Source organism: Bradyrhizobium sp. UFLA06-06, from assembly GCF_054820065.1.
Genome location: NZ_JADFUD010000060.1, coordinates 1 through 49,953, shown reverse-complemented (window position 1 = coordinate 49,953; position 49,953 = coordinate 1). Strand labels below are relative to the sequence as shown.

General features: G+C 64.7%; 43 protein-coding genes and 1 riboswitch. Of the genes, 29 read left to right on the top strand and 14 right to left on the bottom strand.

The features are described from left to right. Positions 1-389 precede the first annotated feature (389 nt). Positions 390-869 (top strand): hypothetical protein, encoded by a 480-nt coding sequence (locus IF803_RS34035; RefSeq protein WP_461195147.1) that lies wholly within the window; start codon positions 390-392, stop codon positions 867-869. 756 nt (positions 870-1,625) lie between these two features. Here the strand turns inward: IF803_RS34035 and rpmE are convergent. Next, complete coding sequence (rpmE, locus tag IF803_RS34030; RefSeq protein WP_016845230.1) at positions 1,626-1,853, bottom strand: 50S ribosomal protein L31; 228 nt, start codon at positions 1,851-1,853, stop codon at positions 1,626-1,628. Positions 1,854-2,047: 194 nt separating this feature from the next. Here rpmE and IF803_RS34025 point away from each other — a divergent pair, with 194 nt between their 5' ends. From IF803_RS34025 to IF803_RS34000, 6 genes are all read left to right on the top strand, one after another. Further along, positions 2,048-3,904 carry an ABC transporter ATP-binding protein/permease gene (locus tag IF803_RS34025; RefSeq protein ID WP_461195146.1) on the top strand — a complete coding sequence of 619 codons (1,857 nt, stop codon included), beginning with the start codon at positions 2,048-2,050 and terminating at the stop codon, positions 3,902-3,904. A gap of 152 nt (positions 3,905-4,056) precedes the next feature. After that, positions 4,057-4,449: a hypothetical protein gene (locus tag IF803_RS34020; RefSeq protein WP_411779494.1), complete on the top strand. Its 393-nt coding sequence runs from the start codon at positions 4,057-4,059 to the stop codon at positions 4,447-4,449. 153 nt (positions 4,450-4,602) lie between these two features. Further along, on the top strand, positions 4,603-6,093 hold the full coding sequence (locus IF803_RS34015) for an amidohydrolase family protein (protein ID WP_461195145.1): 1,491 nt from the start codon (positions 4,603-4,605) through the stop codon (positions 6,091-6,093). Position 6,094: 1 nt separating this feature from the next. After that, positions 6,095-7,018, top strand: a complete 924-nt coding sequence (locus IF803_RS34010; protein ID WP_461195144.1) for a CobW family GTP-binding protein — start codon at positions 6,095-6,097, stop codon at positions 7,016-7,018. Positions 7,019-7,308: 290 nt separating this feature from the next. Beyond that, a riboswitch (cobalamin riboswitch) is annotated at positions 7,309-7,504 on the top strand. A 107-nt stretch (positions 7,505-7,611) separates the two neighbouring features. Further along, entirely contained in the window at positions 7,612-9,894 is a 2,283-nt protein-coding gene (locus tag IF803_RS34005; protein WP_461195143.1) for a TonB-dependent receptor, read from the top strand. A 2-nt stretch (positions 9,895-9,896) separates the two neighbouring features. Continuing rightward, positions 9,897-11,396 carry a PepSY domain-containing protein gene (locus IF803_RS34000; RefSeq protein WP_461195142.1) on the top strand — a complete coding sequence of 500 codons (1,500 nt, stop codon included), beginning with the start codon at positions 9,897-9,899 and terminating at the stop codon, positions 11,394-11,396. Positions 11,397-11,403: 7 nt separating this feature from the next. Here IF803_RS34000 and IF803_RS33995 read toward each other — a convergent pair whose 3' ends face one another. Then, positions 11,404-11,877, bottom strand: a complete 474-nt coding sequence (locus tag IF803_RS33995; RefSeq protein WP_461195141.1) for a tetratricopeptide repeat protein — start codon at positions 11,875-11,877, stop codon at positions 11,404-11,406. Positions 11,878-11,953: 76 nt separating this feature from the next. After that, the gene (gspD, locus tag IF803_RS33990; RefSeq protein ID WP_461195139.1) at positions 11,954-14,335 is read right to left on the bottom strand and encodes a type II secretion system secretin GspD; all 2,382 of its coding nucleotides are present in this window, start codon (positions 14,333-14,335) and stop codon (positions 11,954-11,956) included. Between the two features lie 336 nt (positions 14,336-14,671). On the opposite strand from gspD, the gene IF803_RS33985 reads away from it, so the two are divergent. The 10 genes from IF803_RS33985 to IF803_RS33940 are packed head-to-tail and all read left to right on the top strand — an operon-like array spanning position 14,672 to position 22,861. Continuing rightward, positions 14,672-16,348: a GspE/PulE family protein gene (locus IF803_RS33985; protein ID WP_461195138.1), complete on the top strand. Its 1,677-nt coding sequence runs from the start codon at positions 14,672-14,674 to the stop codon at positions 16,346-16,348. Positions 16,349-16,353: 5 nt separating this feature from the next. Beyond that, positions 16,354-17,565 carry a type II secretion system F family protein gene (locus IF803_RS33980; protein ID WP_461195136.1) on the top strand — a complete coding sequence of 404 codons (1,212 nt, stop codon included), beginning with the start codon at positions 16,354-16,356 and terminating at the stop codon, positions 17,563-17,565. Positions 17,566-17,582: 17 nt separating this feature from the next. After that, on the top strand, positions 17,583-18,098 hold the full coding sequence (gene gspG, locus IF803_RS33975; protein WP_461195134.1) for a type II secretion system major pseudopilin GspG: 516 nt from the start codon (positions 17,583-17,585) through the stop codon (positions 18,096-18,098). Positions 18,099-18,113: 15 nt separating this feature from the next. Continuing rightward, a complete protein-coding gene (locus IF803_RS33970; protein ID WP_038386656.1) occupies positions 18,114-18,578 on the top strand; it encodes a type II secretion system protein in 465 nt (154 codons plus the stop codon). Further along, on the top strand, positions 18,553-18,966 hold the full coding sequence (locus IF803_RS33965) for a prepilin-type N-terminal cleavage/methylation domain-containing protein (protein WP_461195132.1): 414 nt from the start codon (positions 18,553-18,555) through the stop codon (positions 18,964-18,966). The genes IF803_RS33970 and IF803_RS33965 overlap by 26 nt, the downstream gene beginning before the upstream one ends. Beyond that, positions 18,963-19,670 (top strand): PulJ/GspJ family protein, encoded by a 708-nt coding sequence (locus IF803_RS33960; protein ID WP_461195131.1) that lies wholly within the window; start codon positions 18,963-18,965, stop codon positions 19,668-19,670. Before IF803_RS33965 ends, IF803_RS33960 begins: the two co-directional genes overlap by 4 nt. Then, positions 19,670-20,584: a type II secretion system minor pseudopilin gene (locus IF803_RS33955; protein WP_461195129.1), complete on the top strand. Its 915-nt coding sequence runs from the start codon at positions 19,670-19,672 to the stop codon at positions 20,582-20,584. Before IF803_RS33960 ends, IF803_RS33955 begins: the two co-directional genes overlap by 1 nt. Continuing rightward, a complete protein-coding gene (locus IF803_RS33950; protein WP_461195128.1) occupies positions 20,581-21,657 on the top strand; it encodes a PilN domain-containing protein in 1,077 nt (358 codons plus the stop codon). Before IF803_RS33955 ends, IF803_RS33950 begins: the two co-directional genes overlap by 4 nt. After that, positions 21,654-22,217, top strand: a complete 564-nt coding sequence (gene gspM / locus IF803_RS33945) for a type II secretion system protein GspM (protein WP_461195127.1) — start codon at positions 21,654-21,656, stop codon at positions 22,215-22,217. The genes IF803_RS33950 and gspM overlap by 4 nt, the downstream gene beginning before the upstream one ends. Further along, a complete protein-coding gene (locus tag IF803_RS33940; RefSeq protein WP_461195126.1) occupies positions 22,214-22,861 on the top strand; it encodes a hypothetical protein in 648 nt (215 codons plus the stop codon). Before gspM ends, IF803_RS33940 begins: the two co-directional genes overlap by 4 nt. Before the next feature lie 20 nt (positions 22,862-22,881). Here IF803_RS33940 and IF803_RS33935 read toward each other — a convergent pair whose 3' ends face one another. After that, positions 22,882-23,373: a prepilin peptidase gene (locus tag IF803_RS33935; protein ID WP_461195125.1), complete on the bottom strand. Its 492-nt coding sequence runs from the start codon at positions 23,371-23,373 to the stop codon at positions 22,882-22,884. 242 nt (positions 23,374-23,615) lie between these two features. Between IF803_RS33935 and IF803_RS33930 the strand changes: the two genes are divergently transcribed. The 4 genes from IF803_RS33930 (at position 23,616) to IF803_RS33915 (ending at position 28,872) form a co-directional block, all read left to right on the top strand. Continuing rightward, positions 23,616-24,401, top strand: a complete 786-nt coding sequence (locus IF803_RS33930; protein ID WP_057017731.1) for an EfeM/EfeO family lipoprotein — start codon at positions 23,616-23,618, stop codon at positions 24,399-24,401. After that, positions 24,398-25,774 (top strand): cytochrome c peroxidase, encoded by a 1,377-nt coding sequence (locus IF803_RS33925; RefSeq protein ID WP_461195124.1) that lies wholly within the window; start codon positions 24,398-24,400, stop codon positions 25,772-25,774. The genes IF803_RS33930 and IF803_RS33925 overlap by 4 nt, the downstream gene beginning before the upstream one ends. Positions 25,775-26,015: 241 nt before the next feature. Beyond that, positions 26,016-28,067 carry an alkaline phosphatase family protein gene (locus IF803_RS33920; protein WP_461195148.1) on the top strand — a complete coding sequence of 684 codons (2,052 nt, stop codon included), beginning with the start codon at positions 26,016-26,018 and terminating at the stop codon, positions 28,065-28,067. Positions 28,068-28,185: 118 nt separating this feature from the next. Next, positions 28,186-28,872, top strand: a complete 687-nt coding sequence (locus IF803_RS33915) for a hypothetical protein (RefSeq protein WP_461195123.1) — start codon at positions 28,186-28,188, stop codon at positions 28,870-28,872. A gap of 12 nt (positions 28,873-28,884) precedes the next feature. On the opposite strand, the gene IF803_RS33910 is transcribed toward IF803_RS33915, so the two are convergent. After that, the gene (locus IF803_RS33910; protein ID WP_461195121.1) at positions 28,885-30,309 is read right to left on the bottom strand and encodes a cytochrome c peroxidase; all 1,425 of its coding nucleotides are present in this window, start codon (positions 30,307-30,309) and stop codon (positions 28,885-28,887) included. Positions 30,310-30,615: 306 nt separating this feature from the next. Here IF803_RS33910 and IF803_RS33905 point away from each other — a divergent pair, with 306 nt between their 5' ends. Beyond that, complete coding sequence (locus tag IF803_RS33905; RefSeq protein WP_461195120.1) at positions 30,616-32,385, top strand: alkaline phosphatase family protein; 1,770 nt, start codon at positions 30,616-30,618, stop codon at positions 32,383-32,385. An 87-nt stretch (positions 32,386-32,472) separates the two neighbouring features. Here IF803_RS33905 and IF803_RS33900 read toward each other — a convergent pair whose 3' ends face one another. Next, on the bottom strand, positions 32,473-36,972 hold the full coding sequence (locus IF803_RS33900; protein ID WP_461195118.1) for a DUF5801 repeats-in-toxin domain-containing protein: 4,500 nt from the start codon (positions 36,970-36,972) through the stop codon (positions 32,473-32,475). A gap of 446 nt (positions 36,973-37,418) precedes the next feature. On the opposite strand from IF803_RS33900, the gene IF803_RS33895 reads away from it, so the two are divergent. Beyond that, positions 37,419-38,072 (top strand): FecR family protein, encoded by a 654-nt coding sequence (locus IF803_RS33895; protein WP_170991508.1) that lies wholly within the window; start codon positions 37,419-37,421, stop codon positions 38,070-38,072. Between the two features lie 37 nt (positions 38,073-38,109). Further along, entirely contained in the window at positions 38,110-38,973 is an 864-nt protein-coding gene (locus IF803_RS33890) for a tetratricopeptide repeat protein (protein WP_461195116.1), read from the top strand. Between the two features lie 18 nt (positions 38,974-38,991). On the opposite strand, the gene IF803_RS33885 is transcribed toward IF803_RS33890, so the two are convergent. The 4 genes from IF803_RS33885 to IF803_RS33870 are packed head-to-tail and all read right to left on the bottom strand — an operon-like array spanning position 38,992 to position 42,600. Beyond that, a complete protein-coding gene (locus tag IF803_RS33885; RefSeq protein ID WP_461195115.1) occupies positions 38,992-39,858 on the bottom strand; it encodes an efflux RND transporter periplasmic adaptor subunit in 867 nt (288 codons plus the stop codon). Further along, on the bottom strand, positions 39,855-40,061 hold the full coding sequence (locus IF803_RS33880; protein WP_461195113.1) for a DUF1656 domain-containing protein: 207 nt from the start codon (positions 40,059-40,061) through the stop codon (positions 39,855-39,857). Before IF803_RS33880 ends, IF803_RS33885 begins: the two co-directional genes overlap by 4 nt. After that, entirely contained in the window at positions 40,058-42,109 is a 2,052-nt protein-coding gene (locus tag IF803_RS33875) for an FUSC family protein (protein WP_461195111.1), read from the bottom strand. Before IF803_RS33875 ends, IF803_RS33880 begins: the two co-directional genes overlap by 4 nt. 2 nt (positions 42,110-42,111) lie before the next feature. Next, positions 42,112-42,600, bottom strand: coding sequence for a MarR family winged helix-turn-helix transcriptional regulator (locus IF803_RS33870; RefSeq protein WP_461195110.1), 489 nt, complete (start codon positions 42,598-42,600; stop codon positions 42,112-42,114). 224 nt (positions 42,601-42,824) lie between these two features. Here IF803_RS33870 and IF803_RS33865 point away from each other — a divergent pair, with 224 nt between their 5' ends. The 4 genes from IF803_RS33865 (at position 42,825) to IF803_RS33850 (ending at position 43,738) form a co-directional block, all read left to right on the top strand. Continuing rightward, positions 42,825-43,019, top strand: a complete 195-nt coding sequence (locus IF803_RS33865) for a hypothetical protein (protein WP_461195109.1) — start codon at positions 42,825-42,827, stop codon at positions 43,017-43,019. Positions 43,020-43,035: 16 nt separating this feature from the next. After that, complete coding sequence (locus tag IF803_RS33860; protein ID WP_411779531.1) at positions 43,036-43,263, top strand: DUF6894 family protein; 228 nt, start codon at positions 43,036-43,038, stop codon at positions 43,261-43,263. 77 nt (positions 43,264-43,340) lie between these two features. Further along, on the top strand, positions 43,341-43,496 hold the full coding sequence (locus IF803_RS33855; RefSeq protein ID WP_461195107.1) for a hypothetical protein: 156 nt from the start codon (positions 43,341-43,343) through the stop codon (positions 43,494-43,496). A 29-nt stretch (positions 43,497-43,525) separates the two neighbouring features. Next, positions 43,526-43,738: a hypothetical protein gene (locus tag IF803_RS33850; protein ID WP_028333636.1), complete on the top strand. Its 213-nt coding sequence runs from the start codon at positions 43,526-43,528 to the stop codon at positions 43,736-43,738. 54 nt (positions 43,739-43,792) lie between these two features. On the opposite strand, the gene IF803_RS33845 is transcribed toward IF803_RS33850, so the two are convergent. Then, positions 43,793-44,350, bottom strand: coding sequence for an HNH endonuclease (locus IF803_RS33845; RefSeq protein WP_420966983.1), 558 nt, complete (start codon positions 44,348-44,350; stop codon positions 43,793-43,795). A gap of 191 nt (positions 44,351-44,541) precedes the next feature. On the opposite strand from IF803_RS33845, the gene IF803_RS33840 reads away from it, so the two are divergent. Continuing rightward, the gene (locus tag IF803_RS33840; RefSeq protein ID WP_283067672.1) at positions 44,542-46,302 is read left to right on the top strand and encodes a chloride channel protein; all 1,761 of its coding nucleotides are present in this window, start codon (positions 44,542-44,544) and stop codon (positions 46,300-46,302) included. 163 nt (positions 46,303-46,465) lie between these two features. Here the strand turns inward: IF803_RS33840 and IF803_RS33835 are convergent, their stop codons facing one another. From IF803_RS33835 to IF803_RS33825, 3 genes are all read right to left on the bottom strand, one after another. Continuing rightward, positions 46,466-47,443, bottom strand: a complete 978-nt coding sequence (locus tag IF803_RS33835; protein ID WP_461195105.1) for a peptidyl-alpha-hydroxyglycine alpha-amidating lyase family protein — start codon at positions 47,441-47,443, stop codon at positions 46,466-46,468. 102 nt (positions 47,444-47,545) lie between these two features. Beyond that, positions 47,546-49,333, bottom strand: coding sequence for a flavin-containing monooxygenase (locus IF803_RS33830; RefSeq protein WP_461195104.1), 1,788 nt, complete (start codon positions 49,331-49,333; stop codon positions 47,546-47,548). A gap of 111 nt (positions 49,334-49,444) precedes the next feature. Beyond that, positions 49,445-49,953: DUF2855 family protein (locus IF803_RS33825; protein WP_461195103.1), on the bottom strand; the 509-nt coding region annotated here is incomplete at its 5' end.

The window sequence follows — 49,953 nt, the reverse complement described above, 5'->3', positions numbered from 1 at the left end:
CAGCCAGCATGGTGAATCAGAAACACACTGATTTGGGAATCCCAAATCGATTCAACCTAAACCCATCCCGCTTTAGCAGAAGCTATACGGCTCGCAAGTTGCCGGTGCGACGATAGAAGACGGGTAGCCTTGGTTCGACGAAGCGAGCGCGTTCCGAACAGGTGAGGGTCCGATCCTATGCCGGCCAGCCAGTCCGACCGCCGGAAGGCGCAAACGACCCTAAGCGGCCGCTCGGTCGGACGCGGTAAGCGTGCCGAAACGGGTTGCCCCTCTTCGCGCCGGCGGTGTCAACCGCCGCAACCTGCTGATCTAGATCAAAGTAGTCGATCCAATGCGGAATAACTGACTAACGGGGCCGACATTTAAAACGATTTCAGGAGGGGAATGCCATGCACAGGTATGCATTAGCCTTACTCATCGTTGGTTCTCCATTTTCTGCATTTGCGGCTGAGCTTCCCAAGGAGGGCAGCTACGACTACATCGCCTGTTGGTCAGGCGTTAATAACACGATCACCTTCTCCAAGACCCATACCGGATCGAGTTTTGAGTTGACGGGCACCGTCCGCAGCAATCCTCCCGGGGGCATGTTTGACAAAAGCACTTTCCGCTGCGTCGGGATGAATGCATCACTTGACGGGAAGATCACGGGGTCCAACGTTTGCGAGTCAATCGATGTGGACGGCGACAAGCGGCTCTCATATTTTTCGACCGGCGATGGAAAGACAACCAGGACGAACCTCGCAGGAACTGGGAAATACGAAGGCATGGTCATGGCAGGCACAGTCGAACCACTGGGGTCCTTTCCGGTCATCAAGGACGGAACGTTTCAGAGCTGCAATCATCAAACTGGTACGTACAAGCTGAAGTAACACGAGCAGCGAGAATTTGCCGTCGCTTACCCAAATCTGAGCGGCGGCTATTTCGCTCGCTAGAATGGCGGCCTTATCCGTCTCGCCGGTCGAGCGTTGTTACCGCGGGCTAACGGAAATAGAGCGAAGATGTATGCGGCTTTCTTCCATTGCGCCAAGGGCGGCTATTGACCAAAGGCGACATTCAACGCTGGTCCTACCTCTCGCGTTGTTTATTGCGCGGGACCCATGGGTGCGATCGGCACCCGGCTTTCCCTGCGCCCTCTGCTTTCGGAGCGGCGAAACGAAGAGCAAAGCTCGGACAGATCATGTCGCGAGAATTTGGAATTACGACCCACTGGCCGCGCAACACATTCGGTGTCGTCCCGGCCTGGAGCCGGGACCCATAACCACGAATGCTCAATGTTGCGCGACGCCGTGGCCACAGCCTTTCTTCAGCAACACAACCCTGTGGTTATGGGTCCCTGCTTTCGCAGGGACGACGATTGTGGATGGAGGCCGTGCGATACATTCGCTGTCGTCCTGGCGAAAGCCAGGACCCATTACCCCTAATGCGAATTGCCTCGCCATGCTGGGGCCGCCTGTTCCTCCAACAACACAAGTCGGTGGTTATGGGTCCTGGCTTTCGCCAGGACGACGCATCGGGAGGATCGCAGGCTCGTTCAGCCCGCCGATCTGCACCAGCGCCAAAAACAAAAACGCCCCCGAGACGGGGGCGTTTTGCGTGTGATCGCCGGGGCGATTGCGAAGCGGACTTTAGTCCTTCTTGAGGAAGCCCGAAAACTTCTTCTGGAAGCGCGAGACGCGGCCGCCGCGGTCCATCAGCTGCTGGGTGCCGCCGGTCCAGGCCGGGTGCGACTTGGGGTCGATGTCGAGGTTCAGCGTGTCGCCTTCCTTGCCCCAGGTCGAGCGGGTCAGGTACTCGGTGCCGTCGGTCATGACGACCTTAATCGTATGATAATTCGGATGAATATCGGCTTTCATGACAGTTCCTTCGGCGCGCCGGCGCCCGTCTCAAGATGTCTGGAATACGGGATTTGCGCGGGTCTATAACCCATGGAGCCCCCCAAAACAAGCCAAGAAAGGGCCTAAGCCCATCACCGGATTGGGACTTTACCGGATTTGCCAGCCGGGGGTCGGCGGGCCTATGTGGAGGGCGATAGAACCGGTCTAGATTGATGAGCGTAGCCGAACAGCTTGAGACCCCGCGTGGCGCCCCGCAGCCTCCGCGCGACGCGTTGCTCGATGAGGAAGCCTTCATCGAGAGCCAGATCACGGAGCCGGCGAAGAGCCGCGCCCGGTTGCGGCCGTTGCTTGCGCTCGCGCCCTATGTGGCGCGCTACAAGGGCCGGGCGATCCTCGCGCTGATCTCGCTGACGATCGCCGCGATCACCACGCTGATCGTGCCGGTCGCGGTGCGGCGGATGATCGACATGGGCTTCACGCCCGAAGGCATCGCGATGATCAACAGCTATTTCAGCGTGATGATCGCGGTCGTCGCGGTGCTCGCCTGCGCCAGCGCCTCGCGCTATTACCTCGTGATGACGATCGGCGAACGCATCGTCGCCGATCTCCGGCGCGACGTGTTCGCGCATCTGATTTCGCTGTCGCCCTCGTTCTTCGATTCCGCACGAAGCGGCGAATTGGTGTCGCGGCTCACCGCCGATACCACGCAGATCAAGTCCGCGGTCGGCGCGTCGGTGTCGATCGCGCTGCGCAATCTGATGCTGTTCTTCGGCGCCGCCGCGATGATGGTGATCACCAGCCCGCGGCTGTCCGGCTTCGTGTTGCTCGCGATCCCGATCATCGTGATTCCGCTGGTGGCGTTCGGCCGCTGGGTGCGGCGACTGTCGCGCACCGCCCAGGACACGCTGGCCGATGCCAGCGCCTATGCCTCGGAGCTGGTCAATGCGATCCGCACCGTGCAGGCCTATACCGGCGAGCGGCTCGCCAGGACGCGTTTTGCCGGCGAGGTCGAGCAGGCCTATCAAGCCGCGCGCAGCTCGACCAAGGCGCGCGCGGTGCTGACGCTGATCGTCATCTTCATCGTGTTCGCCAGCGTCGTCGTGATCCTCTGGGTCGGCTCGCACGACGTGCTGGTCGGAACCATCAGTCCGGGCCGGCTCGGCCAGTTCATTCTCTACACGGCGTTCGCCGCGAGCGGCCTCGGCCAGCTCAGCGAGGTCTGGGGCGAGGTCTCGGCCGCATCGGGCGCCGCCGAGCGGCTGTTCGAGATCTTGCGCGTCAGGCCGCAGATCGCGGCGCCCGCATCGCCGCGCGCACTGCCGCAGCCGGCGCGCGGCGATGTCGGCTTCGACGATGTCAGCTTCGCCTATCCGACCCGGCCCAACGCGCTTGCCGTCGATGAAGTGTCGCTCTCGGTCCGGTCAGGTGAAAAGGTCGCGATCGTCGGCCCGTCCGGCGCCGGCAAGAGCACGCTGTTCCATCTACTGCTGCGCTTCTACGATCCGAAGTCCGGCACGATCTCGCTCGACGGCGTGCCGATCCGGCAGGCCGATCCGGCCGAGGTGCGCGCGCGCATCGCGCTGGTGCCGCAGGATTCCGTGGTGTTCGCCGCCAGCGCCCGCGAGAACATCCGGTTCGGCCGGCCCGACGCGACCGACGCCGAGGTCGAGCGTGCCGCCGATCTCGCCCATGCCACCGAATTCCTGCGCCGCCTGCCCGAAGGCTTCGACGCCCAACTCGGCGAGCGCGGCGTGACGCTGTCCGGCGGCCAGCGCCAGCGCATCGCGATCGCGCGCGCGATCCTGCGCGATGCGCCGCTGCTGCTGCTCGACGAGGCGACCTCGGCGCTCGACGCCGAGAGCGAGACGCTGGTGCAGACCGCGCTGGAGGAATTGATGCGCCACCGCACCACGCTGGTGATCGCGCATCGGTTGGCGACCGTCTTGTCCTGCGACCGCATCCTGGTGATGGACCAGGGCAGGATCGTCGAGCAGGGCACCCACGCCGAGCTGGTCGCCGCGGGCGGCCTCTACGCCCGGCTGGCCCGGCTGCAGTTCGAGGGGATTTGAGCGAATTGGGCCTCGGCGCGCTTCGCCTATGCGATTCCTATGCGATCGGGCGCGCGCGCCCCTCGAAAACCTATTCCCACGCAAGGATAGTCGCGCCGCGCCTGACCTCCCTCGACAGCCGAAGGAGGTCAGGCGCGCGGGGTGTTCGACTGATGCGCGAGAATGCGACTGAACCGGAGAGCAAGCTGCTTTGTGCCTGGCAGCTTGCCGTGCTGCGCTTCGCAGTGACGCTTGACGACGACGATCGGATGCACGCGCTCGGTGTGGCCGGCGAGGTCGACCGGCTGGGCGGCGCGGCCGATGACGCCTTCCACTTCTTCCGCAGGACGACCGCGGAGCTGTGCGCGGCGATCTCCGGTCAAAGCGCGGATCAGGATTCCGTCATCCGGCGATTCCTGGCGCAGATCGACAATGTCAGGCTCAAGCGCGCGGTCGAGGCGGCGATCGCCAAGGACCGCACGCCGCCAAAACTCGTGGCGAGCCGCGTGAAGCCCGGCCCCGATCTCTGGCGCGGGCTGGCGCCGCGGCGTGCAACCGGAACGTAGGAAGGGCCTCACTCTGCAATCGCCATCACGGCGCGGCGGATATTCCGTCACAGCATGTCGCCACAACCCTGGCCGGCTTGCTGCGATCAGTGCGATGCGCTTCTCTGTGCTCGACAAGAGACCGGTCGGTTTCGGAATGCGGGGAGTGACGAGATGGGTGGCTTGGTGATCAGCGGCGGCCGGGTGGTGGATCCGGCCAGCGGGATGGACGCGATCGGCGATGTGGCAGTGGTCGACGGCAAGATCGCCGCGGTCGGCAGCGGCCTCGGCGGCGCCGAGCGGCGGATCGACGCGACCGGGCTCGTGGTGGCGCCGGGTTTCATCGACCTGCACGCGCATGGCCAGACCATTCCGGCCGACCGCATGCAGGCGTTCGACGGGGTGACGACCTCGCTCGACCTCGAGGCCGGCGTGCTGCCGGTCGCGTCCTGGTACAAGCGCCAGGCCGAGAAGGGCAGGGTGCTGAACTACGGCGCCGCCGCCAACTGGGCCTTCGCGCGCATCGGTGCGATGACCGGTTCGAATTCGGAAAGCTCGCTGGAATCGTTTGGGGCCGCGATGCGCGATCGCCGCTGGATCGAAAACGTCGCGACCGAAGGCGAGGTCGGCGGCATCCTCGACCGCCTCGCGATCGGCCTGAACGAGGGCGGTATCGGCATCGGCATTCTCAACGCCTATGCGCCGGGCGCCGGCGTGCAGGAATTGACCGCGGTGTGCCAGCTCGCGGCCACGCATGCGGTGCCGACCTTCACCCACGTCGCCTACATGTCGCGGATCGATCCCGAGAGCGCGGCCGAGGCCTATATCCGCCTGATCGGCTATGCCGGCGCCACCGGCGCGCATATGCACATCTGTCATTTCAACTCGTCGAGCAAGACGGATATCGAACGCTGTGTTGCGCTGATCGCGAAGGCGCAGGCGCAGGGCCTGCCGATCACGGTGGAGGCCTATCCCTATGGCACCGGCTCGACCGTGCTGGCGGCGACCTTCTTCAGCGATCCGAAATTCGAGGAGCGCAACGGCCTCGGTTATGATTCGGTGCAGCGCGTGACCGACGGTCACCGTTTCGGCAGCCGCGAGGAGCTGCTGGCGGCACAGGCCGAAGAGCCCTCGACCTTGGTGCTGTGGCACGTGCTCGATATCGAGAACAACGCGCATCATCGCGATCTGCTCGACATGGCGGTGCTGTATCCGGGCGGCGCGATCGCCTCCGACGCGATGCCGTGGACGCTGTCCGACGGCCGCCCCTACACCGGCGACGCCTGGCCGCTGCCCGACGATGCCACCTCGCATCCGCGCTCGGCGGGCTGCTTCACCCGCTTCATCCGCGAATGGGTGCGGGAGCGCAAGAAGGTGTCGCTGCTCGAGGGTATCCGCAAATGCGCGCTGATCCCGGCCGAGATCCTGTCGGCGAGCACGCCGGCGATGCGGGCCAAGGGCCGGCTGCAGGTCGGCGCCGACGCCGATGTCGTGGTGTTCGACTTTGAGACGCTGAGCGATCGTGCGACCTTCTCCGCGATGAATCGTCCGGCGGAGGGCGTGCGGCATCTCGTGGTCAGCGGCCAGCCGCTGATCAGCGATGGTGTGCTCGATGTCGCGGCGCGTCCCGGCCGGCCGGTGCGCCGGCCTGTCACCGGAGGCTGAGGTGCCGGTCCCGATCCTGCTGGTCGCGGGCTTCCTCGGGGCGGGCAAGACCACGGTCGTCAACCATCTGCTGGCGCATGCGCAAGGGCGGCGCATCGCCGCCGTGGTCAACGATTTCGGTGCGATCAATATCGACGCGGAGCTGATCGCGGGCGCCAGCGACGGCGTGGTCAGCCTGAGCAACGGTTGCATCTGCTGCACGCTGGAGGGCGACCTGCTGCGCACGCTCGCCACGCTGCTGCGGCGTGATCCGCGTCCCGAATTCATCGTGATCGAGACCAGCGGGATCGCCGATCCCGCCGACATCGTGCGCAACCTGATGGATCCCGTGATCTGGAAGGAGGCGCCGCTCGAGACCGTGCTGTGCGTGGTCGACGCGACGCAGCCTGCGGCGATGCTGAACGACGCGCTGCTGCGCTCGCAGCTGCGGGCGGCGGATGTGGTGGCGCTGAGCAAGGTCGATCTCGCCGATGCCGCTGCGTGCGCCGCGATCCGCGACGCCGTGCGCGCGATTCGTCCGGCAGCCGTGGTGGTCGATGCGTTGCATGGCGAGGTGCCGGCCGCGCTGCTGTTTCCGGCGGATCTCGATCACCTGCCGGCGCCGCGCGAGACCGCGCCGCGACGGCCGGCGTCCGACCGGTTCGAGACGCTGAGCTGGACCTCGGAGCGGCCCGTCGTGCTGCCGCGCCTGCAGCAGGCGATCGGCAGACTGGCGCCGAAGCTGGCGCGGGCGAAGGGATTGTTCGAGACGGTGGAGCAGCCCGGGCGGCTGACGGTGTTTCAACTCGCCGGCGGCCGCGCGACCTTGGCTACGGGCGGCGTGCCGTCGCCCGGCGTGCCGCGCACGCGAATCGTGTTCATCGCCGAGATGGGTGCTCTGTCGCGGGCGGAGATTGATGCGATCATGGAAGGCTGCGTCGAGTGACGCAAATGTCCCGTCATCCTGAGAGAATGTGAATGTATTCAGCGTCGTCCTGGCGAAAGCCAGGACCCATTACCCCAACCGCCTATTGTTGTGCGACGCTGGGGCCACTATCGCGCTCTCTATCGAATTCGGTGGTTATGGGTCCTGGCTTTCGCCAGGACGACAGCGCGGGGATGACGGGACAAGAAGTCTCCGCGTCAGCCGCAGATGTCGCTGTGTCATCGCCGCCGCAGCATTTCGCAAAGCATGTGTGGGACGATCGCATCGAATTGACAGCCCTGCCGCCAGCACCTATCGTTTTTGCCGACGGTTCCCTTCGGGGATCAAAAGGGAATGCGGTGCGAGGGTAACCTCAATGCCGCAGCTGTCCCCGCAACTGTAAACGGCGAGCCTTTCGTCAATTTGCCACTGGGCTATCAGGCCCGGGAAGGCGTCGACAGGCGATGACCCGTGAGCCAGGAGACCTGCCGTCAGTCGTGGTCACACGCGAGCACATCGGGCGGGGGCGTCCTGGTGGGATCGGAGCACTGCCTTTTGGGCAATGCGCCAGTCCGCGTTCGCGGTGACGTGCCACGTTACCGCGAGTCGTTTTCATGTCTCCGTCCTTTCCCGTTGCGCGCAAATGGCGCCTCGGTCTCGTCTGCTCCCTGTCATCGCTACTGCTGCCGGCTGAGGGCTCGACACAAACACCTCCACCAACCAGGCTCGATCCGATCGAGGTCGCGCCTTCCGCTGCGGCAAAGCCGAAGCCTGCGGCGCGCAGCCGTGACATGGCCGCTGCGGCGCGGCCACGGCCGAGGCCCGCGACGGTCGCACCAGCCGGCAACACGCCGCGCGCCGCGGCGTCAGGCGCATCGGGGGCGGTATCGCCGACGCTCAATGCCACCACGCAGGGCGGCACCGGTAGTCGTCTCAATCTGACGCCGCTGCAGACGCCGGCCAGCGTCGAGATCATCACGGCGCAGACCATCGCTGAGCGCGGCCAGCATAATGTGGTCGATGCCGTCACCCAGGACGCGGCCGGCTTCATCGCAACGCCGGCGCCCGGCAATGGCGGCCTGTCGTTCAGCACCCGCGGCTTTGCCGGCAGCAACTCGGTGATGACGCTGTACGACGGCACGCGTTTCTATATCGGCTCCGGCACGCTGACGTTTCCCTACGACACATGGTCGACGCAGCGCATCGAGGTGCTGCGCGGCCCGGCCTCGGTGCTGTACGGCGAGGGCGCGATCGGCGGCGTCATCAACGTGATCCCGAAGAAACCGCAGAGCACGACTTATAACGAGGCCGAGGTCTCGCTCGACAGCAACATGACCCGGCGGCTCTCGGTGGACAGCACCGGTCCGATCAATCCCAATGTGTCGTACCGCGTCAACGCCACCGGCAACATGTCGGACGGCTGGGTCGATCGCGACAAGACCTCGAATGCGGTGGTCTCCGCCGCCGTGCGGGTGCAGGCGTCGGACAATCTCGCCTTCACGCTGTCGGAGAACTACGGCGACCGCAGCCCGTCGCGTTATTTCGGCACGCCGCTGATCAACGGCTCGATCCAGGACGCGCTGCGCTTCAAGAACTACAACGCATTGGACAGCGCGATCCGCTATCAGGACAGCTGGACCCGGTTCAAGACCGAGTGGGACGTCGCCGACGGCATCAAGGTCAACAACACGCTGTATTACCTGACCAGCGAGCGGCACTGGCGCGACATCGAGAACTACACCTGGAATCCGAAGACCCAACTGATCGATCGCACGAGCTATATCGAAATCTTCCACGACCAGAAGCAGCTCGGCAACCGGATGGATACGACCTTCAGCGGTCACGTGTTCGGACTTGCGAACCAGTTCGTCGCCGGGTTCGACGTCAACCGGATCGACTTCACCCATACCAACAACTCGCCCTATGGCGGCGCGTCGTCGGTCAATCCCTACGTGTTCGATCCGGGATCGTTCTTCGCGACGACGACGGCGACCACACCGGGCTTCAATGCGATCGTCAATCAATACGCGCTGTTCGCCGAGGATCGGCTCTCGCTGACCGATCAATTGTCGCTGGTCACCGGGGTCAGGTATGATCGCCCCGAGGTGGAGCGCACCGACTACAAGACGCCGGCAAACAGTTTTGAGACGAAGCTATCGGGGACCAGCTGGCGCGCCGGCCTCGTTTACGAGCCGATCAAGAACCTCGCGTTCTATGGCCAGTACGCGGTCGGCGTCGATCCGGTCAGCAACCTGATCTCGCTGCCCGTCTCGCAAAAAACCTTCCAGCTTGCGACCGGCGAGCAGACCGAGATCGGGGTCAAGCAGGCGTTCTGGGGCGGCCGCGGCGAGTGGACGCTGGCCGCCTACGAGATCGTCAAGACCGGGCTCACGATTCCCGATCCCGGCAATCCCACCGGCGGCCTGGCATTGCAGATCGGCCAGCAATCATCGCGCGGGGTCGAAGGATCGATCGGGCTCGCGCTGAGCGACGGCTGGCGCGTCGACGCCAATCTTGCGCTGTTGCGCGCCAGATACGACAACAACAGCCAGGTGGTCGGCGGCAAGATTGTCAGCTTCAACGGCAATGTCCCGGTCAACGTGCCGCAGCAGGTCTCGAACGTCTGGCTGACCTGGGATTTCGCGCCCAACTGGTCGGTCTATGGCGGCGTGCAGATCGTCGGTGCGATGTACTCCGATCTCGCCAACACCCAGCTGCGGCCGAGCTACAATGTGGTCAATGGCGGCATCAGATGGAAGCCGGATGACCGCACCACGGTCGCGCTCCGCCTCTACAATCTGTTCGACAAGGTCTACGCAGTAACCTCGAACGGCACCGGGCAGTGGCTGCTCGGCATGCCGCGTACCGCCGAATTGTCCGTCAACGTGAAGTTTTGACCATGCGCAACGCTCTGATCCGGCGCGGGCGGCGATGGCTCTATGTCGTCCATCGCTGGATCGGCATTGCGACGTGTCTCCTGTTCGCGATGTGGTTTATCTCCGGCCTCGTCATGATGTACGTGGCCTTTCCGCGCCTCACCGACAGCGAGCGCGTCGCCGCGCTCCCTGTCATTCCTTGGAATAAGGTGCAGCTCGCACCCGATCGCGCGATGGCGATCGCGGGTGTCGAGCGTTATCCGCGTGACCTGCGGCTCGCGATGATGGACGACACGCCCGTCTATCGCGTCACCGGCTGGAAGGGAGGGGCGATCACGATTTCGGCGACCGACGGCAGCGTGATCGACCGCATCACGCCGGACCAGGCGCTGGCCATCGCACGCCATCATCCGCACACGGTGCAACCCCAACTGCTCGACACCGTGACGCGCGACCAATGGTCGGTCACGGCGCGCTTCGATCCGTTGCGGCCGCTCTATCTGATCGGCCTCGGCGACCCCGATGGCACCGAGCTCTACGTCTCCTCGCGCACCGGCGAGATCGCGCTCGACACCACGCGTCGCGAGCGCATCTGGAACTGGCTTGGTTCGATCCCGCACTGGATCTATCCGACCGTGTTGCGCAAGGACGGCCCGCTGTGGCGGGATGTGGTGCTTTGGATCTCGGGGGTCTGTCTTGTGGTCGCGGTCACCGGCTTCTGGATCGGCATTTTGCGCCTGCGGCTGACGCGCCGCTACGCGAGCGGCGCCGTCTCGCCCTATCGCGGCTGGATGGCCTGGCATCACATCGCCGGCCTGATCGGCGGCATCTGCGTCTTGACCTGGATGTTCAGCGGCTGGCTGTCGCTCAATCCCGGCGGCGCGTTCTCCGCTCGCGGCATCACCCGCGAGATCGCGGTCGGCTACAGCGGCCACGACACGCCCGACATCGTCGCCGGCTTCCAGTCGTCGCCATCGATGCCGGCGGTGGAGGCCCGCTTCGTCTGGATCGGCGGACACCGGTTGATGTTGCTCGACGACGGTAACGGCGGCCGCAGCATCGCCGATCCTGTGACCGGTGCGCAGATGCCCCTCTCGCGCGACGAGATCATCGCTGCCGCCCGACACGCAATGCCCGGCGCTGCGATGACATCAGCGCGGCAGCTCGATGAACCCGACGCCTACTGGTACACGCTGCACCAGGCGCGCGAGCTTCCCGTATTGCGGATTGGCTTCGACGATCCCGCCCACACCTGGCTGCATATCTCTCCCGTCACTGGCGAGATCCTCGACCGCAGTGACGACAGCCGCCGGTCCTACCGCTGGCTGTTCAACGCGCTGCACAGCCTCGACTTCCCGCTGCTGCTACGCATCTCGCCGGCGCGCGACGTCGTGGTGTGGCTGCTATCGGCGGCTGGCACGATTATCTCGATCAGCGGGATCGTGATCGGCTGGCGCCGGTTGCGGCGGCGCAAGGTGCGAGCGAGGCCAGTGTCGGCGAGCCTCGTGCGCACGCCCTCGTAAGCCGCGATTACTTGACGGTCAGGTGCACGTCCGACGCTGGCCGATCGGGGGCCCATTCCAGTGCGAACCGCTGACCGGCAATGATCTCATAGGTCGAGAGCTTGGATGCGACCGCATCGCGGAACCGGAGATAGGCATCGCGCTGCCGCCCGTTCGAGCGGGCCGCGGCCAGATTGAGCCATTTGTAGGCCAGCACGAAATCTGTCGGAACGCCGTGACCCTTGTCGTACATCAGGCCGAGCTGGGCTTGCGCGAACGGGTCGCCCTGCACGGCGCCGCGATAGTAGCAGTCGGCGGCGGCTGCGTAGGCCTGCGGCACGCCGAAGCCATGCTCATACAAGAAGCCGAGCATGCCGAGCGCGCGTGCATTGCCGCGCTCGGCGGCCGGCGCGAGCTCCCGAGCCGCCCGGACATAGTCGCCGCGATGAAAGGCGGCCGATCCGCGCGCCACGCTGTCGGCGCTCGCGACAGAGGCGGTCATCGCCCAAACCACGATCGCGAGCGAAGCCGAGAGGCCCGTCCGTTGTGCGAGAACGCGGCGCATCCTGCTGCCCGGCTCAGTGATAGCTGGTGGTGATCGGTGCATTGGTCGATGTCGTGGCGATGCTGCCGCGCAATTTCGATCGAAGCTCCTCGGCCACGGTCTGGGCGTCGGAACCGTTGCGGATGATCTGCGGGCGGATGAAGATGATCAGCTCGGTACGCTGGGTGCCGTTGCTCTGATGCCCGAAGGCATCGCCGAGGCCGGGGATCTGGTCGAGCACGGGAAGCGCATTGCGGGCGCCGCTCTGCTGCTCGCTGATCAGGCCGGCCAGCAGCACGGTCTGACCGTTGGCGACCGAGATCTGGCTCTTGACCCGCCGTTCCGACACCGTCGGCGTCAGGTTGACCGTGCTGCCGCTGCTTTGGGGAACGTTGCTGATCTCCTGCTCGACATCGAGCCGCACGGTGCCGTTCACGCTGACGCGTGGCGAGACCTTCAGGATGATGCCGGTGTTGCGATAGTCGATGGTGTTGACCACCGTGTTGCTCGTGGTCAGCACCGTCGCGCTGCCGGTCGAGACCGGGACGACGTCGCCGACCTGCAGCGTCGCGACCTGGTTGTTGATCACGACCAGCGAGGGATTGGAGAGCACCTTGACGCTGGTGACGGCATGCAGCGCATCCAGGATCAGGCTCGGCTGCGTTGCATTTCCGATCAGGAAGTTGAAGCCCGGGAAGCTCTGGTTGATGAAGGCATTGGTGAGCGATCCCGCGACCGAGACCGCGCCGGTGGTCGCGTCCGTGGTGGTCGCGGGCGCGGAAGTGGCCTGGGTGCCGAGGATCGAGCCGGTGTTCGGCTTCAGGCCGAGATTCTGGCTGGTGAGATAGGTCTGCACGCCATAGGACAGGGTGTTGTTGAGCGTGACCTCGACGATCGTCGCGTCGATCGCGACCTGGAGTTGCGGCTCGTCGATCTGCAGCAGCGTTGCCTCGATGATGCGGTAGTTGGCCTGGTCGGCATAGATCAGGAGGTTGTTGTTCACGGTATCGGGCGTGATCCGGACGTCCTGCATGACGGGCTGGCCGTTGCCGCCGCCGGCGCCGCGTCCGGCATCCAGCGCGGCATTGTTGCCCTGGCCCGGATTGTTGGGATTGTTCGCTTGCCCGCCGGCGCCGAATCCCTGGCCCAGGCCTGTTGCGCCTGTCCCCGACGTGCCGCGGGACGCGAAGCCGCTCATGCCTGAATTCGCGCCGTTATTGTTGTTGAGCGACAGACGGTCGGCGACGCTCGAGGTCGACGAGGTGCCGGAGCCGGGCGCGAGCTGGCTGTCGGCACTGTCGAGCAGGTTGCCGGACGATCCGCCAAGGAACATGTCGGTCAGGACCCGCGCGATCTGGCGCGCATCGCCGTATTTGACGCGGTAGACATGGACCGAGGTGCGCGCCGTGTCGTTGCGGTCGAGGCGCTTGATCCAGGTCGCGGCCGTGTGCAGCATGTCGGGCTTCTTGGTCACCACCAGGATCGCGTTCAGGCGCGCGATCGGCATGAACTTGATGACGTTCTGGCTGAGGCCGTTCTCGCCGGAATCGACGATCTTCTCCAGCTCGGCAATGACAGGTGCGGGCGAGCCGCTCGAGATCGGGAAGATGCCGACGGATTGGCCGCGCATCCAGTCGACGTCGAAGCTGAGCACGGTATCGACCGCGGTGCGGCGCTCGGCGCCGGTGCCCTGGATCAGCAGCAGATTGCGCGTCGTGTCGGCGCGGATCGCGCCCGCCCTGGTGGCGAAGCTGTCGGTCAGCTTCATGAGGGTCTGCGCCGACACATATTGCAGAGGGACCACCGAGATGCCGAATCCGGGCTCCGGATTGGCCGCCGCGGCATCGACGCGGCCGCCGCCGACGGCGTCGCCGAGCGGCGTCAGGCGATAGCCTGCCGTATCCTTGAGCAGCACGACGCCGCTCAGGCGGAGTGCGTTTTCAAGCACGAAGACCATGTCGGATTTCGGCACCGGGCGGACCGAGACCAGGCTGACCGTGCCCTGCACCCGCGGGTCGATGGTGTAGCCGACATGCAGGATGTCGCCGAGCACGACCTTGGCGACGGTCGCCACCGGCGTGCTCTCGAAATTCAGATCGAAGCCATTGCCGTTGGATGTCGGCTGCGGCCGCGCGTCGGCGACGGCCGTGACTTCGCTTCCGTCATACATCGCCGCGCGGACGCTGCCGCTCTGGCTGCCGCCCGTCGCCGCCTGTGCGTTCACCGGTTGCGGCTGGCGCTGCGCCAGATCCAGCGAGCGCACCTTGTCGGTGACGTCGAGTTGGGATGCGTCCACGCTCTCGCCGACCGTCGCGGAATTGCAGGACGCCAACAACCCCAGTGACGTCAAGGCAAAAATGGCTGCGAGGCCGCCACGGATCGTCGGGCAGCGGCCCACTGTGCCTACGCGTTGCATGAAGGCCCTTCGCTTTGACTAACTGAAATTTCGATTGCTTGCGACGATCGGTCCTACCCCGGAGGGACTCTTAGCGATCGAACATGACAGAAATAAATTGGTTACATGATTGTCGTTCGCGACCTGCCCATCGCATCGCACCTAAATAGTGCAGCCGGCGCGCTGCTTGTGTCCGCGATGCCACCCTCAAAGTTTCTTGAGCGGGACGAATGATGTGACTTCGCACAGCTGTCACACTTCGGATCGATAACCGCACAATTGCCGGGAGCCGAACACGACGGCACGCAGCGGCACTTGGCACGAACTGATCCGGGATAGTGTGGCGGGATATCGAGAATGGCCAACGACCTGTCCGTTCGGTTCGTGGATTATCTGCGTCAGAACAATCACCTGGCGCCGATCGAGGGGCCGGCTGAGCGGACCGGGCAGGGCGCCGACGTCAGGCAATTGAAGCTGTGGGAGGTCACCAGCCTCTCCCCGGCCGAATTCGCCGACGAAGCCGCGCGCTTCTTTGCGCTTCCCCGCCTGACGCTCCAGGACATGACCTCGGCCGAGCCGCTGGTCGGGTCGTTCTCGCCGCGCTTCCTGCGCGAGACCATGGTCTATCCGTGCCGGGCGGCCGACGGGACCACGGTGCTCGCGGTCGTCGATCCGACCGATCAGGCGACGCTGCGGGCCGCACAGATCGTGCTCGGCGCTGATATCGATGTGAAAGTGGCTTCGTCGGAGGACGTCGCCATCGCGCTGAACAACTCTTCCAGCGCCGAGGAGGCCGAGGCCGCCGATAGCGCGGCGGCGCTGCCCCGCGAAGACGACATCGAGAGCCTGCGCGATCTCGCCAGTGGCGCGCCGGTGGTGCGCGCAGTCAACGATCTCATCGAGAAGGCGGTCGAGCTTCGCGCCAGCGACATCCATATCGAGCCGTTTTCCGCCGGCCTGATGGTGCGCTTGCGGATCGACGGCCTGCTCCGGCCGGTCGCCGCGCTGTCGGGGGTGCTGCCACAGGCGGTGGTCTCGCGCATCAAGATCATCGCCAATCTCAATATCGCCGAGCGCCGCCTGCCGCAGGACGGCGCGGCGCGGCTGCGGGCCGGTCGCACCGACATCGATATCCGCGTCGCGATCATGCCGACGCAACACGGCGAATCCTGCGTCATCCGTATCCTGCCCAAGGATCGCGGCCTGCTGGTGGTCGAAAAGCTCGGGTTCTCCGAACCTGACGAAGCCAAGCTGCGGCGGCTCTTGAAGCTGCCGCACGGCATGGTTGTGATCACGGGACCGACCGGCAGCGGCAAGACCACGACGCTGGCGACGATCCTGTCGATCCTCAATGAGCCCAGCCGCAAGATCCTGACCATCGAGGATCCGGTCGAATACGAGCTCCCCGGCGTCAACCAGTCCCAGATCAAGCCCGCGATCGGCCTGACCTTCGCCACCGCGCTGCGGTCGTTCGTTCGCCAGGACCCTGACGTGATCATGGTCGGCGAAATCCGCGACTCCGAGACCGCGCATGTCGCGGTGCATGCGGCGCTGACCGGGCATCTGGTGCTGACCACGCTGCACACCGAGACCGCGGCTGCCGCGGTGCCGCGCTTGCTCGACCTCGGCGTCGAAGGCTATCTGCTGCGTTCGGTGCTGCGCGGCGTGATCGCACAGCGTCTGGTCCGGCAACTCTGCGAGCGCTGCAAGACGGCGCGGCCGCTGGCAACAGCCGATTTCGCCGAGGATCCCCGGCTCGCCGCGCTCGGCTTCAAGGCCGGCGAGATCATTCAGGAGCCATGCGGCTGCGAGCGCTGCGGCGGGACCGGCTATCGCGGCCGCCTCGGCGTGTTCGAACTGCTCGAACTGTCCAATGAACTGCGCGAACTGATCGGGGAGCGAACCGACGGGCTGAAGATCGATACGATGGCGATCCGGGCGGGCATGACCACGATGCTCGACGACGGGGTCGCGAAATGCCGCGCCGGATTGACCTCGCCCGCCGAGATCCTCCGCGTCGCAACGGTGCGGTGAACGCCGTGCCGAATTATCGCTATCGCGCTCTGACCCAGGCCGGCGAGATCGTGAACGGCACGATCTCCGCCCCGACCGCGGCCGAGGTGGCGCGGCGGATCGAATATCTCAAGCTGCTGCCGATCGAAACCACCGAGGACAAGCGCGCATCCGGCGCCGCCGGCGGCCGCAGCCTGTTCGGCGGACCGAGCGCCGCCGAGGTCACCACATTCACACGCGATCTCGCGCTGCTGCTCAAGGCCGGTGCGCGGCTCGACGATGCCTTGGAGCTTTTGTCCGGCGACGCCGATGTCGGCCGGATGCGTCCCGTGGTGGCGAAAATCCGCGCCGCCCTCCTCACCGGCGAGAGCTTTGCCGACGCGGTCGCCGATCATCCAACCCTGTTCCAGCCGATGTACATCGCCCTGGTCCGGGTGGGAGAAATCTCCGGCACGCTCGATTCGGTGCTGGAGATGCTGGGGACCGAGCGCGCGCGGTCCGAACAGATGCGGCGCAAGCTGACCGACGCCATGCAGTATCCGGCCTTCGTGCTGGTCGCGGCATCGGGCGTGATGCTGTTCTTCCTGCTGTTCGTGCTGCCGCAATTCTCGACCGTGCTCGGCGATTTCGGCGGCAAGTCGGACACGGCACTCGCCAGCTTCATCGCGGTGTCGGATTTCCTGCGCGCCAACGCCACCGCGGCAAGCCTGATCAGTGCGGCGACGATTGCGCTCGCATGGTCGCTGCTACGGCAGGCGGGCGTGCGCGCCGCGCTGGTCAACGCCATCTCGCGCGTGCCGGGCATCAGCAGCGCCTTCCAGTTCTATCGCGCGAGCCTGTTCTGCCGCAATCTCGGCGTCCTGCTCGGCAGCGGCGTCAACCTCACGGCGGCGTTGCGTATCCTGGTCGACATCATGTCAGTGACCGGAAGCGAGGCGAACTGGACCGCCGCCGCCGACCGCGTCCGTCACGGCGGCAAATTATCGGAAGCACTCGCCGTGGCGGACAGCCTGCCGCCGATGGCGGTCCGCATGCTGCGGCTCGGTGAAGAGACCGGGCAGCTGCCGGTGCTGGCCGGGCGGGTCGCGGAATTCTACGAAGCAAAATTGCAGCGCAGCCTGGACCGCGTCGTCGGCATCGTCGGTCCGCTGGCGATCATCACGATCAGCACCGTCGTGGGTGGGTTGATCGTGTCGGTCATGACGGCGCTGCTCTCGGTCACGCAGCTTGTCGGTTAGAGCAGGGGTCATCGGCCATGATATCGCGCAACACCATCATAAAGGCATTCGCCACGCGGGCGGGACGCGCTCGCACACCGTCGCAAAGCCAGAGGCGTTCGGGGCAGGAGGGCTTCACGCTGGTCGAGATGCTGGTGGTGATCGCGATCATAGGTCTGATCATGGGGCTGATCGGCCCGCGCGTGCTCAACTATCTCAGCGAATCCAAGGTCAAGACCGCGCGCATTCAGCTGCAGAGCTTCTCCAGCGCGCTCGACCTGTTCTATCTCGACGCCGGACGCTTCCCGTCGACGGCGGAGGGGCTTGCCGCGCTGGTCCGGCGTACGCCGGGCGTCGCGGCCTGGAACGGCCCGTATCTGAAGGGCGGCAACGTCCCGAACGATCCCTGGAACCACGCTTATCTCTATCGGTCGCCGGGCGAACACGGGCCGTACGACATCGTCTCCTACGGCTCCGATGGCCAGGAGGGCGGCAGCGGCACCTCCGCCGACATCTCGCTCGAGAAGACCACCGCGGCCAACAACGACCAGTAAGGATGCATGGCAAGCATGAATGACGCGACGCAGCGCGGTTTCACCCTGCTCGAGATGGTGTGCGTGCTCGCCATCATCGCGCTGCTGGCGGCCGTGTTGCTTCCGTTCATTCCGCACCAGACCTCGCGATCGCGCCTGCAGGCCTATGCCTTGCAAACCGCGACGCTGCTGAAGGCCGATCGGAATGCCGCGATCGAGCGCAGCACCAGCGTTGCGACGCTGGTCGATGCGCCGAGCCGCGTGATCCACTCCGGCGCGTCGCGCATGACGGTGCGGATCCCCGAGGACGTGCGGTTCGATGCCGTGCTGCCGCAGAGCTGTCAGCGCCGCGCCGCACTGTCGACCATCCGCTTCTTCGCCAATGGCGGTTCCTGCGGCGGCTCCATCGCGCTGACGCGGCTCGATGCGGGATATGAGGTCCGCGTCAACTGGCTTACCGGAAGGGTAGAAATCGTTGCTCGCGACGTCGCCGCCAACTAACCGCGCTGATGCGGGGTTCACCATCATCGAGGTGCTGGTGGCGCTGGCGCTGGTGGCTGTCTCGATCGTTGCGATCGGCGCCGTCATGGGCGTCAAGACGCGCGGCGTGCGGGCGCTGGAGCAGCACGTGGCGCTGATGCAGGCGGTGCGCACCTTGATGACGGTCGGCATTCCGCGCCGCGCGGAATTGCAGTCGGGCACCTCGACGGGGCAGGCGGAGGGCTATCGCTGGACGATCGATGTCAGTCCGCTCGGCGGCGACTGGAAGGTGCCCGAGGGTAACAACGTGCCCTGGGCTCCGGAGCTGGTGCGGATCCGCGTCAAATCCCCGGGCGGCGCGCTGTCCGACATTCGCACCGTGCGCCTGATGCCGAGGTCGTCGGAATGACCCGGCCATGGGCAGACCGGCGAACGGGCGAGCGCGGCTTCACGCTGATCGAGACCATTGTCGCGCTGGCGCTGATGGGGCTGTTGCTGTCGGCGCTCGCCAGCATCACGGCGCAATGGCTGCCGAGCTGGAACAGGGGCCTCGACCGGATCCAGCGCAGCGAATTGATCGGGATCGCGCTGGAGCGGATCGGCGCCGATCTTGCTGCCGCGGAATTCGTTGCCGCCAACCGCGACAGCCACAAGCCGCTGTTCGACGGATCGGAACTGTCCGTGATGTTCGTGCGCACGTCGGCGGGGCCGAATGCCGGGCCGGGGCTCGACGTGGTGCGCCTTGGCGAGGTCAGGGATCGCCGCGAGTTCGTCACGGTTCGCACGCAGACGCGCTTCACGCCGCTGGCCGACGGGGTGTCGCTGTCGGAGCAGGTCCATCTCGGCAGCCCGGTCGTGCTGCTGCGCGCGCCCTATCGGCTGTCCTTCGCCTATGCCGGCGCTGACCGGGCATGGAAGAGCGCTTGGAAGGACGCCGACCGGCTGCCGGCGATGATCCGGCTGACCGTGCGCGACGCGGCGAGCCAGCGCGTCCTGTCAGTGTCGACTATCGCGCCGGTCCATGTCCAGATTCCGAGCGACTGCACCAAGCCGGACGGCAATTGCGGCGACAAGCAGAATTCCGGCAGTGCCACCGATCAGGGGAAGACGTGATGCGCGCGTCCGGCAAAATCGGCCGATCGCCGGCCAATCGCGGCTTCGTCATCGTTGCCGTGCTCTGGATCCTGCTGGCGCTGTCGTCGCTGGCGATCATCTTCTCGGCCTATCTGGCCGCGTCGGCGCGCGCGCTGGCGGCCAGCGACCTGTCGCTGCAGACCGAGGCGCTGGTGTCGGCCGGGCTCGAGCTCACCGCCTATCAGCTGACGCTGACGGACGACAAGACGAGGCCGCAGTACGGGGCGTTTCAGTTCGGGCTGGACGATGCCAGCGTCGGTGTCACCTTCACATCGGAGGCCGGCCGCCTGGATCTGAACTACGCATCGAAGGAGATGCTGATTGGCCTGTTCGTCGTGCTCGGCGCCCGGAAGGACGCCGCCAGCGAATACGCCGACCGGATCGTTGGTTGGCGAACCCGGCCCGCGCCAGGCAGCGAGAATGTGGAGGCGGCGCGCTACAACGCGCTTGGCTATTCGCCGCGGCAGGGGCTGTTCACCCATGTCAACGAGCTGGCGCTGGTCGCCGGCATTCCCGAAGCGTTTGTCGATCGCGTGTTGCCGTTCGTGACGGTGTTCAACGGCGGCCCGGATGTTGATCCGACCATCGCCGCGCCGGAAGTCGCTCTCGCCGTCGATAAGGCATCGGGGAAGGACCAGGACGGCTTCGGGGCACGCCCGGCTTCGCCTAACGGGAGCGCTGCCGGGACGCAGGCCCCAAACCAGCAAAGCGCGGCATCGACGGCGCAGAGCCCGTGCTACCGGATCGCAATCTCGATCCGCTTCCGCAATGGTCACCGCACCACATCCGAGGCGGTGATCGCACTCGGCGACAAGGTCGAGCCTTATCGGGTGTTGTCCTGGCAAAACGATGTCGAGCCGCGAAACCCGGTTCTGCTGCGCAGGAGAGGATGATGGCAATGCTTGCCGAGGCACGGCAATGGTTCGAGCAATGGATCGGCGCGGTCGCGACCGCCGTCGACGGCGTCGCCGGCAGGTTCGTGCGCCGGCGCAGCATCGAGCTCGTCGAGAACGACGACGGCACGTTCACCGCCCGCCTCGCGGTCTCGAAGGACGGCTCGCCTTCGATGCCGGTTTCGTTCCGGCTCGATCACGACGCGCCGCAGCCTCCGCTGCCAGCCGACTGGAAGACCGCATTCGACGGCAGCCGCATCGAGGTGCGTTTGCGATCGGATCAGATCGTCAGCCGCGTGCTCGATTTCCCGAGCCAGGCAAGCGACTTCCTCGACGGCATGATCCGCGCGCAGGTCGACCGGCTGACACCATGGAGCGCCGCCGATGCTGTGTTTGGCTGGAGTTCGCCGCAGCCGATCGCCAATGACCGCATTGAAGTCGCGTTCGGCGCGACCGCGGCGACGAAGGTCGATCCGTTGATCCGGATGGCGCGGATGCTCGGCGCCGCCTCCGTCGCGGTCTCGGCACCGGCGGTCGGCGGCGACGGCGCCGCGCAGCAGGTGACGCTGCTCGACAAGTCGCTGCGCGGCCTTGCCGGGCCTTCGGTTCCGCGCCTCTTGCGCGTCGGCCTGGTCTCGACGGCGGCCGCGGCCGCAGTCTCGCTGCTGCTGAACATCTATCTCGGCGGGTGGCTGCAATCGGAGCAGGACGACCTGCAACACCGGATCGCGCAGCGCCGCGCTGCGCTGCGTCTCGATGCCAATGGCGACTCGTCCGGGCTTGGCCTGCTGGCCAAGCGCAAGCAGACGACGCCGTCGAGCGTCATGGTTCTGGAAGCGGTCTCGCGTGTGCTGCCCGATACGACCTATGTGACGGAGCTCCGCATCGAGGGCAACAAGGTGCAGGTGGTGGGACTGACCCAGGATGCGCCGTCCCTGATCCGCCTGTTGGAGCAGTCGCCGCAATTCAACCGCGCGACGTTCTTCGCGCCGACGACGCGCGCGGCGAATGAATCGGCCGAGCGGTTCCACGTCGAGGCCAACATCTCAGCCTATTTTGGGTCCGGCTCATGAGCGCAGCATCCCGATCGCTGACGGCTGTCAGCACCTCGCCAATGGTCGCGACCGCGAGCTATCTCGGCCTGTTCGTGCTGCTGCTCTTTGTCGTTATCTCATCGCTCTCGGACATCATCAGCCTGCGCAGCGATGTTGCGGCAGCGGCCGGAATGCTGGAACAACTGGAGGGGCGATCCAGGGCGAATACCGCGCCCGGTCAACCCGCGATGCCGACCGGCTCGGCCTATCTCGAGGGGGCGACCGTCACGGTGGCCGGCGCGACCTTGCTGCAACGCGTGTCGGGGGCGGTGATCAAGGCCGGCGGCAATGTGCTGTCGACGCAGCTCGATGTTCCGAACGCGCCGGCCAAGGCCGGCTTTATCAGCATGGTCGCGAGCAACGAGATCGAGCAGGCGCAATTGCAGCAGGTGCTCTACGATCTGGAAGCCGGCATGCCGTTCCTGTTCATCGACCAGCTGGTCGTGCAACCCGTCGCCGACGAGGCCGCCAAGGGCGCCGATCCCGGCAAGCTGCGCGTGCTGCTCGGCGTCTCCGGACAATGGCGAGGAGCCAAATGATGCGACGCTTCGCGGCGACAATCGTGCTGTTGGCGGTGTCGGCCTATTCGGCGCCGGCTGCGGTGCCTGCCCCATCCGGCGATGCATTGGACGCCGGGATGCTCGACGACGCCCGTCTCGGCGGACCGGTGCTGAGTTCACCGCCACCATCCGAACCGGCAACGTCGGTCCGGGTGGCCCCGTCGCCGGCACCGACGCCGCGGCCGCTCAGCGCAAATCCGTTGTGGGGCATCCCGCTCAAGACGCTGTCCAACACGCGCGACCGGCCGGTTTTCTCGCCGTCGCGGCGGCCGCCGCCTGCCGTCGTTGCGGAACCGGAGGTCAGCAAGCCAGCGCCGGCGCCGCCGCGCAAGGTCGCGATCGAGCCACCGCCGCTGTCGCTGGTCGGCACGATCGCGGGAGATGACGAAAGCTTCGGGATCTTTCTCGATCAGTCGAACAAGACGGCGCTGCGGCTGAAGATCGGCGACGACTTCCAGGGATGGAAGCTGCGGTCCATCAACGGCCGCGAGGTCACGATGCAGAAGGACGATCAGGGGGCCGTGCTCACATTGCCTCAGCCCGGCGGCGACGAGAGCGGCGATGTCCGCCTCGTTCCGGTCAGCACGGAGAGGAAGCCTTTGGCCGCGCGGCGCCAGATGTGACTGCGTATCCGGCCGTGGCGCTAGTTCAGCGCAAGCCAGCTCTGAAGGGCAGGCGTCACGAGAAGCCCGAGCGCCAGAAACGGGCCGAACGGAATCGAGGTCTGGCGCTTCATCTCGTGACCGGCGAGTTGCAGACCGCCGGCAACCCCGAGCGCCGCGAGTGCCGCGATCAGCAGTAGGGTCGGAATGCCTGTCGCGCCGACCCAGATCGCCGCAGCGGCAAGAAACTTGACGTCGCCAAGCCCCAATCCGTCGACTTGCCGCAAGGCGAAGTAAACACGCTGCAATAGCAGGAACAGGACGCCGACCAGGACCGCGATCGCCATGGCGGTGAAGGCGGCCATCGTGCCTTCGGTGACGACGACGTTTGCGAGACCGAGCGCCGCGATCGCAAGGTTCAGCCAATTGGGAATGATGCCGTGGCGAAGATCGATCAGCGCGACGGCGCAGCAGAGTATGCAAAGCGCGCCGTAAGATCCGATAAGATAAAGAGCTTCGCGATCAATCTGCATGACGACGGACAAGTGACAGGTGCGGGCGTTGTGCTGCAACAACTCACGCGCGTTGAACAGTTCAATTTCAATCGGTCTACAGCAGCGCGAACGAGTTTGCGAGATTGTGATCGTCACCGACGCTGGCGAAGCAGAAAAGATGCGACAAAAAGTCCGCGCTGTCACAAATCCGCATAGGATACCGACAATAGTTCGCCCCGCTACATGCCGCGAGCCCTTCGTGGCAGACGAATGGGTTGACTATGCACAAGATGCAAGTGGCGGCGTGCCTTGCTTTGCTGGCAGCGTTCGCAGGCGTGCGCGCCGCGAATGCCGGCGCTCTCGAGGAGGGCGCCGAGCGCTACCGGCCATATTTGATCGAGGGTGTCGCCAGTGCGCTGACAGGCGCGCGTGCGCTGCGCGAGCGCGCCGCGGCGGCGGATTTGCCTGGAGCGAAGAAGGCCTGGCTGTCGGCGCGCGCCGGCTGGGAGCGCTCGGAGGTGTTCACCGCAGGCTTCGTGCCCGAGCTCGATGCGCAGATCGACGCCTGGCCGAACGCCGACAGTGGGTTCCACGCCATCGAGGCGAAACTGTTCGGAGCTGCCAGCACCGATGTTGCCACCGATGCGACCGGCCTTGTCGAGCATCTGAATGATCTCCACGGCAAGCTCAAGGATATCAAGCTGACGCCGCAGGGCCTCCTGGATGGCACGGTGCGGCTCGCCTACGAAGTCGGAGAGAGCAAGGCCGATGGCGGCGAGTCGCGCATCAGTGGCACCTCGCTGGACGACATGCGCAACAACATCGCCGGCATCGACTTCGCCTACCACACGATCTTCTCGGCCGCGCTCAACACGGTCGACGGCAAGCTCGACGAGATGGTGACCAACCGGATCGAGCAGCTCGAAGCGATCGTCGCCACGCCCGACCTGCCGCATGTCAACATTGCCGATCTGCGCCAGACCAGCGAGGAACTGGTCGTTGCGCTGCAGAGCGCCTCGGCAAAGCTCGGGCTGCAGCGGCCGACCCTGGAGGCCCAGGCGCGATGAGATCGCTTCACCTGCGTCTGGCTGCGCTGCTCTCCGGTGTCATCGCCCTGGCACTGCTTGGGCGTGCGGTGGCGTTTCCGGTCGACGGTGACAAGACCGTGCTGCCTGTTGCGACCGAGCTGAACGAGGATGCGCTCGACAAGCCGCGCGAGGTGTTCCAATCCGAGCGGACCGGAGCCAAGTCCTATCTGGTGAATCTCGGCGATCTCGCGTTCAATTCGCCGGGGCTGCTCGGTGACGTGGCGCGGCAGGCCGGCGTGAGCTGCGGCACCTGCCACGTCAATGGCGCGAACAACGCCAAATTCTTCATGCCGAAGATGTCGAGCCGGCCCGGCACGTTCGACACCACCGGTCCGCTGTTCAATCCGAAGGCCAACAATCTGGCGTTCGATCCCGTGCGGATCCCGAGCCTGCGCGGCGCCCGTTATCTTGCGCCCTATGGCGCCGACGGCCGCTTCGCCTCGCTGCGCGACTTCGTCCACAACGTCATCACCAACGAGTTCGCAGGTCCCGAGCCGTCGCCGGCAACGCTCGATGCGATCGTTGCCTATATTCACGACATCGACTTCCTGCCCAATCCGAGCCTTGGTCCCGCCGGACGGCTGGCCGGCAAGATCACCGACGCGGAGCGCCGCGGCGAAGCGCTGTTCGCGAAGCCGTTCCCGCACGATCCATCATTGAGCTGCGCGGGATGCCACGTTCCGTCCTCCGGCTTCCTCGATCACCAGCAGCACGACGTCGGTTCCGGCGGCCTGTTCAAGACGCCGACGCTGCGCAACGCCGACTTCAACGCGCCGTATTTTCACGACGGCCGCTTCGACAACTACAACCAGGTTGTCGACTATTTCGACCGGACTTTTCAGCTCGACCTCTCGGCGCAAGACAAGGGCGACCTCGTTGCCTATCTCACGGCGATCGGCGATGGGGCGCAGCCCTATGAGCGCGACGGTGCCGGTGCAACGCTGAAAGAGATCAACGATTTCTCGACGGTGCTCGCGACCGCGATTCCTGCCGGTGACAAGGACATCGTCGCGCTGGCGGTCGATACGATCGGCCGCGAGTTGCGCGAGTTGACCGAGCAATATCCCGATCGCAAGAACACCAGCGTCTCGGGCGGCGAGCAGCAGCGCGTTCTTGCGCGCAACGGCCTCAAGGAGCTCGTGCTCACGCTGCGGCGAATCGAGATGGCGGTTGCGGCAGGGCGCAACGCGGATGCCACAACCGAGTTCAGGAATTATCGCAATCTGATGGCTGCTGCGGTGCCTGCGCTGTTGGCCAGCGCCGAGCCATGGTCGCTATTCAATCAAGACGTGCATGACCAACATTATGCTGCGCTTCGCCAGGTGATGCGCTCCAAGCACCTTTCGCACTGATTGCCTTGCAACGCGGTGATTTTGCGATCTGCGGCGTGACGCGGATGCTCGATCAATTTTCTATCCCAGATTGCATAGTTGAATCGTGGAGTTGCAGCGCAGCAGCAGATGTCTCCACAGAAAATATTTGAACGTTTCGAAATTTCTCGCGCGTTTTCACGGAAGCGAAAACCATGCGTCATATTGTCGCACTAAGCAGTGTGTGTTGCTAACCGCAAACACCCTGAGGTCGACAATGAGTTTGAATTACAAAAAGCACTGGCGAACCAGCACCGCGCTCTGCATCGCGTCAACGGTGCTCGTCGCAACAGCCGCATATGCCGCTCACTATCCGGGCGGCCGCAGTGATTGGGACAAGCGTCCGCATCACAATCATCAGGCGCACGAAGAGGGCGATCGTGCGAATCATGAGAACCATGGCCATCATGGTGACGGCGATCACGGCGTGAAGACCGCGTCGCCGATCAAGCACGTCATCATCCTGATCGGTGAGAACCGCGGCCTCGATCACACCTTCGGTATCTATAAGCCGAAGGGCAAGGGGCAGACCATCTCCAACCTGTTGTCGAAGGGCATCGTCAACGAGGATGGAACGCCGGGACCGAACTTTGCGCAGGCGCAGCAGTCCTCGGTCGCGGGCCAGCCCTTGTACTATATCGGTGCACCGACGATCGGGAAGTCGCCCTACAACGCGACCAACCCGATGCCGCAGCCGAACACGGCCGGCACGCCGACCGCGCAGAGCGACACCGGCGCTCCGTTCAAGACGATCGCCGAAGCCAGCGTCGAGAAGGACATGGACCCGGCCGATCTCGATATCCTCACCACCGGCTTCAGCGGCCTGCCGACCGGTGTGCTGGATACCCGCATTCCCGGCGCCGGCGGTCTGAACGGACCGTTCCAGTTGCAGGGAGAGCAGATCAGCGACGACGACTACACCGGCGATTCGACGCACCGCTTCTACCAGGATTGGCAGCAGGAAGATTGCAGCGCCGCCAACGCCACCAAGAAGAACAATTCGGGCTGCCTGAACGATTTGTTCCCGTTCGTGATGGCGACCTATTCGGCGTCCAACAAGAGCATGGCCAACTCGATGGGCTACTACAACGCCCAGCAGGGTCAGGCTCCGGTCCTGAAGATGCTCGCCGATCGCTTCACCCTGAGCGACAACTTCCACCAGTCGTTCCATGGCGGCACCGGCGCGAACCATTTCATGCTCGGTACCGGCGACGCGGCCTTCTGGAGCGACGGCAAGGGCAATCCGGTGACGCCGCCGGCCAACCTGATCGCCAATCCGAATCCGGTCGCGGGTTCGGTTAACCGCTACACCGTCGATGGCAATTGGAGCAATTGCTCAGACGTGTTCCAGCCCGGCGTCAAGCCGATCGTCACCTACCTCAACAATCTGCCATACGCGGCGGAGCCGAACTGCAAGCCCAACCACTACTACATGCTCAACAACGTCAACCCGGGCTATCTGCCGAACGGCGCGCTGTCGGGTGGCAACAACGTGCCGCCGTCGTCGGTTCGCACGATCGGCGATGCGCTCATGGAGAAGAACATCTCCTGGGCGTTCTATGGCGGCGCGTTCAACGACGCCGTGGCGCTTTCCAACGCCGCGGTTGCCGCCAACCCGTCGAACCCCAACCTCAGCGCCGCTGCGGTCGCCGATCCGGCGCACGCGCTCGGTGTTGCCTACTGCCAGATCTGCAATCCGTTCCAGTATGCGACCTCGATCATGGCCAACCCGGCCGTGCGTCAGGCCCACATGAAGGACACTGCCGATCTGATCACGGCGATCCAGAACAACACGCTGCCCGCGGTGTCGTTCGGCAAGCCGGATGGCCTGCTCGACGGTCATCCGCAGAGTTCGAAGGTTGACCTGTTCGAGGCCTATGTCCTGAACGTGCTCAACTCGCTGGACAACAACCCGGAGCTGAAGGCTGAAACCGCGGTCTTCATCACCTGGGACGAGGCCGGCGGCTATTGGGACTCCGGCTACCAGCAGTCCATCGACTTCTTCGGCGACGGACCGCGCATTCCGACCCTGATCCTTTCGCCCTATTCGACGGGCGGCAAGGTCAACCACAACTACGCCGACCACGTTTCGCTGCTGAAGTTCATCGAACGCAACTGGGCTCTCCAGCCGCTCACGAACCGCAGCCGCGACAACCTGCCGAACCCGAGCTACTCGAAGAACAACGAGTACGTTCCGACCAACAGCCCGGCATTGTCTGATATGTTCGACGCGTTCGACTTCAGCAAGCCGGTCACGTTGTCCTACACCGAGTGATCAAGCTCTCGCCCACGGCGAGGTCTTGACACCATCCGAGGGCGGCGCCGATCGAACCAATGGTTCGGTCGGCGCCGTCATGTTCTGTCCCCACCATTTGATCGACCGGAGACATGCGATGAAACGCAACGAGAAGACGTGCTCGATCAGCAGCAGCGTCGCGGCCGGGCTGCTTGCCGTCACCATCCTGGCCGGCGCGGCGATCCCGGCCATGGCACAGCAGTTTTCCGCCGACCTCGTCGCGAACAAGGACGATACGGCAGCGCCCATGGGAGCCTTGCGGGTCTCCGGCGGAAAAGCACGGATCGAGACAAGCGCGCTGCCCGACGGCTTCTTCCTGATCGATACGGGCAAGCCCGCGGCCTATTTCGTCCGTCCGGCGGCGCGGGTTTACATGGACGCGCGGCAATCTAGCCCGCTCACCCAAATGTTCATTCCGGTCGATCCGGATGATCCCTGCCGGCAATGGCTGGCGATGGCGCAGCTGTCCGCGCCGATCGACCTCGCGACGTGGCACTGCCAGCGCGACGGAGAGGAAACCATCGCGGGGCAGAATACCGACGTCTTTGGAATCGCCGCGCCGTCCGGTTTGAGCTTTGTCGGCTGGATCGACCGCGCGCGCAGATTTCCGGTACGGATCAAGACCGCGGATGGGACGGTGATCGCTGCCGATCACATCCGCAACGAGCCGCTGGCGGCGCAAATGTTTGAAATTCCCGCAGGCTTGCGCAAGTTCGACCCGCAAGCGCTGATCCGTCGGATCCAGCAGAGCGACGTATGGGTTGAGCCGCCGGCTTCGGAGTGAGCCCGCCGCCCGTTACTGCGACTGCTGGCTTGTTACCGGCAGGATCCGGCCGAGCGCGGTGTAGTGCGACTGATGCACGTTGCTGTTGAACAGCGACCAGGGCTCGGCCTTTTTCAGGGCGACGGGTACGTCGAAGTGCACCAGCTGCGCAAAGTTGCGATACTCGGCCATCGCATCGTCGATACGGCCGGCGGCGACGTCGAGATCGATGCGGCGCAGGGTGAGAACGAGGTCCTTCAGGATCGCGCGCGCCGCCAGCCGCTCGTCCTTGCCACCGATCGCGGTTTTCCTGATGTCCGGGATGCGCTCGGTCAGTTCGCGCAGTTCGGCCCCGACCCCGGTCACGGCCAGTGACACCACCGCGGTATCGGCAGCCGGGATCGCGACCTCGAGAACGCTCGAGAGCTCGAGCACCTCTTTCATCCGGAGCATAACGCCGTCCTTGTCGAACGGGCGTTCGCCGTCGCCGACCGCATTCAGATAGGCGACAAGGTCCTGGGCGTCCTGCGTCGACAGTTCGAGGTCGAAAACGCGATCGAAATGATCGACCACCTGTTCATAGCTGTCGTAGCGGCCGTCGTGGAAATACGGGGCGTTGAAGTTGGCGTTCAGCAAAGTGGGAGTCTTGACCAGTCCACCGGATCCGACGTCGTGGCGCATCTGGTCGTTGAAAGTTCCACCCGGGACATGACAGCCGGCGCAGCTCAGCTCGGCCTGCTTCGGGAACGGCTTGAAGAACAGCGCCTCGCCGCGGCGCTCGGCCAGGCTCGCCTGCGCGGCAAGCCTGCCGCCGGGCGCAATCTTTGGATTGGGGAGGAAATCGATATCGTTGATATAGGCGACGAGGCCGTCGAGAACCTCGTCGCGCGGCTTCGGACCGGAAAACTCATTGACGATGACATTATAGACGAAGTCGCGCAGCGAGGTGATGCGCCCGTCATGTCCGTAGGGGGCGAGGAAGCGGGCGCCGCGCAGGCTCGGAATCCTGACCGGATCGAGGATGCTGTTGAACGCCTTCGCGTTGAAGATGAGGCTGGTCGCATCGAAGGTGCCGGGGCGGGAGGATGCGCCCGGAACGAACAGTTTCGGGTTCGATGCGCCGTTGACGTGACAGGTGCCGCAGCTCATCTCGGCCTGACGCGCCTTGCCGCCCAGGATGGAAGGCGAGTTGAACGCGAGATCGCCGAGATTGACCAAATAGGACTTTCGCCCACCGACGGCTTCGGAATGAAAGAGTTCGCGGGGCCGCGCCAGCGCCTCCTCGGAAAATTCGGTGCCGGCCGGCAGCACGGTCTGGTCGCCGCCGAGCGGGAACGCCGTCACGCGCAACGGAAGCAGCGCAACGACGAGCGCCAGCCACGCGACGCGTGACGGTCTAACGCGATCGGCAGCTGCACGATGTTTTCCGGAGCCGGACGCCAGAATATCCCAAGCCATTGCGCGAAAACGCCCCTGTCACAAATGCATATGCGCTGCCGTGCGTCGGAAGATGTCGCGGAGGTGACAGTTTCCTGTCGGCAGGATCAATGACCATCTGACTGGATAGACGAATTTTGATTGCGGTTTGATGACGCTCGATCAGCGAACTGCAACGGAGTCTGCGTTTGACAGCATGAAAGTCTGTTGGTGCGCGAGCATCATTCCGCGCGTTTGTGCGCGCGTCGAAAAACAGTCATCCCAGCGAAATGTGTTTTGCATAGCGTGTAGCTCCATTTCTATTTCTTTCTAAATCAGGAGAGCACTATGCGGCTTTGGGGAGCCATTCCGGCGCTCGCGGTTGTTGCTGGCGCCGTTGCCATCTCGCCGGTAGCAAACGCAGAGAATTTGGTCGAAAAGATCGTTGATGAGCTCAAGCACGAGATCAGGGACGAGCTGCGTGATCTGCGTGATCGCGGTCATGAAGGCGTGCGCCAGTACAAGCACATCGTCGTCATCTATCAGGAGAACCACAGCTTCGATAACCTCTACGGCCACTGGGGCGATGTCGGCCGCGACCGGATCAACGGCACATCCGATGCCGATTCGGCGCACACCCTGCAGGTTCGGCAGGACAATCAGACCGTCTATTCTTGCCTGCTGCAGAACGACGTCAACCTGACCTCTCCGTCGCCGCAGCCGACAAGCTGCACCGACAATACGGGCACGGTCGCGATCCTGAGCGCGTTCAAGAACAAGCCGTTCGAGATCAACGAATTCATCCCGACCTCGGCCACCACCTGCCCGAAGCCGCTTGGCGCTTTCGCGGCTCACGGTTTCCTCAACGGCACCGGCGCCCCCGGCGGCTGCACCGCGGACATCGTGCACCGCTTCTACAGCGAGCAGTATCAGCTCAACGGCGGCCGGCAGAACCGCTACATGACCGGCAGTGATGCGGCCGGTCTGGTGATGGGCTATTACGACACCAAGAAGCTGCCCATCTACACCTATCTCCACGGCCGCGGCGCGCCGAACTACATCATCGCCGACAGCTTCTTCCAGGGCGCGTTCGGCGGTTCGTTCCTCAACCACCAGTTCCTGGTCGCCGCCGCGGCGCCGCAGTTCGTCGGTGCCCTGAATGACGGCAGCGCCAACGACTTCCACTCGATCGTCGATGCCAACGGCATGCCGACCAGCACGCCGCTCTACACGCCGCTCTCGACCGTGAAGGATGCGCAGCTGACGGCGAAGTGCAATCAGGCCGGCCTGCCGGCGGGCCTCGCCTGCGGCGACTACGCGATCAACACCACGCAGCCGTTCTATCAGCCCTATTCGCCGGGCACCGCCGACATCAAGCGCCTGCCGCCGCTGCACACGCCGAACATCGGCGATCGGCTGTCGGCAAAGCACGTCGATTGGGCCTGGTATTCGGGCGGCTGGTCGAACGCCAACGGCGACGTCGGCGCGTCGGGCTGGACCAACGGCAACGGCACGACCTGCAACGATCCGAACCATGTTTCCACGGCGGTGTTCCCGAACTGCCCGGACGTGGATTTCCAGTACCACCATCAGGCGTTCAACTACTTCGCCAACTACGCGCCCGGAACGCAGGCCCGCAAGGATCACCTGAAGGACGAGGCTGAGTTCATCCAGGCGGCCAAGACCGGCCGGCTGAAGCAGCTCAGCTTCATCAAGCCGATCGGCGAGGAGAACGAGCATCCGGGCTACACCAGCGAGTCCGAAGGCAGCCAGCATCTCGTCGATCTGGTCAAGGCGATTGTCGAGGGGCCGGATGGCAAGGACACGCTGATCGTCATCACCTATGACGAGTTCGGCGGGCAGTGGGATCACGTTCCGCCGCCGCCGTTCAACCGCCATGGTGCCGAAGCCAAGGCTGCGGACCAGTGGGGCCCGGGTACCCGGATTCCGGCGCTCCTGATCGCCAAGCGCTTCAACAAGTCGGGCGTCGCGCATGAGGACTTCGACACCACGTCGATCCTCAAGATGCTCGAAAAGCGCTTCGACCTCGACCCGCTGGTGACGCGCCCGGTGCGCAGCCTCTCGGCGGCGCTGAAGGCCGGCGAGGGCTGGCATTAAACGAGAAGCGGTTCTGGCCCGCGTCAACGCCCGACGCGGGCCGGAGTGCCGGCCACGCGCCTAAGGGATTGCTACATGAAGGGATCGCTACACGATCAGATCGTGTAGCGGATGGGTCACGACGGTGTCCGGCGTATGGTCCGGGAAGAAATCTGTTTGCGCCGGGATAGCCGGCCCCATTGCCGGCGTTCCACCAACTGCAACTCCTTGTGCCAGCTGGAATCCGGCGGAATCGTCGTGACCGAACCACGTGGGGCTTTGATCGAATTGTGGAGGAGACACAGCTCCCTGCTGTTCAAGACTCGGAAGCTCCTCCGTGAAATGAAAGGACTGCCCGGTCGTTCCGCTGTCTACGAAGGGCAGCATGGCCTGAGACAACGCCGCGTCCTCGTGGCTACTCGTTGATATCGGACTAACATCGGGCGCTGGAGCGCTGGCGCCGACCGGCGGCGCGGGGCTGTCCGGGCTGGCGGCGAATATGAAGGCGTCCATCCCCGCCGTGTGACACTGAATATCGACCTGAAGGTTGGTCGTGGCCGAATCGCCGTCGGCATCGACCGCTGTCACATCGAACAGGAGATCCGCGTTGATGCTCGTCTTTTCAGTATAGCTGATGTTGTTGACCGCGAAGGTGGGACACCCGGCTTCCACCCGATCGTAATCGACCTGGACTTGGCTGAACGAGCTGTCAACGTAAAGCGTGTATGTCGTCGTCGTGGCATCAAAGGAGTAGGTATCGATCAGCGAAGCATCCGATGTCTCCTGGACCACGAAGCTGGCGCTGCCGCAGAGCGGCCTGGGAACATCGATGCAGAAGTCGTGAACGTCGGCGCTGCCATCAAGAACCTTGAAGATCACACCGGCGGTGCCGTAGCCCTGCCATTGCGTGAGATTGAAGCTGACCTGCGATTGTTTCTCGGTGAACGCGAGATTCAACTGCTCGGACGGGTCCATTTGCAGTCCGCTGTCGCCGACCGCAATACCGCAGTCCGATGCCTTGACATCGAGCGGATGGCCGGCGCAGTCGGACCCGGTAATCACCAGTTGTCCGTCCGGAGCAGTCAATGACGGCGTGCCGCAGATCGGGGCATCAAAATCGGAGCCGTTGACGGTGATGTCTTTCGACGGCCCGGCGTGCTCGAGATCAAAGCAGAAGGCTCCATCCGGATCGATCAGCAACTTGAAATACGGATCGTCCAGCCTGCCGCCGCAATCGGTAAGATACGCGTCGAGTTCGACGCCGCCGCCCACCTCATGGGTCGTATAGTAGAAGTTGTAATCATCGCCATGTCCGGTGACGTGCACCGCGGTAATGCCGTTGCCCAGGCACGACGTGGCCAGATCATATCCCGTGCAGCCGACTGGACCGTTGTGGATGGCAACGAACATCGCGGCATCGCCATCCGCGCCGAAATTGATATCGTAGGTGCCTGTCGCAGTCTGATGGTCCTGAGCGGCAACGAAGGTCTCCGGGAAGCCGCAAATGCTCGGGTGATCGTCCGTGATCGTCAGTTGCTTGCCGAGGTCGATGCACGCGCTCTGGAAGTCGCCGTCCTTGTCCGTGATGGTGGCAACCAGGCTGACGACGCCGGCGGTCAGCGACACGGCTTCGCCACTGTCAGGGTTGTCGCAGGACGGATGCGTCACCGCGCGATATTCGGTGAAGGTGACGCATCCCGTCGCCGGATCAACCGCGATGGTGAATGCCAGCGCCCCGCTCGCTGTGCCGACATGGCCTTCGATGGTGTTGCCGTTCAGAACCAGCACGTCGGAGCAGCCGGTATGCGAATCGATCAGACCGGATGGGGTGCAGTCACCTCCGTTGATCGTCAGTGCGTAGTGAGTCGTCGCGCCATCGGCGCCCTGGAGCGAGGTGAACGCCGTCGAGAAATCGGCGGAAATTTTCGTCAGCGCGGCGTCCGGCGCCGAGCCCGCGATGTGGTCGTCCAGCGCCGTTGCCGTCAGGTGCGTCTCGCTCAGCGTCAACGACGGAGCGGTGCAATTGGCCCGGATGCAGGGGCCATCGTCGCTGATGCTTAGCCTGCTGCCGAGGTCGAGGCTGGCGCTCTGGAAGTCGCCGTCCTTGTCCGTGATCGTGGCATTCAGGCCCACGATGCCCGCGGCCAGCGATACGGCTTCGCCGCTGTCCGGGCTGGTGCCGAGCGGCTGCTCCACCGGCCGGTAGTCGGTGAAGGTCACGCGTCCCGTGGCCGGATCAAGCGTGATGGTGAATGCCAGCGTGCCGTTGGTCGCGCCGACGCGGCCTTCGATCGTGTTGCCGTTCAGAACCAGCAGGTCAGCGAGGCCGGTATGCGAATCGATCAGCCCCGACGCCGTGCCGTTGCCGCCGGTGATCGTCAGCGCGTAGTGGATGGTCGCGCCATCGGCGCCTTGCACCGAAGTGAACGCCGTCGAGAAATCGGCGGAAGTCGTCGTCAACGCCGCGTCCGGCGCCGAGCCCGCGATGTGGTCGTCCAGCGTCGTTGCCGTCAGATGCGTCTCACTCAGCGTCAGCGATGGAGCCGTGCCCGCCGCCTCGATGCGCGGGCCATCGTCCGTGATTGTCAGCTGCTTGCCGAGATCGATGCTGAGATCCTGGTATTGGCCGTCGCTCTCCGTGACCGTCGCGATCAGGTTGACGAGGCCGGTCCCCAGCGCGATCCCTTCGCCGCTGTCAGGGCTGGTACCCGACGATTGTTCGACCGCGCGGTGCTCGACGAAGGTCACGCGGCCCGTGGCCGGGTCAACCGTAATGGTGAACGCGAGCGCTCCGCTTGCTGTGCCGACATGGCCTTCGATGGTGTTGCCGTTCAGAATCAGCAGGTCAGCGAGACCGGTATGCGAGTCGATCAGCCCTGACGCCGTGCCGTTGCCGCCGGTGATCGTCAGTGCGTAGCTGACTGTCAGACCCGGTGCGGTGACGAATGCCGCCGAGAACTCGCCTGAGGTCGTCGTCAACGCGGCGTCCGGTGCCGAGCCGGCGATGTTGTCGTCCAGCGTCGTCGCTGTCAGATGAGTCTCGCTCAATGTCAGCGATGGCGCCGTTCCGACCCCGATCAACGGGCCGTGGATGACGAGTGTCACCGTCTGCGGGGTGCCGCCTATCGTGGTCACCGTGAAGCTGTCGGTCAGCGTGTCACCGACATGGAGGGCTTGCACAGAGCTGTTGGCGTTGTCGAGCGTATAGGTCCACACGCCGGCCGTTGTCAGCGTGAATGAGCCGTAGCCACCAACGCTTGTCGTCGGCGCGTTCACGGCGGTGAAGGTATTGGCGGGATCGTCGACATCGGTATCGGTGAGCGTGCCCTTTGCGATGAGCAGGCCGGGCGAGGCATGACTGACGCCGACCGCACCCACCACCGAGCCGGCCTTGGTGCCGGAAATGATGGAGGCGTCATCGGCGCCGAGGATGCTGATGTCGAAGCTCTCGCTGGCCGAGAGCGAGCCGTCCGAGACCGTGATCACGAAGCTCTGGGTCGCGTTGGCCTTCAGCGCGTTGATTGCGGCATTGTTCGGAACGAAGGTGTAGTTTCCGGTGGCGCTGTTGAGATAGAGCGTGCCAAATGTACCGACGCTCGACACGTCGTATGTCGCCTGTCCCAGCACCGTATTGCCCGTGGCGCCTCCGCTGATGCCGAATTTCAGTGCGCCGCCCTTGATGCTGGTCGCGGAAAAGGTCCCGCTCGCCGCATTAAAGTCGTCAAATATCACCGTATCGATTTCAGTCGGCCCCGATCCGAGATTCAGCTTCGGCGGAGCCGGCGGCAGCTTGAAGAGATCATTTTTCGCGAAGATCGCCACCGGCAGCGGCCCGAGCGTATCTTGCACCGGCGACAGCGGGGACTGCTGAATAAAATTGATCGGCAGCAGCAGCTGGCCCCCTTCGAGAGCGGGCATGCCGGACCCTTTCGATGCCGGTCCCTTCTCGAAATAGGCAAGCGTCTCCTGTTGGGCCTCCCGTAATTCCTCCATGTGCGCAGGGGAATTCGTGGCATGGCTTACGCCGACGGAAGATCCTCTTCTGCTCAGAGTGATCGTCTCTTCAGGATCCTCGACGATGATATGACGGGGGATCGCCTCCTTGGTCACGAGCTCGAACACGCCGTGGTGGAGGTCCTTGTATTTGATGTTGTCGTCGTCCAGGAAGGTGACATTCGGCTCCGCGGCCCGGGCGTCCTCCAGCAGTGAGAAGGTCAGGGCGGCCAATGACAGCATGCCGAGGCCGCTGGCCCGAATGGTGCCGACCGGTGTGTCCGCGGTCAGGACGCCAGACCCTGCCAGCCGGCTGCCGATGAGGCGGAAGAGGCTTCTGGCTTTTGCGAACGGGCCCGGCCGCAAGTCCCCGCCGGGATCCTGCGCGATGTCGCCCAACTCCAGCCGGGTGCCGGCCGGCAAATTGAGCACCCTGCCATCGACCAGGCGGATTTCGATCCGCCCGCCGGCTCCGACCTCGATGACGTCACCCTGGCGAACGGGATCGCCAGCTACGATTTCAATCGGTACGCCGCGGGCACGCGCGATCGTGCCGCAGCCGATCGTCGTCCAAACAGTGCCAACCACGCGGGGCGGCTGGCCCAAAACGGCCATGCACGCGTCCCCGAACTCTACGCCGGACGCAACTGACATTGGCTTTTTGCCTGTTGGGCAGTTCGAGCGGGAGGTGGTGCCGCAGTCTTTTTATTTTGGCTTGGTTCGGCCACGCGGCGAAAAACCCCGCGCCGTCAGCCATAGGCTTGTCCGCTGAAACGTCCTGATTGAAACCAAAATTCGGCAGTAAAAATCGAATTCCAATACTGTGGGGAGCAATACGAAAATGACAGCACTGCTGTCCTTTATCGCGCGTGCAGCCCCGCAAAATTAATAGTATGATTACCATGCAAATTGTCCACTTATTAATTTTTAGTCGAACTGCGTCAGGCATTTAGGCCTGTCCGCGACAACTCGTCTGGCACTCAAGGTCCTGCAGTCTCGGCCCGGCGGTTCCGACCACCCATCGAGCCACGACACGACAAGACCTTCTCGAGGAGGGGATCGTGCGCATCCATTTGATTGTTCAATTGCTTGCAAGCTTCGTTCTGGCGCTCGCAACGCTCACGCCCGGCCAGGTGCAGGCGCAAACCGAACCGGCCCAGCCCGCGGTCGACAATATTCAATTGAAATTCATCGGAAGGGTCGTAGCCGCCACCGGTTCGGTCACGATCGAACATCCGAGTGCAGTCGTCGTTCAGGCAGGGCTGCCTGGCAAATTGCCTCAGGCGCAGGTTGGCGACCCCGTTTATCTGGGCGACGTGGTGCAAACTGGGGCTGACGGACGCGTCGGGATCAATTTCACCGACGGCACTTCGTTCAATCTGTCGAGCAACGCCAAGATGGCGATGACCGAGTTCGTGTACGATCCGAACGGCAAGTCAAACTCGACCTTACTCAAACTGACCAACGGGACGTTCACCTTCGTTGCCGGCAACATTGCGAAGACCGGCGACATGAAGATCGACACTCCCGTGGCAACGATGGGCATTCGAGGCACAACGCCACGCATCGAGATATCGGACGATGGAACGGTGAAGTTCGCCACGCTCGTTGAAGAGGGCAAGAGCAAGGTCAGGAAGGTCGGGACACGAACGCCGCAGCAACCTGAGCAAAACACCCTCCACAAGTTCAATCCGAACATCTGTCGAGGGTGCTAGGCCAGGCGCAGCCCGTTTCGTGCAAGCAAGGCCCGATATGAAACTTCGTGCAAGCGCCGGCGCAATTGTCAGCCTGACATCGCTTCTCGTTGCGATGCTCGCCGCGTTGCCTGCGATCGCGCAGAACCCGAAGAAGGACAACTATCTCCGCACCATCGGATTGTGCAGCGGCCTTGATCGCACACCGGCCGACGCGCGCGTTGCTGCTTGCACGGCGCTGATCGATGCGGGTCAGGACATGACCCCTGCCGGCCTCGCGATCGCCTACAACAACCGTGGCAACGCCTACGCGGCCAAGGGAGACTACGACGGCGCCATCCGGGATTTTGATCGATCGATCGAGCTCAATCCGGCCTACACCAAGCCGTTCAACAACCGCGGCGTGGCCTACCTCAGGAAGCGCGAATATGATCGCGCAACCGACGCCTTCGATCAGGCGATCAGGCTCAACCCGAGTTACGGCGAGGCCTTCGCCAACCGCGCCGGCGCCTATTTGAAGAAGAACGATTATGCGCGCGCGGTGCAGGACTACGACGAGGCCATTCGCCTCAAGCCGAACCTGGACGGGGTGTGGAGCGGACGCTGCTGGAGCCGGGCCATCCTTGGCGAATTGCAGGCGGCGCTGGAGGATTGCAACAAGGCCCTTCAATCGGGGCCCGCCAACGCCGCGACGTATGACTCGCGTGGCCTGATCTATCTGAAGACCGGCGAGCTTGGCGCGGCGATTGCCGACTACAGCTCCGCACTTCGCATCGACCCCAAGCTCGCAAGCGCACTCTATGGACGGGGGCTCGCGAAGCTGAAGCGGGGCGACAAGGCCGGCGGCAATATCGACATCGCGGCGGCCAAGGCGATCCAGGGCAGCATCGGCGACGATTTCACGCGCTACGGCGTGCAATAGCGAGTGCGGCCCGGCCGGCTAGTCCATGATCTCGACCGTCGCCGAACGGCCGGCGACCAGCGCGATGCGATCCGGCAGATGGTCCAGCGCGATGCGCACGGGGATGCGCTGTGCGAGCCGAACCCAGCTGAAGGTCGGATTGACGTTTGCGAGCAGGCTCGCGCCTGCCGCGCGGTCTCGATCCTCGATGCCGGCCGCAATGCTCTCGACATGTCCGGTGAGCCGCGCCGGCTCGCCCATCAGCCGGATCTGCGCCTTGTCGCCGACGCGAATGCGCGCGAGCTTGGTCTCCTCGAAATAGCCTTCCACATGCAGCGTGTCGGTGTCGACCAGCGCCATCACGCCCTTGCCTGCGGTGACGTAGGCGCCCGGCCGCAGGTCCATATTGGTGATGGTGCCGTTCACCGAAGCGTGCACCTCGCTGCGATCCAGATTGAGCTGCGCGACGGCGCGGTCGGCGACCGCCTGGTCATAGGCCGCCTTGGCCTGCAGCTGCGTCGCCAGAACCTGCTCCTGCTTCTGCTGCGACACCGCATCGGTGGTCAGCGAGCTGTAGCGTTTGAGGTCGGCGTCAGCTTGATCCATCGTCGCACGATGGCCGGCGACCGCCGCGTCGGCCTGCTTCAGTGCCAGGGCAAAGCGTGCGCGATCGATCCGGAACAGGATGTCGCCGCGACGCACCGGCTGATTGTCCTTGACCAGTACGTCGGTGACGAAGCCGGAGACGTCGGGAGCCACCTGGATCACGTCGGCGCGGACCCTGCCGTCGCGGGTCCATGGCGATTCCATATAGTAGGCCCAGAGCGCGCGAGCGACAGCGAGTGCGGCGATGACGGCGACCGCGGTCAGCGCAACCCGACCGAGCCAGGCGAAATTCCCTTTCATGGCAGAAACTCCGAAAGATAGACCACGACGCCGAGCAGGCATACGTACAGGGCGAAATTGAACAGCGCGCGATGCCAGACCAGCCGGTAGAACCGGAAGCGCTGCATGATCCGGCTCACCACCGCGCTCAATGCATAGGCAACGATCAGCCACAGCAGCAGCGCCGGAACGAGCACGCCGTAAATGTCGAGCTCATATCTCATGCGGCAAAGCTCTCCTCGGGCTGCGATCGATAGGCGGGCGCATCCGGAAACAGGCCGCGGCGGATGCCGACGAGGCCGAGCAACGCATCGTCCCGCGCGCGCTCATTGGGATCCTTGACGACCGCGGACAGCGCTGCATCGATGGACGTCAGCAATTCGGCCGACATTGCCTCGTCCGCATGGGCGCGAAACGCCGCCGCGAGGTCGTCCAGCATGTTGTCGATGGCACGCACGGTCAACGCGGCGAGGCCGTAACCGGCCCGCCGGAGGTCGATGATGTTGAGCCCGATGCGCAACTGGACCAGGCTGTCGGCATCGCGGCGGTCGCTCTCGGAGATGAAGGCGATCCGCTGGACCAATAGGCCGAGCCGATGCAGCATCACGCCGGCAAACTGCGCGCGATCGCCGTGGCCGCGTCGCTCGGCCGCGACCGCGAGCGTCTGCCAGCTCGACGTCATCAGCCGCTTGGCGATCCATTCGGCGCCGACGCCGCGCGCGATCCGTGTCACGATCTCCGCGATGACAACACCGAGGAAGAAGGCGACCGACGTGTTGGCGAAACTGGCGAAATCCGCGCTGTAGGTCGACTGCAGCGCGAGCAGCGTCGCGGTGTTGGCGGCGAGCGCCATGCCGATCGGCGCGGTTTTTGGCCGTGCGATCAAAAAACCGTACAGGAGGAAGGTCGGCGCCAGCGCTGCGATCAGGACCTCGACATGGGATATGCCCGGCACCAGTGCGAACTGATAGATCGCGACGACGACGATCGCGACCAGCGAAAACAGCCCGAAGGCCCGGATGCTGCGCGCCGGCTCGTCCTGCGCAGCGAAGAACGAGCAGGCGACCGCCGCCATCATCGGCGCCGAGGCGCCATCGGCCCAGCCGGTCGCAATCCACAGACCGCAGCAGATCAGGATGGCCACCGCCGCCCCCGCGGCGGACCATAGCGCCATGCCGTGGTCGCGATGACGGACCGGCGCGGCTCCCGACTCCGGGTGAAACGCCAGCGGGACGGTGGAGATGTCCCGGCCCGCGGCAATCGCGTCACCTATTGCGCGGCAATCGGCCGAGATGTCGACAAGCTCGCGGAGCCGGAGCAGCAGGCTGATCGTGATGATGCGCTCCCGCGACACGACGCCGTCGAGCGCGGATTGCCGCTCGGCGATTGCAGCGCGGATCTGCTCGCCGGATTGCCGCTGGCGGTCCTCGTCCACGATCCATGCGGCGAGATCGTCGATCAGGCGCCGTAGCTCCGGTTGCCTTTGCAGCGCCGCCTCGCCGAGTGCGGCAAGCCGGTCTTCGATCGACGTGATGATCGGCAACAGCATCAGCATGCGCAGCCGGACCTCACCGAGGCCACGCACGGTGCCGACGTCGGCCAGGCGGTCATAGGAGACATGGGTCGCCAGCGTATCGATCTCGACGATGTCGGTCGCAAGACGCAGGCGTTGGGCCCGGTGCGTCTCGCTGGTCCCATGGTCAAGCAGCACGTCGCGCGACAGGCGGCGCGCATCCGCTAGCCAGCTCCTGACGCGGCCGCCGACAGCCGGCGCGACGCTGCGCGGAAACACCACTGTCGACACCAGGCTCGCGCAGATGATGCCGAGCGAAATCTCCTCGACCCGTGCCAGCGCGACATCGAATATGCTGCCAGGGTCAGCCACCGACGGAAAGCCGATCAGTGCGACGGTATATCCGCCCAGCATGAAGACATAGCTGCGCGGCGTACCGTCAAGCAGCGACAGATAAAGGCAGAGCCCGACCCAGAGCGCGATCGCGAGGCACAGCAGTTCCGGCGCATTGACCAGGTTCGGCACCAGGGCGACCGTGACGCTCGCGCCGACCAGCGTGCCGATCACGCGGAAGAACGCCTTCGAGCTGGTCGCGCCGGCCAGCGGCTGGGAGGTGATGTAGACCGTCGCCATCGCCCAATAGGGGCGCGGCAGATCGATCGCCAAGGCGATGACGAGCGCCAGCATCGACGCCGCGAACGTCTTCAACGCGAAGACGAGGTCCGCGTGGCGGACCAGGAACGGCTCTTCCGCGCGCATGACTATTTCGCCTCTGGAGCAGTCTTGGCTGGTGCAGTCCTGGCGTCCTGCAGGCGGCTCGCCCGCTGCTCGATGAGCTGCAGCGTCTCGAAGGTTACCGCAAGTTCCGCGCTGCCGATATCCTTCAGCAGGCCGGCCCGCACGCGGCGCAGTACCCGGTTGATCTCCTCGACCTTGGCTTCGCCGCTCGTGGTGAGATGCAGCGTCTTGGCGCGCCGGTCGGTCGGGTCCTCGCGACGCTCGACGAAGCCTTCGGACTGGAGCAGATCGATCAGCCGCACCAGTGAGGGCCCCTCGATTCCCAGTTCATCGGCCAGCACGCCCTGCCGGACGGTTTCCCCCTGGCGCGACAACACCAGCAGCGGAATCGCCGTCGCGTAGGACAGGCCGTGGTCGGACAAGGCCTGATCCGACTCGCGGCGCCAGATCCGGGCGAGCCTGGTCACCAGGCGACCGATCTCGGCGTGGATATGGGACTGCGAAGGCGGCATGCAAATTAGATAGGATGCGAACTATTAGGATGCAATAATATGGCTCCGAACATCGCGGATGATCACGCGAATGCGATCCTGAGTGAGGGAGCGTCAATACTGCTGCACGATCGACCTCGATGCGCTGGTTATGGTGATCGCAGGCTCGGTTGCGGGCGGACCTTGAGCGCGGCCGGTTAGGAACGCATCGGGTTACAGACGCTTCTGTTCCTGAGGAGATTGTCATGAACAGAAGGCCCGTCACGCCAGATTCCGGACGCCCGAGCGACTGGGGTTCCCACGCGCAAACTGACAAGCCGTGGAAGGGAAACCCGGAGAAGGAGCAGCGCTCCGGAGACGCGGGGCGCTCAGGAGACGCGAAGGGCTCCGGAGACGAGAAGCCGGATCTGGAAAAGTGGCATGAATCGAACACGCAGTGATGCGCGGAGATAGCGAATGCCCGCCTTTCACTTCGCGATCGTGAATGATGAGCGCGTGATCGATGCAACCGGCCAGCCGGTTGCCGACCGCGATGAAGCCATTGCGGTGGCCAAGCGGCTCGCCATCGACCTTGCCGAAACCCGACAGGAATATCTGGGACGCGGCTACTTCATCTCGGTGATCGGCAGCGACGCCCGCGAAATTCACCGCGAAAGCATCGACAGCGCCGCGAAGAGCGGATGAACGATGCCGCCCCGGCGGGCGGCAAGAGAGCAAGGCTTCGAGAGCAAGGCTTCGAGAGCAGGGCTTGGAGAGACCGAATGGATATGGGCCTTGAAATCATCTACGGCATCGGAGCGCTCGTGCTTCTGACCGCTTTGATCTTCGGCGTGCTTCAGCACCATTTTTTTAGCAGGCGCGCGGTGCAGGCCGGCGAGGAGGTCGTCCGCGAGAGATACAAGCGGAATGAGACCTGACGCAGCGCCGCTGGCGCAAGGAGGAGACGATGGGATTGGCTCAATATGCGGTGATTGCGGCCGGCGAGGAATGGGGCGTCCTGCACGACGGCAATCTCAACGGCGGATACGCCACCAAGGAAGCTGCATTCGAATCGGCGGCGGCGGCCGCGGCTCTGGCGATCAGGATGGGGCACGAGGTCCACGTCAGCGTACCCGGACGCGAGGAGGGCGAGGCAGCGCTCACCAAGCGGCCCGCCTGAAACCACAGCAGTACGGCTTGCATTCGGTGTGAGGACGACGCGCGCCAGCGCGCTCTACGGATCGAGCTCTGTATCCCAGTAGAGATAATCGAGCCAGCTCTCGTGCAGATAGTTCGGCGGAAACAGCCGGCCGTTGCGATGCAGCTGATGCACGGTCGGGGCATAGGGCGTCTGCCTCGGAAACATCTTGGCTTGCTGCGGCGTCAGATTGCCCTTGCGCAAATTGCAGGGCGAGCAGGCGGCGACGACGTTCTCCCAGGTGGTCTGGCCACCCTTGCTGCGCGGAATGATGTGATCGAAGGTGAGGTCGTCGCCCGACAGGCAATACTGGCAGCTGAATCGGTCGCGCAGGAAAACGTTGAACCGGGTGAAGGCGGGGTGGGTGGTCGGCTTGACGAAGGACTTGAGGGATACGACGCTCGGCAGCTGGATTTCGAAGGAAGGACTTCGTACCGCGCGGTCGTAATATTCGACGATGTTGACACGATCGAGGAACACCGCCTTGATCGCGTCCTGCCAGGACCAGAGCGACAGCGGGTAATAACTCAGCGGCCGGAAGTCCGCATTCAAGACCAGCACCGGCCAACCGCCTTGCGAGACATGTGCGTTCAAATAACGCTCCTGACTCCCATTAGCTGCGAAGCAGCATGCACTCACATACTACAGGCAGCGTGACGGGATTGTGAAGAGCAATGAGCGGCTTATCCGCCGCGCCCTGCCATGTTCCTGCCCCGATTGCCTCCCGCCCGCGAGGCCCGTAAAGGGAGCCGCAAGGCCCTGTCGGCCAGTGACGGACCCTGCCGATGACCACGACGTCGAGCTATCTTGAGGCGCCGCGCCGGTTGCGCGCGTTCGTGCGCGCGCACGAGACGAGCCTTGTGGTGCTGGCGGTGCTGATCGGCGCTATTGGCGGCCTCGTGGTGGCGGTCATGAGCGGCCTCGTCACGGTGCTGCATTCGGTGCTGTTCAATCTGCCGCTCGGCGACCGGTTGTCGAGCCAGCCCAGCATCGATCCCGTGCGCGCGCTCGTGGTTCCCACGATCGGCGGCCTGCTGCTGGGATTTGCGTTCCTTCTGTTGCTCCGGGTCCGGCCGGCCCGCGAAATCGACCCGATCGAGGCCAACGCGCTTTATGGCGGACGGATGTCGTTCCGCGGCAGCGTGATCGTGGCGCTGCAGACGATCTGGTCGAGCGGCGTCGGCGGCTCGGTCGGGCTCGAGGCCGGCTATACCCAGCTCTCCAGCGGCCTCGCCGCCTCGCTCGGCCGCGGCTTTCACCTCCGCCGCAACGACCAGCGAATCATGGTGGGATGCGGCGCGGCGGCGGCGATCGCCGGCGCCTTCAGCGCGCCGCTTGCGGGCGCGTTCTACGCTTTCGAACTTGTGATCGGCGGCTATACGCCGGCCAGCCTGACCCCGGTCGGCGTGGCGGCGGTGACCGGCTACTTCGTCGCCCATGCCTTCGAGCCGCTGCCGCTCGGCGTCGGCGTCGGAACCGTCGGTGATGTGCTCGGGCGGGATCTTGCGATTGCCGCGCTGCTCGGCATGGTCGCGGCCCTGACCGGCATCGCGATCATGCGCGGGGTGACGCTGTGCGAGGCGCTGCTGACCAAGAGCCGGCTGTGGCCGCCGTTGCGGCCGGCGCTCGGCGGGCTTGCGGTCGGCGCGATGGCGCTGCTGACGCCGCAGGTGATGTCGTCGGGCCACGGCGCGCTGCGCTTCGCCGGCATCGTGGCGATGCCGCTTGCCTTCATCGCCGGCGTGTTCGCGCTGAAGGCGGTTGCCTCGATCATCTCGCTCGGCTCGGGCTTCCGTGGCGGATTGTTCTTCGCCACGCTGTTCATGGGCGCGCTCGGCGGCCGGCTGTTCGCGGCCGGCGTCGACATCGTGTGGCCGGGGCTGAACCTCGACCCCAATGCCTATGCGGTGATCGGCATGAGCGCGCTGTCGGCCTCGGTGATCGGCGGCCCGCTCACGATGTCGTTCATCGCGCTGGAATCCACCGGCAACCTTTGGCTCACCACCGCGGTGCTGGTCGCGGTCATCATCTCGACCACGATCACGCGCGAGCTGTTCGGCTATTCGTTCGCGACCTGGCGTTTGCATCTGCGCGGCGAGACCATCCGCAGCGCCGCCGATATCGGCTGGATCCGCGATCTCACGGTCGGCAAGATGATGCGGCAGGACATGACGACGGTGAACGCCGCGATGCCGATCGAGGCGTTCCGCGAGGAATTCCCGCCGGGCTCGAAGACCCAGGTCGTTGCGGTCGACGGCGAGGGGCATTACGCCGGGCTCGCGCTGGTCGCCGAAGCGCACGCGCCGGATCTCGAGGCCGACAAGGGACTTGCCGCCATTCTGCGCTACGCCGACGTGGTGCTGCATCCCGGCATGAACGTCCAGGAGGCGATCGCGGTGTTCGACGCAGCCGAAGCGGAATCCCTCGCCGTGGTCGAGGGCGACGGCGACCGGCGGCCGATCGGCCTGCTCACCGAAGCGCACGCCATGCGGCGCTATGCGGAAGAATCCGAGCAGCGCCGCCGCGAGGTGATCGGCGAGATTTGATTGCGCGGGAGCGCTTTTCGTCCCGTCATCCTGAGGAGCCGCGAAGCGGCGTCTCGAAGGATGCACGGCCCCGCTGGTGGCCGTCGACCCTTCGAGACGCGCGCGATGCGCGCTCCTCAGGGTGACGGTGATATTGTAGGCGCTCTGCTTCAATACAGCGCGGCTACCCCGTCACCCGCTCCAGCTTCTGCAGGCATCGCGTCACGCGCACCGCGGCCGGCATCTCGGTGTCCGGAAAGCTGGTCTTCCAGTCGGTGACGCCGACCTCGCCGACATAGATGTCGCCGCGTGAATCCAGCGCGATGCCGTGCGGCGCCAGGAATTTGCCGGTCTCGACGCCGGGGCCTTGCTCGCCGCCGAGGCGCGCGATGCGCTTTCCGGTGTGATCCACGATCGACAGCCGCGGGCCGAGATTGGGCACCTTGCGATTGACGGCCATGCCGGGGCCGAGCTCGCCGATCACGAAGTTCGGCTGCTTGCCGCCGCCGCAGCAGCACAGGGCGCAGGGCCGGTGCAGGTTGTTCCACTGCGTTTCGTATTTGCCGTTGCCGTTGAACACCTGGACACGGTGGTTCTCGCGGTCGGCGACGTAGACCCAGCCGTCGGCGTCGGTCGCGATGTTGTGCACGATGTTGAACTGGCCGGGATCGGTGCCGGGCTCGCCCCAGGTTTTGATCAGCTTGCCATCCGGCGTGTATTTGTGGACGCAGGCATTGCCGTAGCCATCGGAGACATAGATCTCACCCTTCGGCGACAGCGCGGTGTGGGTGCAGCGATGGAACGGCTCGCCGCTCATGAATGGCGCCGGCTTGTTCGGGATGCCGATCGTCAGCAGCACCTTGCCGTCGGTCGAGCATTTGCGCACGGTGTGGTCGCCGTCATCGGTGCAATAGAGATTGTCGTCGGCATCGATGTGCAGGCCGTGGGCGCGCGAGAACACGCCTTCGCCCCAGCTCTTGATGAAATTCCCTGCGCGGTCGAGCACCACCATCGGATGGTCGCCGCGGTTGAAGACATAGACGCGGTCCTTGCTGTCGACGGCGACGGAGGCGACATCGGTCAGGCTCCAGCCGTCGGGCAGCTTTGCGAAGTTCTCCACCACGCGATAGCGGTGTTCGCCGGTGCCGAGGATGGTTGGCATAAGATGTCTCCCCAAGATCGTCATTCCGGGGCGATGCGCAGCATCGAACCCGGAATCTCGAGGTTCCGGGTTCGCTTCGCGCCCCGGAACGACGGCAGGTTTCTACGAAAGATCCGCCCGTGGCCCGACGTCGCGCGGCAACAGGCCTCCCTCGATCGCCTTGATCTGCAGTGCGAGATAGCGCGAGTTGATGCGGCATTGCGCGAGGCTGCCGGCGATGAACCACAGGCCGGGCTGCGGCGTGCGGGTGTACATGTTGCGCAGCTCCTGGCCGTCGCCAAAGCCCCAGATCGGGCCGACGCGCGCGGCCATGGCCTCGCCGAACAGTCTTTTCACCAGCTCTTCCTGCGGCCGGTAGCCGGTCGCGAGCACGATCAGGTCGGCCTCAATCGTCTCGCCGCTCTTCAGACGCGCGCCCTCGCTCACGAAGGTGTCGATGTCGGCGAATTGCTGCAGGGCGACCGCACCGCTCGCGACGAGATCGGAGCAGCCGACGTTGAAGTAATAGCCGCCGCCGCGGGTCAGGTACTTGAACTGCCAGCCGGTACCGCCATCGCCGAAATCAAGCTTGAAGCCCCTGCGCGCGAGGCCGTCGAGCAGCGGCTTGTCGAGCTGCTTCGACTGCTCGGTCATCAGCACATGGCTGCGCTTGGCGAGCACGAGCGGCATCGAGGTCGCGATCAGATCATTGTCCTCGAGCGTACCTTCATTGTAGGCGGCATAGGCGAGCTGCGCCGACGGCTCGATATTGGTGATCAGCGTCGAGGAGCGTTGCACCAGCGTGACCCCGGCGCCCGAGGAGTGCAGGTCCTGCGCGATGTCGTGGCCGCTGTTGCCGGTGCCGATCACGAGCGCGCGCTTGCCGGTCCAGTTCTCGCCGTCCTCGTAGCGGCTGGAATGCATGACCTTGCCGGAAAAATTCTCCAGGCCGGGGATATCGGGCAGATTGGGGATGCCGCTGACGCCGGTTGCCATCACGACATGGCGCGGCTGCATCTTGCGGGTCGTGCCGTCGGCGCGGCGCAGCTCGACGGTCCAACGCCCCGTTGCGTCGTCATAGCTGCCGCCGACAAATTCCGTGCCGGTCCAGAAGTTCAGCTCCATGGCATCGACATAGGATTCGAACCAGTTGGCGAGCTTGTCCTTCGGGATGTAGGTCGGCCAGTTCGGCGGGAATGGCATGTAGGGCAGGTGATTGACCTGTACCTGGTTGTGCAGGGTCAGCGCGTGATAGCGCTTGCGCCAATTGTCGCCGACGCGCGCCTCGCGGTCGACGATCAGCGCGTCGATCTTGAGCTGCTGCAGCCGCGCGGCGATCGCAAGCCCGGCCTGTCCGCCGCCGACCACCAGGACATCAGGGTTGCGGTCGGCATATTCGGCGGATGCCTGGCGCAGGTCGAGCCAGTTGGGGCCGCGGAAGTCGCGCGAATAGGCCTGTCCGCGCGGCCTGGTGTGGCCCTGCTGCTCCTCAAAACCCTTCAGCTCCTCGAGCGCAGTCAGCAAGGTCCAGGCCTTCAGCCGATCGTCGTCGGCGGCATCAGGGATCAGCCGCACGATGCCGTGGCCGCGGCCAACCGCCGTCTCGAATTTGAAGATCGCCTCGATCGCATGGGTACCGGCGCGCGTCACCCGTCGGGGCGGGGCGCGATCGGCATCGATGCGGAAGTCATGCGGCGCGCTGTGACGCGCATGCGCCGGTAGCTCCTCGATGATCGCGAAGGTCCGGTTGACGGTCTGGATGTTCCAGCTCAGCGCCAGCACGTCGCGCCAGTAGCTGTCGGGATGGAACAGCGGCTTCAGCAGCACATCGTCGGGGCTGGCCAGCGCATCTTCGAACTGCACGAGCCAATTGTCGGCGGCGACCGAAATATCGTCCGTCTTGTCGAGCATTGAGCGTTTCTCGTCATCGGCCGCCTTGCTGACGTTTTCTTGGCGGCGTTCCCTTTCCGCAAAGCCTATACCTATTCGAAGGCACGCAGAAAGGGCGCGACGGGATAGCGCCTATTCGGCCAGCGACAGGATCAGGCCTTGATCCGGCGGAACGCGGCCCTGCAGGGTATCGAGATAGGCCTCGCGCACCGCGGCCGGGCCGCGCCGCTCGACCACATCAAGCCATTTCGGCAGATGCGGCACGAGCTCGGTCCATGCGGCGCCAAAGCGCTGGTCGATGCCGCCCGGTCCCCATTCCTTGGCGCGCTTGCGGATCTGGTCCGGGGCGAAGAACCACACCGGCTTGGCGCCGGGCAGCATCGGCTCCTCCGCCTCGCTGGCGCGATGCGTCAGCCCGACCCGGCCGGAATAGACCATCTGCGCGCCGAAGTGCCGGTGCAGATTTTCGCGCAGCGCACTGTTGCCGGCCATGTCGACATAGGCTGTAGGCTCGGCCGACGGGATCGCGGTGACCTGGTCGTAAGTGACGACCTCGTCGTAGCAGCCGAGCGAGCTGACGAAATCGACATTGCCCCTGGAGGTCAGCCCGATCACCGGGATACCCCGTTTGTGCACGAGAT

Bases quoted from the DNA above. Each gene is read 5' to 3' on its own strand.
- IF803_RS34035 (WP_461195147.1), top strand. From the start codon at position 390: ATGCACAGGTATGCATTAGCCTTACTCATCGTTGGTTCTCCATTTTCT.
- rpmE (WP_016845230.1), bottom strand. From the start codon at position 1,853: ATGAAAGCCGATATTCATCCGAATTATCATACGATTAAGGTCGTCATG.
- IF803_RS34025 (WP_461195146.1), top strand. From the start codon at position 2,048: ATGAGCGTAGCCGAACAGCTTGAGACCCCGCGTGGCGCCCCGCAGCCT.
- IF803_RS34020 (WP_411779494.1), top strand. From the start codon at position 4,057: ATGCGCGAGAATGCGACTGAACCGGAGAGCAAGCTGCTTTGTGCCTGG.
- IF803_RS34015 (WP_461195145.1), top strand. From the start codon at position 4,603: ATGGGTGGCTTGGTGATCAGCGGCGGCCGGGTGGTGGATCCGGCCAGC.
- IF803_RS34005 (WP_461195143.1), top strand. From the start codon at position 7,612: ATGTCTCCGTCCTTTCCCGTTGCGCGCAAATGGCGCCTCGGTCTCGTC.
- IF803_RS34000 (WP_461195142.1), top strand. From the start codon at position 9,897: ATGCGCAACGCTCTGATCCGGCGCGGGCGGCGATGGCTCTATGTCGTC.
- IF803_RS33995 (WP_461195141.1), bottom strand. From the start codon at position 11,877: ATGACCGCCTCTGTCGCGAGCGCCGACAGCGTGGCGCGCGGATCGGCC.
- gspD (WP_461195139.1), bottom strand. From the start codon at position 14,335: ATGCAACGCGTAGGCACAGTGGGCCGCTGCCCGACGATCCGTGGCGGC.
- IF803_RS33985 (WP_461195138.1), top strand. From the start codon at position 14,672: ATGGCCAACGACCTGTCCGTTCGGTTCGTGGATTATCTGCGTCAGAAC.
- gspG (WP_461195134.1), top strand. From the start codon at position 17,583: ATGATATCGCGCAACACCATCATAAAGGCATTCGCCACGCGGGCGGGA.
- IF803_RS33970 (WP_038386656.1), top strand. From the start codon at position 18,114: ATGAATGACGCGACGCAGCGCGGTTTCACCCTGCTCGAGATGGTGTGC.
- IF803_RS33960 (WP_461195131.1), top strand. From the start codon at position 18,963: ATGACCCGGCCATGGGCAGACCGGCGAACGGGCGAGCGCGGCTTCACG.
- IF803_RS33955 (WP_461195129.1), top strand. From the start codon at position 19,670: ATGCGCGCGTCCGGCAAAATCGGCCGATCGCCGGCCAATCGCGGCTTC.
- IF803_RS33950 (WP_461195128.1), top strand. From the start codon at position 20,581: ATGATGGCAATGCTTGCCGAGGCACGGCAATGGTTCGAGCAATGGATC.
- gspM (WP_461195127.1), top strand. From the start codon at position 21,654: ATGAGCGCAGCATCCCGATCGCTGACGGCTGTCAGCACCTCGCCAATG.
- IF803_RS33940 (WP_461195126.1), top strand. From the start codon at position 22,214: ATGATGCGACGCTTCGCGGCGACAATCGTGCTGTTGGCGGTGTCGGCC.
- IF803_RS33935 (WP_461195125.1), bottom strand. From the start codon at position 23,373: ATGCAGATTGATCGCGAAGCTCTTTATCTTATCGGATCTTACGGCGCG.
- IF803_RS33930 (WP_057017731.1), top strand. From the start codon at position 23,616: ATGCACAAGATGCAAGTGGCGGCGTGCCTTGCTTTGCTGGCAGCGTTC.
- IF803_RS33925 (WP_461195124.1), top strand. From the start codon at position 24,398: ATGAGATCGCTTCACCTGCGTCTGGCTGCGCTGCTCTCCGGTGTCATC.
- IF803_RS33915 (WP_461195123.1), top strand. From the start codon at position 28,186: ATGAAACGCAACGAGAAGACGTGCTCGATCAGCAGCAGCGTCGCGGCC.
- IF803_RS33910 (WP_461195121.1), bottom strand. From the start codon at position 30,309: ATGGCTTGGGATATTCTGGCGTCCGGCTCCGGAAAACATCGTGCAGCT.
- IF803_RS33905 (WP_461195120.1), top strand. From the start codon at position 30,616: ATGCGGCTTTGGGGAGCCATTCCGGCGCTCGCGGTTGTTGCTGGCGCC.
- IF803_RS33900 (WP_461195118.1), bottom strand. From the start codon at position 36,972: ATGGCCGTTTTGGGCCAGCCGCCCCGCGTGGTTGGCACTGTTTGGACG.
- IF803_RS33890 (WP_461195116.1), top strand. From the start codon at position 38,110: ATGAAACTTCGTGCAAGCGCCGGCGCAATTGTCAGCCTGACATCGCTT.
- IF803_RS33885 (WP_461195115.1), bottom strand. From the start codon at position 39,858: ATGAAAGGGAATTTCGCCTGGCTCGGTCGGGTTGCGCTGACCGCGGTC.
- IF803_RS33880 (WP_461195113.1), bottom strand. From the start codon at position 40,061: ATGAGATATGAGCTCGACATTTACGGCGTGCTCGTTCCGGCGCTGCTG.
- IF803_RS33875 (WP_461195111.1), bottom strand. From the start codon at position 42,109: ATGCGCGCGGAAGAGCCGTTCCTGGTCCGCCACGCGGACCTCGTCTTC.
- IF803_RS33870 (WP_461195110.1), bottom strand. From the start codon at position 42,600: ATGCCGCCTTCGCAGTCCCATATCCACGCCGAGATCGGTCGCCTGGTG.
- IF803_RS33865 (WP_461195109.1), top strand. From the start codon at position 42,825: ATGAACAGAAGGCCCGTCACGCCAGATTCCGGACGCCCGAGCGACTGG.
- IF803_RS33860 (WP_411779531.1), top strand. From the start codon at position 43,036: ATGCCCGCCTTTCACTTCGCGATCGTGAATGATGAGCGCGTGATCGAT.
- IF803_RS33855 (WP_461195107.1), top strand. From the start codon at position 43,341: ATGGATATGGGCCTTGAAATCATCTACGGCATCGGAGCGCTCGTGCTT.
- IF803_RS33850 (WP_028333636.1), top strand. From the start codon at position 43,526: ATGGGATTGGCTCAATATGCGGTGATTGCGGCCGGCGAGGAATGGGGC.
- IF803_RS33840 (WP_283067672.1), top strand. From the start codon at position 44,542: ATGACCACGACGTCGAGCTATCTTGAGGCGCCGCGCCGGTTGCGCGCG.
- IF803_RS33835 (WP_461195105.1), bottom strand. From the start codon at position 47,443: ATGCCAACCATCCTCGGCACCGGCGAACACCGCTATCGCGTGGTGGAG.
- IF803_RS33830 (WP_461195104.1), bottom strand. From the start codon at position 49,333: ATGCTCGACAAGACGGACGATATTTCGGTCGCCGCCGACAATTGGCTC.